Origin of the sequence: Bacillus cereus group sp. Bc061 (genome assembly GCF_027715825.1) — a bacterium.
GTDB lineage: Bacteria > Bacillota > Bacilli > Bacillales > Bacillaceae_G > Bacillus_A > Bacillus_A paranthracis.
The window spans coordinates 461,372-519,042 of sequence record NZ_JAQFTZ010000001.1 but is presented as its reverse complement, the minus strand read 5'-3'; the positions used below and the strand labels follow the sequence as shown (position 1 = coordinate 519,042).

Here is a 57,671-nt window from a genome sequence, read left to right as displayed (position 1 = left end):
ACAGCATAATCACCATAATCGCTATCATTGTATGTGGATATCTAAACAGTATACTAACAACACTTCCAATTAACATCATAATGAATCCGTTTTGCTTCATCACTTCTGCACTATACCTATTACCTACATCCCATAATTCTTTATTTTTCATAGATCGTTTCGTACGATAACCATATGCCGCATTAATATCGGTCGGTGGATTTTTTTGAAGGACAATCGCCGCAAGTATAAATATAATACCTATTAAAATACTCATTCCTATGTTTATTAGTGCATACATCAATTATATTCCCTCCTAACAACCTACAGCTTCATTATACGACAAAATCCTGTTTTTTCCAATTCAACAACACATTCACTTCCGCTCTTTCGATGTTTGGAACATACTTGGCAGCGTTACAAAGCGCGCCCCTTTCGTTTTTAACTGCGGAATCATTTTGTCTAGCGCCTCTACAGATCCTTGCAGGCGTCCACCTGGAGTTGAATGTTGAAGTATGATACTACCAGGGAATGAGTTCCCTAACACATTATTTGTAATCGTATCAGCACTTACACCTTTCCAATCAACTGTATCCACACTCCACTGTACAATCATAAAGTTTTGCTCAGTTGCCCAATGCAATTGATTTTCAAGTATTTCACCATACGGCGGGCGTATAAATTTAGGAGCATAGCCGGCTATACGTTTTAATATTTCTTCCGTTTTTATAATTTGATTACGGTACTCATCCTCATTTACTTTCGCTAAATTAGGATGACTATACGTATGATTACCAATTACATGCCCTTCATTCGCAATACGCTTTACTACATTTGGAAACTTTTCTGCATTTTCACCAAGCAGGAAAAAAGTCGCTTTTACATTATGTTGTTTTAACTTATCTAATATTTTTGGCGTGAATTCTAAATCCGGTCCATCATCAAATGTAAGTGCGACTTCCGCTTTATTGTACGGTCCTGAAAATGCGTACGCATATTTTTCGACCCAAGAAAATGGTGTCCACGATCCACGTTCATCTGCTTTCATTTGTACTTCATAGCTTTGAGGGATATATGTGTATGGCAATGTTCTTATATAATCTCCGTAATAAAATAAGTTATATGGCATATAAGCATACGAAACATTTCGTTCTAGTCCCCATTGATATGGAGTAAACATTTGTGGCGAATAAAAATAATACATGATAAAAACCTCCCTAAATTTTCATATGTGATTCCTCTGCACTTTGTTAGAGAAATTGTTATTCATAAACAAAAATAAGACTGTCCGTCATTTGGACAGTCTTACTGCTGACTATTATTAATAAATTGATGTACTACCTTTCGGCAAAGCTTTCACGTGTTTTAAATAGTTCGTCACTTTATCATCATCATCTTGCGGATATCGATACCCATATGTATTAGCAATTTCATTCGCCACTTCCCTAAATAAATTACCCATGACAAAGAATGACTCCCATATGTTTTCATATTCCGCATTAGAAAATGTCCTCTTAAATTGCTCCCACATATCTTTTTCAATATATTGCTCGAAATGCTTTCCAAACTTTCCTGCATTAACTGTAAAGTCTGTTTTCATACCAATATGCCATTCTAGCATTACGATGAACATATCCCGCACTGGACCATCAAACATTCCTTTTGCATAAGAAAGTTCCTCACGCCATAACCCTTTTGCCACATTCGTACTACACCACCAAAACTCATTACAGCAACCTAAAAACTCTTTTTCTGTAGGCTTTTTTATTAAGTAATCTTTATCGCTTGCTGGCGGGAATTCTTCTATACAATTATCTTTATCGAGAAGTAATTTACTTAAACTATCTTGTCCAACGAAATTATTTATTAATTCAACTGGCACTAGTGTTAAATCAATCCGATTCCCATCCATGAACTGCATTAAATACGGAAACTTTCCGTCTCCATCTGGTGGAACTAATGACATTTCTTCCGGCATTTGTACAATCATTATTTCTCCAAATCTATGAATCCAATTATGATTAGACGTAAAGGATTGTATATCTTTTACAACATACATAATATCATAGTCTTGAAAACAATCTCTTTTCACATGTGGATTTACACGCGATCCATTCATGATGACAGCTCGGATTCTTTCATCCTCTTTTGCTGTATTCATAATTAAGTCTATCATTTCTTTTTCTGTTCTCATCTACTCACAACCTCCAATTTTTTATATAAAATATAGTGATATGTATATAGGAGGTCCACGAGCTAACTGCGTTGTATACGATACAAGTTATAATTTTTCAAACATCTTTTTCATTCTATTTATCTCCTTTCGGTATTCTTTTACGAAAATGTAAAATCTTTCGGTATTCATACATCACTCATATATTGATCAACAGCCGTCCACTTCTCAATCATACTCATGGAAATACCATCGCTTTCAATACTTTTCTACTATTCACCTTCAATTATACATAAAATTCTGTCTTATATACAAAAAATAAAGAAGGGACATCTACTTCATTACAAAATAGATATCCCTTCTTTTGTTTATACATGTATCCCTTACGGATTAGTAGACCAAAGTCCTGCTGATTTAATAAATGTACGTTTATTTAATTTCAGCTGCGCTACGATAAACTCTGCAATATCTTCTGCTTGCATAACTTTATCAGGATTTCCATCAGTTAGCCCTAAATCTACAGCCATATCTGTTGCTACTGTACTTGGAGTTAAAGCAGTTACGCGAATGTTATGTTTACGAACTTCCATCGCTAACGATTCTGTTAAGCCAAGAACACCAAATTTAGAAGCACTATATGCACTTGTTACAGGTGCACCTTTTTGTCCTGCTGTAGATGAAATGTTAATGATATCACCAGATTGTTGTTCAATCATGCTTGGTAAAGCTGCACGAGTTGCATAGTATACACCCATTAAGTTTACTTGAATGATTTTTTCCCAATCAGCAACGTCTAGTTCTAAAAACTTACCGAACTTAGAAATACCAGCGTTATTAATTAAAATATCGATAGATCCTAAACCGTTTTTTAACGTCTCAATTGCAGTAGTCACTTCTTCATATGAAGAAACATCAGCAGTCGCAATAACAGCTTTTACGCCTTCTGCTTCTACTTCTTTCGCTACAGCTTTTAAGTTTTCTTCTGAGCGAGCTAAAAGACCTACATTTACGCCCTCTTTCGCTAATGCGATCGCTACAGCGCGACCAATCCCTCTACCTGCTCCTGTAATTAAAGCATTTTTGCCTTGTAATAATTCTGCCAAGTATAACACTCCTTAATCATCTCAGTTATGTATTATATTAAAATTGTATCTATGTTTATGTAAAAAGGCAATGATGCACTTTCATGTGCGTAGGTTACTTGTAGGTAACTATAGAAAGTTCTTATTTATAATTCTCATCTTTTTTCCATAATTCATGTAAAATAGAAATAAATTCCATAAAGGAGAGCATATGCGTATAAAAAAATGGTTCTTGTCACTATCTGCAGTCGGACTATTTAGCATATTTTTGGCTATGTACTTTATATTTGGTAATCCACTATATTATAAAGTAATAGAAAAAGAAGCTAACGAATATCTCCATACTATAAAAGGATATAAGCAAAAAGAAATACAAAGCATAACCGGAAAATATACTTCCCTTTATAATATCGGCTATTATGCAGAGGTAGTATATAAAGACGAACCTTATTTTACATACTCTTATACATACGATAATAATAAAAAAATAATACAAGACAATGGCATTTTAGGAAGACATACTGAATCATTTGAGCATCTTAATTTAAATTGGTCACTGTTCGATCAACTAATACAAGGGATTCATACGAACTTACAAGAAAGAGGTTTAAGTGAAAAAAAGGATTATTCTATACGACACGTTCATTTCATTGATATAGATGATGATAAAAACGATGCAGAAGCATACGTTGACTTTAAAAAAGATGAATAATGAAGGAAAAGCTTATCAATATAGTTGCAGTAATGGGAAATGTATTTTTAAAGAGAAATAGTGTTAGAAGGTTCCCCTTCTAACACTATTTCTCTTCATGATTCGGAATACGTACAATAAATTCCGTACCACTGCCTTCCTCACTCTCGACTTTTATTTCTCCTTGATGAAGGTCGAGTACTTTTTTTACGATAGCCAAACCTAAGCCACTCCCTCCATAAGCACGATTTCGTGAAGAATCCGCTTTATAAAAGCGCTCAAAAATATGTTGCTTCTGTTCTTCAGATATCCCAATTCCCGAATCGCGAATACGTACTTCCACTACTTTCTCATATTCTTTTAACTGGATTGTAATTGTGCCACCACTTGGAGTAAATTTAATACTATTATGAATTAAATTAATCCAAACTTGACTCATACTTTCTTGGTCAGCAGTAATGTGCACTTTCTCTAAATTAAGTTCCAATTCAATTTCTTTTTCAGCCCAGAGCGGTTCACTATTTAACACAATTTGCTTTAACTGTTGATCTAATCGATAAGTTACTCTTTCTGGTGTATATTCTTCCGACTCTAAAAGGGTAAGATTCAGTAAATTTTGACTTAGTTTAGATAATCTCGTCGTTTCCGTTTCAATAATGGTAAGGTAATGCTCTCTCTTTTCCTCGGAAAGATTGTTATCTTGTAGCGCTCTAGCAAATCCTTTTATAGAAGTTAATGGTGACTGTATTTCATGAGAAACATTCGATACAAATTCCTGGCGCATTTTCTCCATCGCATTTAGTTCATCTGTCATATCATTTATACTTTTTACGAGCACACCAATTTCTCCATCATATTTCTCTTCATTTCGTATTTTTACGGAGAAGTCCCCTTTTGCAATTTTTTGTATCGGTTCAATAATAGTCCAAATCATCGCCTCTCGCTTCGGTCTCATTAATACTGCAATTAATATCCAAAGAAGAATCATAAATATAAAACTGAGTATGTCACTAATGAGGTAGGTAACAAAAGGAGATAAATGTATTGCAAGTGCATCCAATATACTAGATGATACATAAAATGCTGTAGACCAAATAATAGTAAGAAAAGAAAAGAGTGCTATTATCGCTCCCGTTACTTTTAGCATCTTGAATTTACTCATTCGCTCTCTTCTTCTCATTTACTTACCTCTAAGCGATATCCTAAGCCTCTTATCGTTTTAATACTAAATCTCGATTTCTCTTCTTGGAACTTCTCACGTAACCGATTCATATGAACATCTAATGTTCGCTCATTTCCTTCAAAATCATATCCCCATACATCTTCAATTAATTGCTCTCTCGAACAAGTTCTTCCTACTTTAGAGCCTAAAGTAAATAGCAATTCGAATTCTTTTAACGGTAACGTAACCGTTTGTTCTCCAATTGTAACTTCAAATGTTTTACGATTTAACAGTACAGTTCCAACTTGAATTGATTGCGACACTGTAATTTGGTAACGTTTCAATAACGCCTTAACCCTCACTACTAGTTCTATCGGATCAAATGGTTTTACAAGATAATCATCCGTACCAAGATGAAATCCTTTTACTTTTTGAGACGTTTCCCCTTTAGCAGTTAACATCAAAATCGGAATATCATAGTACTTCCTTAATTCGAAACATACATCAAATCCATCCATATTCGGCATCATGATATCAAGAATAACCATATCAACTTTCACTTCATCTATTTTTTGAAGTGCATCTAGACCATCAATTGCTTCATATGTTTGAAATCCTTCCCGCTCTAAAAATACAGAAACAAGTTCTCTAATATGCGGATCGTCATCTACTATTAAAATTTTTGGTAGCAAAGAAAACCTCTCCTTTCTACGTAGCATCTTTCATATAACTTTTAAAAATGAATCACCAGCGGAGTATAAGCCCCACTGATGATTCATTTTATAATACGCCCTCTTTAATTTTCAATTGTTGCGTTGCAAATTCACGATACATGTCATGTGTGCGTAACAATTCATCATGTGTACCACTTCCTGTAAGATTCCCTTTTTCAATAAAGATAATTTTATCTGCATCTACAACAGTAGACAGTCTATGTGCAATAACTAACGTTGTTCTGCCTTTCATTAAGTTATTTAATGCCTTTTGAACGACGGACTCGGACTTACTATCTAAACTTGAAGTTGCCTCATCTAACATAAGAATTTGTGGATTTCGAAGTAATGCTCGGGCAATGGCAATTCGCTGCCTTTGTCCTCCGGAAAGCTTCACACCACGCTCTCCAACTTCTGTTGCATAAGCGTTTGGCAAATCATGAATAAATGCATCCACATATGCCATCGCTGCTACTTTTTCAATTTCTTCATCTGTTACTTCCCCCTCAACACCGTAACAAATATTATCACGAATTGTTCCATCGATTAACGGACTATCTTGTGAAACGTAACCAATTTGACGTCGCCATGACTGTAATGAATAGTTCGTAATTGCATCTTTTCCTAATTTAATGGCACCGCTAGTTGGCTCATAAAAACGTTCTAATAGTGAGAATAACGTCGTTTTCCCGCTACCACTTGGCCCTACAATTGCTGTTACTTTTCCAGATTCAATTGTGAAATCAATATTCTTTAACACTTGCTCTTCTTCGTTATACTCGAAATGTACATTTTCAAGAACAATTGGTTGCTTAGCATTTGTGACTTTCACACCAGTTTCATGATCTTCTACTTCATATTCTAAAATTGTATTAATTCTTTCCGTTGCACCAATCGCCTTTTGGAATTGTGTAAAGAACATAGATAATTGACTCATCGGCATTATAATTTGAACTAAATATAAAATAAACGCTACTAGTTCCCCAGTTGTTAATGCACCACTAGAAACTCTCATCCCACCATATCCTACGATAATAACAAGCAGTGCCATTAAAACAAACGACATAACTGGTGAAATTAACGCTTGCACTTTTCCTTCTTTCAAACCAAATTGCAATAACTTTTCGATACCTTTATTTCCAGTTTCATATTCTCTTTTTTCTGTGTTCGAAGATTTCACTAAACGAATTTCTGATAATACTTGCGTTAGCACACTTGTAAAAGAAGCTGTTTCATCTTGAAGCGCTTTTGAAATCTTATACATTTTTCTTCCTAGTGGAACTAAAATCAGTACTGATAATGGAATAACCGTTAAAAGTAAAAGTGTCATTTTCCAATCTAAAACAAATAATACAATTAATGATCCGACGATTGAAATACCACCTGTTAGTAAGTTTGACAAATGCTCAGAAATTAATGTCTTCACAACACCTGTATCATTTGTCATTCGGCTAATTGTATCGCCTGTTCTATTTTGATCATAATAAGATACTGGCAATATAAGTACCTTTTTCCACAAACGTTCTCTTAGTCCAGCTACAATCTTCTGTCCTATATAATTTAATAAATATATAGACAATCCTGCAGCTATAGTTTGCATAATAAAGAATGCAACTAATCCAACAATTTGTCCTGTACTAATTGAGGAAAGTGAAAAATTATCTACTAACCCTTTCGTTAACATCGGAATAAATAAACTTGCTCCCGTAGAAAGCAAACTCATTAATAACGCAAAAATAAGAATCCCTTTCGGAGGCTTTGTATCTTGAATAAGGCGTAAAAACTGCCTCCAATTCCCTTTTTTCTTTATTTCATCTCTAACTTCCATTCATGTTCATCTCCTCGTGTTAAACAAAACTGTTCTTTCTAAAAATAGAATACAATACAAATGTAAACTGAATGTAAACACACATTTTGTATTTTTACAAAATATACATAAAAACTCATCTTTACAACAGATATAAACATCTGATATTATTACCTGGTACTTAATATTATTCTATGTGAATTATAAATAACTAATTTAAAATACTATATAAATCTCCAGTTATTGAAAGGAGTATCCTTTTTGCAAACAAATATACATTCCGAAAAGGAAACAATTATTTTTATTCATGGATTAGTTGGCAATCGTCGTGCCTTCAAAAAAGAGCATAAACGATTTTCAACCTCCTACAACATTATTACGTATGATTTATTAGGTCACGGCGATGATAAAGGTGAAGCTATCGAATTTTCATTACAACGCCTCGTTGATCAATTATTGAATTTATACGAAAAAGAAGGCATTCAAAAAGCTCATATTTGCGCCTTAAGCTATGGCTGTTATATCTCTACCATTTTTGCACAAATGCACCCAGAAAAAGTATTAAGCATTTGTCATATTGGCGGCCATTATAATAATCCTTCTCTTTTATATAGCGTATTTCAAAAATTTTGGGAGAAACGAGGAGACGATTACTCTAAATGGCTCTCTCAATACGCAAATACCATTTTTCCAAGTGGCATACTAAAAGCAAACCCATTTGCAGTCATTTCAAGAAATATTTATTACCGTTTCGGATTGCAATTACATTCATCAATTATTGTCCAATCATTACGACATCGGTTAGAATTCGATTTAAAATCTAAATTAAAATCACTTCCCCACCCTATACTATGGGTAATGGGTGAACATGATCATCTCTATAAATCTTGTCTTTTTGATTTAAAGTCCATTCTTCCTAACGTTTTATATAAAGAAATACCGTTAGCAGGACATGCAGCAAATTTATTTCGCCCTAACTATTTCCATGACCTATACGATCGATTTTTAAACGGGAAGTTAAAGTAAAAACTACTATACTCCCAATTTATTCAACTATAAAAAGGCTTCCCAAGTTTCCCTGGAAAGCCTTTTCTCTATTCGAAAAGTATATAAACTACTTTTTCTTAGTATGCTTTTGTGTAACCTAAAAGGTGCTTGCTCCAGTAAGAGTTGCTTACTGAACTAATACGTACGCCAGTTGCATCAGTTTCTGCACTAATGAACTGACCGTTTCCTAAGTAAACACCCATGTGAGAAGGACCTGATTTATAAGTGTTTTGGAAGTATACTAAATCACCTGGTTGTGGATTGCTAGTTTTTGTTTTAGAGCTCCAGTATCCAGCAACTGTTTGACGAGCGCCTTTATGACCAGTTTGATTTAATACGTAGTGAATGAATCCACTGCAGTCAAAACCAGCAGGTGTTGTACCAGCAGTTCTGTATGGTGAACCATTTAAAGATCTAGCGAAACCAGCGATTGAAGATGTATTTCCACCTGTTGTTGGTTTTTGTACGTCTTTACCTGGTTGTTGAACGTTATTTGTAACGTTATTGTTATTTGTAACGTTGTTTACTCCGCCTTTTACAAACTTAACGAAGTCTGCACTTACGTAACCTGCACGGCCGTTATGGTTAATTTTGTACCAACCATTTTCAGCGCCAGTAACGTTTAATACTGTACCGTTTGTTACGCCACCAATTACAGCGTTGTATGTAGCTGGGCCTGTACGTACTTTTAGAGCACCAGTGTTAACAACATAAGAACCACCAGTTTGAACTGTAGTAGTATTGTTGTTTGTAGTTGGTTGTTGTGTTTGGTTAGATACAGCAGAACCACCTTTTGTTACGAAGTCTTTGCTTACGTATCCAGTTCCACCATTGAAGTTGATTTTAAACCAATCTTGTACTTCACCAACAACTTGTACTGTTTTACCTTTATTTACAGAGCCTAATACTGTATGAGATGTACTTGGGCCTGTACGTACGTTAAGTGAAGAAACGTTTACTGTGTAAGTACCAGTTCCTTGTTGAACAGTAGTTCCTGTTTTACCACCAGTCGTTACGAAGTCACCACTTACATAACCAGTTTGACCGTTTACAGTTACTTTGAACCAACCGTTTTCTTGTCCAATTACTTGTAGTACTTGACCTTGTTTTACTTTAGAAATAACGCTATGTCCTGTACCAGCACCTGAACGAACATTTAATACATCAGCAGTTACTGTGTATTTTAAGTCAGATTTTGTTTCTACAGTTTTTGTTTCAGTTACAGTCGTTTGAGTTTGAGTTTGTCCATTAATTTCTTTTAGCGCTTCGTTTGAAACTTGTGCTTGAGCAGAATCCATACCTGGAACTGCAACACCTACTACAGAAGCTGCTGCTAAACCTGCAATTACTTTTTTCATAAGTTGTCTTTACTTCCTTTCCCTACTATCCTCTTTAAAAAAACTTATAAACTTAATACTTTACAATATTATCAAAGTAAAATATTCATTAAGTTCCATTTTTTAGCAAGAGTTTTATTTTTCACACAGAGTTCATTTTAAATGAATGAAGTGAAATCCGTGTGAACTTCATGTGAACTTTACCATTAAACTCACTCTTTTTGCAATGCTTTTTTCATATTTCTTATGTATTTCATTGAAAATTCGACATACCATTCATTATCTTAGTAAATATTTTTCTATCCACTTTTAAAAATTCTATTCATCTAACACAATGCAAAGAATGTATTACTTAGTATAGTTCCTCCCATGAAGCATACTCTTATCATGACAAAAAACACTTTTTTTATCAATAGTATAATATTTTTAGAAAACTATTTTTGATACTATCTATCACTTTTAAAAGATTTGACGATTTGTAAGATTTAACTTCAAAAATTCTGTTCTAATTTGACGAAAGTACACATTCCGCTACCCATTTTTAACTGTCTATGGAATTTATAGGGTATTTATATTATCATATATATAGTAGCGTCTTAATCTATACACATTTTATTTACCCTACACGGAAAGCAATTGAATTTTAAGATGAGCGTTTTATTGCTTGCAAATAGTGGAATCAAAAGGGAGGTATATTTATGAATAACATAATAGATGATCCTATAAATAAAAATATAGAACTGTACTATGCTTTTTTTCAATTCGTTTCAATTATTACCTTACAAAAAATATCAACTATTGAAACACGTAAAAACGAATTAAAAAATCAGATGAAAAATTCCTATCAAAAAAATCCTTACTACTTATAAAAAGGTGAACAGGTTGTATCCCTGTTCACCTTTTTATAAGTAGCAAAACCCCGATTGGTTCAAATAATAATTAGTGGGGGATAAACAATTCCCCCACTCGTTCCTACATTATTTATAAATTTTTACACGGTTTTCTAAAGGCTGGTATTCTTTTTCACCTGCAGGTACAACCGGTTTACCAAACGGCATTTGCGCAATAAGCTTCCAATTTTCTGGAACTCCCCATTCTTTTCTCACTTCTTCATCAATTAATGGATTGTAATGTTGCAATGTAGCACCAAACCCTTCAATTTCCAAAGCTGTCCAAATTGCAAATTGTAACATTCCAGAGGATTGCTGAGACCAAATTGGAAAGTTCTCTTTGTATAATGCAAATTTTTCTTGCAGTTCTTCCACCACTTCACTATCTTCGAAGTATAGAACTGTTCCATAACCACTTTTAAATGCATTCATTTTTTCTTCCGTAGAAGCGAAGTTATTTTCAGGTACAATTTTTCGTAACGTTTCTTTCGTAATATCCCATAACTTATCGTGTTGTTCTCCAAGCAAGACGACAACGCGAGCACTCTGAGAGTTAAAAGCTGAAGGTGTATGTTTTACAGCATGATAAATCACTTCTTGAATTTTTTCATCAGAAACTACTTGTTCTTTACTAATTGCGTAAATAGATCTTCTGTCTTCAATCGCTGAGTAAAAATCTTTTGCCATCATAATTCCCTCCAATTTTCATTTGAGGCTTTTTCCTATGTACACATCATATGCCCCTCAAAACTTATCATTAATAAGTTTCTAACTTTATAATATAAACAAACAATAATAAACTCAAATAATAACACTCACATTTTTTACCTTTTTACTTTATTAGTGCTAAAAAATAAAAGGCAATTTGCTGTTACCGATAGTACGTAACAACAAATTGCCTTTTTTATATGATGATCTAACTCAGTATTTCACTTAATTAACTAAGCCAAATGCATAAGACATTAGCTTATTCGTCTCTGTAAAACGCTTTGTTTTACCTTTTGTCCCCATAACAACTGTAATAATACGAGTATCACCTTGTTTTGCTGTACCCGTAAAACAATACCCTGCGCTATCTGTAAATCCTGTTTTTAATCCGTCTATTCCTTCTATATATAAAGCTTTATTATTTTTGTTTAACATATCATTTGTACTTATAACATTAATATTATTAAATGCTAACTGACTTTGACGTAAGTGAGTCACTTCTAATATTTCTGGGTAATCTTTTATAAGATGATACGCCAAGTTTGCTACATCACCAGCCGTCATTTTTGTTTCACTTCCATCGGGCTCTTGTAATCCAGAAGCATTTGCAAATTTAGCATGTTCCGACATTTTGAACTGTTTCGCTTTTGCATCCATAAGCTGAACGAAATCTTTCTCCGATTTTGCCATATGTTCTGCTAAAGCCACAGCTGAATTATTAGCTGACTCAATCATTAATGCATGATATAAATCTTTAACAGTTAATGTGTCATTAACTTGTACTGGGATTCTCGCTCCCTCTGTTTGTGCCGCTTTCGCACTCATTTTCACCGGATCTTCCCAGCGAACTTTCCCATTATGTACATTTTCTAATAGAAGATATGCTGTCATCATCTTAGACATACTTGCTGGCGCAAAAGCCTCATTTTCATTATGTTGATAAATAACATCTCCATTACTCGCATCAATAATCATAGCTGCTTTTGCATCAATTTCCGGTGGTATGTACTTTGGTGGGACTACTTTTTCAACTAATCCTGTTTTAGGTAGTTCTGCCACTTGTAAAGGTTGTCCCTCTATACTTGTTGCACTCTTTTGAGTTCCTTGGAATAAGAACCAACATATCCCTAAAACAATGACTAATAGGACTGTCAGCCTTCCCCATTTTAACCGCTTCATTTCAAAACTCCTTTAACAAACCTTTTATACACTCACATTTAACCATAACAACTTTCCCTTTATATCGTCAAGGTAAAAAGCATATTTATTCATCTACAGCAATTATTATTTCAATGCATGTATGTTACAATAACAATACCGAAATATAAGAATATTCAATGATAAACCTTATGAATAAAACTATTAATAGAAGGGATTCATACAAATGCCACTTCCAAAATCATTAAAATACGGAGATACAATTGGGATTTACTCCCCTTCTTCTCCAGTAACCTACACTTCTCCTAAAAGATTTGAACGAGCGAAATCTTACTTACAACAGAAAGGATTTCATATATTAGAAGGTTCACTAACAGGTCGATATGATTATTATCGTTCGGGTAGTATACAAGAGCGTGCTGAGGAACTAAATGCTTTAATAAGAAACCCGAATGTTTCTTGTATCATGTCAACAATTGGTGGCATGAATTCAAATTCCTTATTGCCTTATATTGATTATGATACTTTTCTAAATAACCCTAAAATAATGATTGGGTATTCAGATGCAACAGCTTTATTACTAGGGATTTATGCAAAAACAGGACTCCCTACATTTTACGGCCCGGCACTCGTTCCCTCCTTTGGAGAATTTGAGCCTTTTGTAGATGATACATACAAATATTTTGTAGAAACATTACTGCATGATCAAGCGCTTCCATACAACATAAAACAACCTTTATTTTGGTCAGACGAATTTATTAATTGGGAAGAGAAAACGAAAGAAAAAGAACTTAGACCAAATAATTGGATTTCTGTAACAAATGGACAAGCTACCGGACGGATAATTGGCGGCAACTTAAATACAATACAAGGAATTTGGGGTAGCTCTTTTATGCCATGTATTCAAGAAGGCGATATTCTCTTTATTGAGGACAGTTCAAAAGATGCAGCTACTATTGAAAGAAGCTTTTCATTCCTTAAAATTAACGGTGTATTTGATAAAATTTCAGGTATCATTCTTGGAAAGCATGAGCAATTTGATGATTGTGGTACAAATCGAAAACCTTTTGAAATACTATTAGAAGTACTTCAAAATCAAAGAATTCCTTTTCTAGCCGACTTCGATTGTTGTCATACACATCCAATGATTACCATGCCTATCGGTGTTCAAGTAGAATTGGATGCAACAAATAAAACGATACATATTGTAGAACCTTGGAAAAAATGAATACATGGCTTTTATTGTTTTACAATAAAAGCCATGATACTATATAATTTGGAATGTGAAAGATTAAACTAAATACGTTCCAATATCTATCATTAGAAAAATTAGGTATAAATATATATTTATATGCAAAAGAGAGTGAATAAATGAAACCAACTATTAAAAATTACTTATTTTTACATGTAGCTTTTTTGATATATTCTATCATTATGGTTTACATGAAATGGGCGGCTAAATTCCCCATTGCTTCCATCTCATTTTTTATGGCTTATTTCGGACTAGTTATACTTTTATTTGGATATGCAATTTTATGGCAACAAGTAATTAAACATTTCGAAATATCAAAAGCATATTCACATCGCGGGATTATTATACTATGGTCAATGCTTTGGTCAGTATTTCTATTTGGAGATACGATTCAGTGGAATCATTTACTTGGTGCAGCTATTATTATCGTCGGAATTGTGGTGGTGACAAAAGATGAATAGTTATATGTTATTATTTATTTTCGGGATAATTTTAGCTAATTACTCACAAATATTATTAAAAAAAGCTACTTTGCAACAATACGATTCTAGAATAAAAGAATATGTGAATCCTTATGTTATTATCGGCTACTCTTTATTTGTAATTAACGCTGGATTAAATGTTATCGCCATGAAGGGCATGGCATTAAAACAAGCATCAGCATTAGAATCCTTAAGTTATATCATCATATTAATTTTCGGTTGGTATTTCCTAGGAGAAAAAATAACGAAACGTAAACTCATCGGCAACATGATTATTATCGTTGGTGTAATCGTTTATTGTATCCAATAGTAAAAGGCTCCGTTTATCACAAACGGAGCCTTTTACTATTGACCTAAATTTTGCACCTTCTCTTTCAAATCTCGAACTTGATCTACCGTCTGCATAAGCTCCGAGTTTTTAAACTCTTCTACATTCACTTTCCCTTCTTCTATCTTTGTCATCGCCGTATCAATTAACGTATTTAACTTTTCGTTATATCCGACGATTTGCTGATGAAGATCCTTTGCTACATCAGGCGGTGTTAATTCATTAAAAGCGGGTATATCTTGTTTAATTTCACTAAGCTTCGCTTCTAATTCTTTTCGAGCTTCACTATCATTAACAGCCTTTTCAGCTAATGCTGGTGCATCATTTGCAAACGCACTTATTTCATTTATATAGTCTGTCGCTTTTTGAGCATAATCTATGGAGTTCTTTCCTTGTTCTACTAGTGAACATCCCATTAAGCCAATTGTAACTATAAATACTACTAAAGTTGATTTTATTTTCATTTTAGGCTCCCTTCGTCTTTATAATTGTCTGTAAGTTTCTCTATCCTAACTTCTAGCTACATTACTTATAACCTTTTTTCAAATAGCTATTTACCCTCTTACATGCCCGATTACTGTTACAACATCTACTTCTATATGTACGCTAATAATATCTTCAATTATATCCGTATATCCTTGTCCTATAGCTGTTCCATAGTGTAATGTAAGCCCCTTCTTTTCATACACTGACTTTGGTACTGAAAAAATAAATCTCCTCAAATTTCTTTCATCAGCCGGTTCCATAATTAAAACAATCCCATCCTCATCAAACATATACGCTCGCCCTCCAACTTTACATTCACTATGGCTCAGTATTGCCTTGGTCAGCAAAATTTAAAACATAATACGTTTATATACACACTATGCTGCACCATAAAAATAAAAAACATTCCTTCTTTTTGTTAAGAATGAATGTTTTTTAAAAAATCAATTTCTAACTCTAGCATCTTTCTTTGACGAGGTTTTACTTTTCTTACGGGAACTCCCGCATAAATATACCAATCATCTAAACTCTCTTTTACCATACTCATCGCACCGACTGCCGTACCTTCTCCTATAGTTACATTTGGAAAAATAATAGAATTAGCACCAATAATCGCATGTTTTTTTAAAATAACTTTTTCTGTTTTCACATTCCTATATTGACTCGGAACAGTTGGTCCCATTAATGTATTCCCACTGAAATCATCTAGTACTGCATATACGATTGTTTTAGCTGAGATATTTGCAAAGTCATGCATTTCAATCCCAACTTCCCCTCCATATAACGCTGTATACGCTGATATATGCGAATAACTTCCAATTGTAATTTTGCCACTTAAAATGCAAAAATCATCAATCCTTACATGATTACCTACTGATATAACACCTGGATTATATATACTTGCTTTTTTACTAATCAATACATTCTTCCCAATTGATAAAAATCCAATTTTCTTTAGCTCTTCTTGACTATAAAAACTATTCATCTGCCAACACCGCCCTCTGACCTAAACATCTTACAATTTGTTCTACTATTTCTTTCGTCATTCCTTCCCATAAAGGCAAACTTACTATTCGTTTTGCTATTTTATTCGTTCTTGTTAAATCTGTAGACTTATAGTTTCTAAAAAGAACTTGTTGGTGACAAGAGGGCGAAAAGTATAATCTAGCTTCTATTTTCTGTTTTTTCAGGTCTTCTATTACTTGTTTGTTGCGAACTTCTTCCGGACAAAGAATAGGCATAAATTGCTGAATAACTGCTTCTGTCTTTTGGACTTGCCACCCTTTTTTCATTAATCCATTACTTTGTAACAATTGTTTATACCATTCAGAAATACGGGTGCGTTCTTTTAATTTTTCATCCCATTTTTTCATAGTTGCAATCCCAATAGCGGCTGCATATTCAGACATTTTACAATTAAACCCCATCATCGTACATTCACGATTTGTATCAAATCCGAAATTCCCCATTCTTTTAATACGTTGTATATCTTCTTCATTTTTACTATATATGAGCCCTCCTTCACCAATTCCAAAAGGCTTTGTTGCATGAAAACTATATACGATCATTCCACTAAAATCCTGTCCATAATGCACACTTCCATTCATCAATCCGAATCCCGGTGCCGCATCTACGACAACCGGAACACCCCTCTTCTCTAATTCTTCATATTCTTCTAAGTTCATCCATGATCCAAAAGTTGCGTACGGGACAACAATCGCAACCTCTTCTTTTAATTCTTCAATCTTATCCAAAAGTACTGTTTTATCCATATACCAATCATCTATTGAAATATCAATAAAATAAGGTTCCAATCCACACCAAATAGCTGCTAATGGAGTCGCTGGGAATGTAAAACTAGGCATGAGAGCATATTTCCCTTTTTTTCTTTTCTTAAGTTGAATGGCCGCCATTAACCCTAACGTTGCGTTTGCTACTGTTGTAACAGCTCCCCTGTTCTGAAAAAATCCCGACATAATTGTTTGTTCAAAACGTTGATTTATAGGTCCGTAATTCGTATATATGTGAGATGTATCAATTTCCTTCAATTCATCCAAATACTCAATTACAGGTACAGTTGAAGCACGTAAAAAAGGAATATTCTCCATATCTATCTATTCCTTCCTATCATTTTCGAACAATATAGAGCATATCTGTTTCAGATAAGCCAAATTTCCTAGCACTTTTCATCCCTTGTTTTTCAGCTAGGTTATATAATTCCACCTTAAACCCCGCATTCATTAATCGTTGAATGAACCCTGATTGATTATAAATTCTCACATGATCTTCTTGACCAAAAGCTAATTTCCTCAATTGTGGAGTTACAATTAATTCATTCTCTATAATAGAATCCACATTCATTACGATGGGTACTTGAATAATTCCCCATCCACCTGGTTTTAGAACCCTATATAACTCTCGCATTGCTTTGCCATCATCAAGAACATGTTCTAATACGTGGCTACATAAAATTACATCAAAAGTATTACTATCATATGTAATGCTTGTAACATCAATTTCCTTCATTAATGGATCCTTTGGCTCTAAATCCCCACACACATACGTAATATTTTTATACTCGTTAAACCAATCTCTTACATTCGCTTCAGGTGCAATATGAAGCATAGTATATTTTCTACTTAACAAGTCCGTTTCCGTTTCAATGTACACACGATACAATCTTTCACGATCCATCGAACTACAAACTGGACATATCCCTGTATCTTTATTCCACATCTCAAATTTATATTTTGGAAAATCATAATGTGCTGGCCAAGGTGAAAATTTTTCAAATTGTTGATTGCAATATTGACAATAACAACATTCTTTCTCAAACATATGGGCAACTAGTTTGTTTAACCCCTGTTTAATCTTTTCATTATAAATTTGATCTAGTTCTCCATTTCTTACTGCATCCTTAACTATAAATCCCGCATTCTCTAAACAATAGGATAAGCTCTCTTTATAATCTCTTTCAGAACTTAAAAACCCACTATTATATGCATCAATAATTAATTCAATCCATTCTTCAATTGTCATTAAAATAAAATGCATTTGTTTTTGATTTTGTCCACTATGTTGTCTAAAATAACTAAGAGGTTCTTGTATATAAACTACTTTTCCTTTCCTCATCATGTCTAGCCAAGTTGCAATGTCATTAATAGCAGAATAAGCCTTCCCTTTAAAATACCCAAACTTCCCTTCAAACAATTCCCGATTAAACAAAACAGTTGTCGGCTCACCAACTACATTTTTCAAATTTTTTAACATATAATTCCCTAATTCTTTTCCTTCAAAAAGCGTAGTTTCTTTCGCGATTTTCATATTTAATGTTGAAGGTGGTAATATCTCTCCATTCTCATCAATTAGTTCACGATAAGACGTCACAAATGAAATATTTTCTAACGTCAAAAAGTATTTCATCATTCTCTCGATCTTTTCATGATGAAATAAGTCATCATCTAATAAAAAGTTTATATAATCCCCGTTCGCAAGTTCTATACACTTATTAAAGTTTTCAGCAACTAACGGCGTTTCATTTTTAACATATGTAATACACTCATATTCACGTAAATACGGTTGAATCATCGCATTGACTTCATTATTTGTACTGTCGTCAGAAATAATAATTTCAATATTTTCATATGTTTGATTCAGAGCACTATTAAGCGCCAATTCCAAGTAATACGGTCTATTGTACGCAGGAATAAGTATACTTACTTTCGGTAAAGGAGAATTATTATTTATATATTGTTTTTTCTTTTCTATGTTTATTTTCTTTTCTTTAATTTTTTGATAATAGTCTAATGTATATAATATTGATGATGGAACTATCCTTCTTGCATATTCTAGAAAATTAGTTATCGCTTCATCTAACTCTTTTTCGTTAGATAAGAAACCATATTTTTCTCCAGCTATAATACTATGTGAAAAATCTTCTAATCCATCCATCATTTTATTAGATTCATTTAACTGTTGATCTGGATGTAATCGAAAGTAACTCAGTGTCTCTGCTATATATACCGCTTTTCCTTTACTTAATAAAGATAACCATGAAGCTATATCTACGTTACAAAGATACCTCCTCTTATCAAAAATCCCATACGGTTCTTGTAAATCATTTTTACGAAATAAAACTGTTGTCGGTTCTCCAATATAATTTTTTTGATCGACAATTACCCTATTTGCTAATTCTGTTCCCTCTATAATCGTATCCTCTTTAAATAAACGGACAGTTGAATAAATATGTCGTAGTTCTTTTCCTTTTTCATCAATTACTTGACGATGGGATGTTACAAGCTTAATTTCATTATCTAAATCATTGAAAAAATACTTCATCATTTTTTCAATTTTATCCACATGAAAGATATCATCGTCCATTAAAAAATTTATATATTCACCGCTCGCTTTATTAAATAACATTAGAGCATTTTCAAACTGTCCGAGAGTTGACCTGTTTTTTATATAAGTAATATTTGAATGATCACATAAGTATTTTTGTAACACCTTTTCTGTTTCATCATTCGTACTATCATCTCCAACTATAATTTCTATATTAGAGTACGTTTGTTCCAGCACACTACGTAACGCCTCTTCAAAGTAGCGAGGACGATTATATGTAGGAATTAATACACTTACCAACGGAAGTTGATCTACCACCTCTTCATTTCTTTCAATACGAGTTCTCATTTTACTCTCTCACCTCTTCGCATATTATTTATATACGCGACACAAAAATCACATTACTGTAACCGAATGGAGCCTATATACTTTTATGCAGAAATGAAACGAAATATCATACTTTTCGTTCCTGAATAAACATATTTAATAACACGGACATTTTATTTGCACCTTTTTTATTCATATGATCACTATCATAAAAATCTTCATCACAAAATAATGGCGAATCAAATAAATCTATAATTTGAAAAGAATATTGAGCTTGAAAATCGTTTATAACTTTATAAAAATCTTCTTTTAATTTCTTACTACTACAATTGAAATAATGTGAAGTAACAGGGAATACAACAATTAGTGGTTTTATATCATGTTTTAAAAGTAATTCTAAATATGTTTTAAAAATTGTTTTATTTTCAACTAAAGTATGAGGATATGACAATTTAGCATGTGAAGCTGCTCTTATTTTTCCGTGTTCTTCAAAAGGAATGTGAAGAGGAGTGATATTCCATTCAGCATTTATCCAGGGCAATATCAATGATTCATCTGTTAGTTCGTCTAATAAAATATATTCAAAATGCAAATTAAAAATAGAAAAAAGTGGTTTCGGGGTATCTAGATGTGAGAATCCATCAGTGGATAGAGGAGAATGAACTACAGTATGATGGCCGTCTTGAAACAATGGATAATATACTTTGTGAATTCTATATGATTCAGATGATAACGACATGTCAAAGTAAAACGAGAAATAAGCTATTCCTATCAAACAATATTGAAAAGAATGATCGTTTGATAGAAGTTGTGATGCTATTAAATAATCATAGTATAAATCTTGCGATGGAAGTGTTAGTTTTATTGACTTTTTTGAGAGGAGCTCTGTACTTATGCCACAATGCGGATAAGACAAGCCCGTCGCAAACAATTCATACGTCGGATCACCCTTTGCTTTTTTCATAGAAATGTATAAAGACATAAGATCCGGATTTATTTGATAGATAGAAATTAATTTATTCCTCCATTCATACATGTATTTTGTTAAATTAATAATTTTTGTACTTTGCACGCCCCTGTTTATTAATTCATTTACAAGTTTTTCTGCGTCCACTCTCCAAATAACTATATATTGAAAAGAACTCTCTATACGAACAATAGCTGAAACGTCTACAACATGAACGATTGTTTTACATTTATTTTTGTCTAATGTATTTTGAATCTTCTCCCTTGATAATTCATCACTTAAAACAATAATTTTACACTGCTCCTTCACGTATATCCCCTCCATTATATGTATAATATGAAATTCATTTTTCATTCGTAACGATCATATACATTTGCCATCCATCAAAAAAAGAATAGAATATTTATTTCAAAACAAAAAATAGCTCCACCATTAGGCGTAGCTATTTTCACTATTATTACTTATTCAAACTATATTCCTTTATCTAACTCATAAAGCTTTCGATACTTCTCATTTTCTTTCAGAAGTTGTTCATGACTTCCTTGCATCACAATTTTACCACGATCAAGGAAGATAACTTCATCAACATGCTCAATTCCTACAAGATGGTGCGTAATCCAAATTACTGTCTTTTCTTCCGTTGCAGAAAACATTGTTTCTATTAAAGATAATTCTGTCTTTGGATCTAAGCCGATTGTAGGTTCATCTAGTACAATGATTGGTGCTTCTTGCATTAGCGTTCTAGCAAAAGCAACCCGTTGTCTTTCCCCGCCAGAAAACCTTTTCCCCATCTCATGCATTTTTGTTTGTAATCTATCTGGAAGAGAAACAACATGCGAAGCTAATTGTGCTTTCTCTAAAGCATTCCATATCTCTTCATCTGTTGCCTCTGGTTTGCCGATTCGAACATTATTTCCAATTGTCGTATCGAATAGATGCGGCTTTTGATTCAATACAGAAATATATTTTGATAAAAGATTCGTATGAGCATGTTCACTATTCAATAACACTTCACCATGTAATGGGCTTAGCGCACCTGTTAACAGTTTTAATAAAGTTGATTTTCCTGTTCCGCTTCTTCCTAAAATGGCGATTTTCTTCCCTGCTTTTATTTGTAATGATACATCTTTCAATACAAATTCATTGCTATCTGGATAACTATACGATACATGTTTTAATTCAATATCTATATGTTTTGATGTGACATAATCCTTATCTCCATGTAATTCCTTTTCATCCTGTAAAACACCATTACCTTCTACTTGATTGAGGCGATGAGCAGATTCTACATATGATGGTATCCGATCGATAGCATCTGACAGAGGAATTAACGCGTTTGTGACAGATAACGTCATTAAGACGAAAGCCGCAATAACGGTAGGAGCAATCTGTTCACTCGCCGCCTCATTTCCAGTCCATATAATCATTGAAATAACTACAATACCCACTACTAATTGAATAATACTGTCCCGAATATGATTCCAGCGCTTCATTCTTTTTTCCGTTTTTAACAACTGAGCATTTTGATCTACATACTTATCAATGAATTCATCTTTTCTACCACTTGCTTGCCAATCAGATAATCCAAAAACAGCATCTGTTAGTTGTTGGTACAAACGGTTTCTTCCTTGCTTTAAAGTAACATGATGTTTCTTCATTAAAAGTAATGATATAAATGGAAGAAGAAAAACGATAATAGCCAACATACATGCTGCAATAAGTGCAAACACTACGTCAAATGTACCGATAACAAGTACGAATATGCTATATACAACTAATGCTAATATGCTAGGAAATATTGTACGTAAATATAGGTTTTGTAAATGCTCTATATCTTCGGATAATACGCCTAACATATCGCCCGTTTGAAATCGTGAACGGAAAAATAACGCCTGTGGTTCTACTATCCCATATAGTTTCGTTCTCATCTTTTCTAATATGCGTAATACAACATCGTGTCCAACTAAACGCTCTACATAATGAAATACCGCTTGTCCTATACTAAACGCACGTGTTGCAACGATAGGAACATATACAGCCATTACATTTTCTGGTCTAAGAGCAGATTTAGAGATTAAATAACCTGAAATGAAAAGTAGCATCGCACCTGAACTAACTCCAAGAAGACCAAGGAAAATAGTTACAGTCATTCTACCTTTATTTTGCTGTATATACGGTTTAATCCAGTTACTCATCTCTATCCCCTCTCTTTCCTGCGAAAATGTAATGCTTCATTCTTTACAAGTTCTTCATACGTTCCGCTTTCTATCATTTTCCCTTTATTTAAAATAAGAATATGATCCATCTGTTTCATCCAATGAAGACGATGTGTTGCAAGAAATACTAACTTACCTTCAAACAGACGTAACATCGCTTGCTTTATTTCAAATTCAGTTTCAATATCAAGATGTGCTGTAGGCTCGTCTAATAAAATAATTGGCTTTTTGCTTAAAAGGGCTCGTGCCATTGCGACACGTTGTTCTTGTCCGCCACTCAGCATACGCCCACCTTCTCCAATTCTTTCATACATTCCATTTGGAAGCGATGTAACGAGTGAACGAAGACCAACTTCATTCATAACTCTTTCCACTTCTTCATCCGTTGTATTTGTTTCATAGAAACAAATGTTATCTTTTAATGAAAGCGGGAAAATATAAGGTTGCTGCGGAATATAAGCAATATTCTTTTGCCACTCTTCACGAGTAGCCCCGTCAATTTCCACACCATTTACAATCATCTTTCCAGCTGAAGGAGTTAAAAACCCTGCTAATACGTCGATTAACGTTGATTTCCCTGCTCCACTTTCACCAATTACACCTATAGCGCCAGTGCCTTTCCAAGTAAAATCAATTTCCTCTAATATAGCTTTTTCAGATTCATCATTCTTTACTTTTACATCTTGTAATTTCAAATTACTAGTTGAATTCCATATTAAGTCTACATTAGATTCTTTCTTCCCTATTTCTTTTTGTCGCTGTAAAATCTCTTCTATTTGCTCCATTGCAAGTTGTCCATCTAACGTAGCATGATAATTTGCTCCAACTTGTTTAATCGGCAAGAAGTATTCCGGAGCTAAAATTAAAATCGTAAGGGCTGGCAATAGTACAATTGTTCCATCTATTAAACGTATCCCTAATCCGACCGCTACAAATGCAATTGATAAACTCGTAAAGAAATCTAATGCAAATGAAGAAAGAAAAGCAACTCGCAAAGTACGCATCGTTGCTTTTCTATATCTTTTACTTACTTTTTCAATCTTTCCTTCGTGTTGTTTACTTTGACCTAAATACTTTAATGTTTCTAATCCTTTTAACGTATCTACAAAATGATTAGAAAGAACACGATATGTTTCATATTGGCTATCCGCCATTTTCTGCGCTGCTAATCCTAGTAGGATCATAAAAATAATTACGATAGGAATCGTTACAACTAAAATGATTCCTGACTCAATATCTAGTGTAAAAACATATAGTACAATTAGTCCTGGTACGATACTACTTCTAATCATTTTAGGAATTGTTAATTCAATATATGTTTTAAATTTCTCAATACCCTCTATCGATAAGGTAACCAGATGACCTGTTCCAACAGTTTGAACATACCGTGGACCTAATGTGAAATACGCCTCTATTAATTGTTTTCTCAGTAGCGATCCTGTTTTTTCAGCGAAACGTTCCACTAATATTTGTGACATTCGAACTAGCAAATGACGTATTGCAAACGTGATTCCAAAATAAACAGTTTCATTTAACATAGATTGCACTGCTTCTCCCTGAAATAAAAACGTAATAGCCCGCGCTAAAAACACTGTTTGTGCAATAATACTAAAAGCTTCTAACATGCTAATGATTGTTAGCACTACATATAAAACTCGGCTACCAGGATACGACGGAAGTCCTCTTTTTCTTTTCATTAGTACTCCAAATCTTTATCTGACTTAACAGGTTGTCTAAACACATAGAAACTCCATATTTGACTTCCCAATACAAATGGCAATATAGCAATTGAAAAATACGTCATCAGTTTTAGTGCATAATCTCCTGATGCTGCATTATAAATTGTCAAATCGTATATTGACCCTAACGAACTAATTAAGACACGCGGGAACATGCCGGCAAACACACTCGCACTTAGTAAAATGATTGTTAAACTTGTCATAAAGAAAGCCCAACCATCTCTTCTTCTTTTATTTAATAATGTTGACACACATAATGCTACAAAAGCTCCAATCGGAACCATAATCCATTCTGTACCATGACCAGTGAAAATATCTGTTTTCCATAACCCTACACTAGCAAAAATAAGAAGCGCTATAATTGCAAGTGGTGCAATTTTCAGTGCAGCAATACGTGCACGTTCTCTTAACTTACCAGTTGTACGTATTGTAAGGAATTGCAAGCCGTGAACAATACATAGCAGAAGGAACATAACTCCTCCAAGTAATGCAAAGGGATGAAGTAATTGTAGGAATCCACCTACAGCATTTTTCGTCTCATCAATTGGAATACCTACCATAAAGTTAGCAATGGCAACTCCCCAAAGGATAGGTGGTAATAAACTTCCTAAAAACATACCCCAATCCCAAAAACCTTTCCATTTATGATTGTCTATTTTCGCACGGAATTTAAAGGAAACACCTCTTATAATTAAAGCAAGAAGCATAAATACAAAAGGAATGTAAAACCCACTAAATAAAGTTGCATACCAGTGCGGGAATGCTGCGAACATAGCGCCACCTGCACAAACAAGCCATACTTCATTCGCATGCCAAAATGGGCCAATTGTATTTAAGTAAATCCTTTTCTCTAAATCGTTTTCTCCTAAAAACCTTGAAACTATACCTACACCGAAATCGAAACCTTCAAGTACAAAGAAGCCTACGAATAAAATTGCAATAATGATAAACCACAACTCATTAAGAGATAACATACTCATCCTCCTTATCAAATGGATCATGGCTTTGAGAATCCTGTTTCGCTTTCTTATTCTCATGTCCTTTAATGATACGAACGAATAAGTAAATAGTAATTCCACCTATAATTAAATATAGTGATGTGAATGAAACTAAAGAGAATAACACTTCTCCGAACGTAACATTTGGAGATACAGCATCTTCCGTTTTCATAACACCGAAGACTACCCAAGGCTGACGTCCCATTTCAGTCATAATCCATCCTACTGTATTACCGATAAACGGTAGTGAAATTGCATACACCATTAATTTTAAATACCAAGTTTTTTCAGCTAAACGGTCCTTTTTGGATAAGAACCAACCGTACGCTCCTAGAAGAAGCATAAATGTTCCACTCATTACCATCGCTCTAAAACTCCAAAACATCGTGTGTACTGGCGGAATATAATCTCCAGGCCCATATTTTTCTTCATATTGCTTTTGAATTTGATTCATCCCTTCTACTTGACCGCTAAATTTATCAAATGATAATAGGCTTAGCATATAAGGGATTTGAATTTCAAACGAATTTTCTTTCTTCTCTGCATCAATTTTCGCAAATACAGTAAATGGCGCTGGATCTTCACTCGTATTCCATAACGCTTCAGCAGCCGCCATTTTCATTGGGTGTGTTTTGATTAATTGTTGCGCTTGCGCATGACCGAAGAATAATACTAGCGCCGTTGTAAGTGTTCCAACAATGATAGAAATGCGGAATGATTTTTTAAACACTTCCGTTTCTTGGGCTTTCGTTATTTTCCATGCACTCACACCTGCAATAAAGAATGCACCCGTTGCAATTGCCGCTGTAATGGTATGCGGGAATTGTACCCATAATTGTGGATTTTGAATAATTGCTAAGAAATCATTCATTTGTGCACGTCCATCTGCTGCCATTTCATATCCTACTGGCGATTGCATAAATGCACTTGCAGTTAAAATCCAAAATGCTGATAACATTGTTCCAATTGAAAGGAGCCAAATACATAAAAGGTGAATGCGCTTCGGTAATTTATCCTCACCGAATACCCATAAACCTAAAAATGTAGACTCAATGAAAAATGCTAATAAACCTTCAATCGCAAGTGATGGACCAAACACATCACCTACGAAACGTGAATAGGTTGACCAGTTCATACCAAACTGGAATTCTTGTAAAATACCAGTTACTACACCTACCGCAAAGTTAACAAGGAATATTTGTGTCCAAAACTTCGTCATCTTCTTATAAATTTCTTGTCCCTTTACCACATATAACGTTTGCATTAACGCAATGATAAAAGCTAAACCAATAGACAGCGGAACAAAAAAGTAATGGAAAATCGTTGTTGATGCGAATTGTATTCGTGCCAATTCAAGCGTTTCCATACTACAATCACTTCCTTCATAGTTTTTATAATAAAAGTTAATTGAGCAATCTTATCAAGCTCAATTATTAAGAAATACGAAAAGACAAAAACATTTTGTATGTATTGTCGAAAAATACGAAGTTTCAGTTTTTCAAACTATTGTAATGCTATTTTTTACCTTTTCACTATTTCTGTAGTGTTTTATTCGTTAATCGAATTGTATAATATACCTGCATAGTAAATTCAGCTGATTTTTGACGTATTATTGACATCATTTTGTCTGAAATATGTCTTTTGGTATTTTTTTGAATTAGATTTTTCTCATCGATAAAATGTGTTTTTTTAATATGAGACTTATCTTTGCATCAATAAAATAATCGTTTCTCTCTTTATACACTTGACTTTTCTACGGAAAAATGTCCTATTAACCAATGGATAATTTCGTTATTTTTTTGTCAAGAGAAAAATGTATTTCTAAAATTCAAACATGAAATATTGTTATTCAAAAATAGGAAATAACCTCCTCTTTTCAGATTAAAAATTCACTTTTTTGTCATTTTTTCAAACTAAAATAAATTAAAAATACCGAGAATCCATTAGACTCTCGGTATTTTTTAATTTATTTTGCTGTATGTTTTCTAATAGCCGGTAAAATTTCAGTAGCAATTAGCTCGATATTTTTCTCAATTTTATCATATGGTACGCCACCAAAATCAATTTCTGCCATAAAGCGTTGTTGCCCAAACAATTCATATTGGTAAAGCATTTTTTCAATAATTTGTTGTGGGCTACCAACCATTAACGCGTCACGGTAATCTATTGCATTTGTAAATTGTTGTTTCGGATACCCACCACCGCGTAGCGTAAGCATACCAGCATTAATGTGAGGGTAGTATTCACTAAGTGCATCTTGTGAATTTTTCGCTGTATAAAATAAACTCGTTGTTGCAACTGGCAAACTCGCTGGATTAAATCCACTTTGCGCAGCCGCCTCACGGTAAGCATCTACTGATCCTTTAAAGTTAATAGCTGGACCACCTAGTGTTGTTATCATCATTGGTACACCTGCACGTCCTGCTTTAATCGCACTAGCTGGTGGGCCACCAACTGCACGCCAAATTGGTAAGTTATTATTTTTAGCTCTTGGAATAACCGATGCATGCGCAAGCGGTGCTCTGAACTGTCCATTCCATGTTACATGTTCCTCTTTATTAATTTTTAATAAAAGATCCATCTTCTCTTCAAATAACTCTTCATAATCATTCACATCATAACCAAGTAAACTATATCCCCCAATACGAGATCCACGACCAGCCACAATTTCTGCACGTCCATTAGAAATCAAATCAAGTGTAGCAAAGTCCTCGTATACTCGTACCGGATCAGATGTACTTATTATCGTTGCTGAACTTGCAATTTTTATATTTTTCGTTGCTTGCGCAATCGCTCCTAAAATAACTGTATGAGCTTGCGTTGTAAAGTGTGTTTGATGACTTTCACCGACAGCAAATACATCAAGTCCAGCTTCATCTGCTAACTTAGCTGTTTCAATTAATTCATGAATTCTTTGTTCCGCACTAATTTTCTCTCCATTATGCGGATTTAAAACATGATCCCCAATCGAATATAATCCAAACTCCATCCCTTTACTTGTATCCATACGGTATTTTTCCATCATTACTCTCTCCTTTAATAAAGTGTTATTAGTTTCTCTTTTAAAAACGTTTGTAAGTCAAATGTATTTTCCTATTGTCTATAACTTCACTTGATTAGTCAATTGATAGTGTAAAAAAAATTACTCTTGCGGTAATTCTTTTTTTTCACTATGCTTATGAACCTTTGTCATTAGCTCGTATAACATTTTCTGTTCCTCTTCATTTAATACGTCATCAAAAAACGATGATTGAAATGCAAGTTGCTCTGGCAATGCTTTCTCTAAGGCAGCTTCCCCTTGCTCTGTCAGACTAATTGTTTTCGTTTTCCAATCTTGTTTTCGTACAATATATCCTTCTTTTTCAAGACGCGTTAACATTCGAGAAATACCGCCTTGTGTAACAGTTACCTTTTCAGCTAACTCCATTTGTGTTAGTGGTTGATACGTACGTATTTGCAAAAGCACATCAAATTGAGCAGTTGTTAAATCAAAACGTTTTAAAAACTCATTTGACATCTGATTACTTTGGTTCGTAAATCGTATTAAACGTAACCATATTAATGATCCTATCGTATTATCACGCATGTTTGATCACTTCCTATCGTGAATCTTACTTTCACTTTACTACGCAAGTGATAAAAAAGCAAGAGAAAACGTGAAAAATATCTCATTAAAGTATTACATAAATAACGATAAGAAAGAATTCATTTAAACATGAATTCTTTCTTATCGTTATTCTTAACTTTCCATATCATTCATTGCTATATGTAAAGCGCCTACTGCTTTGGGCCAACCAACATAAAAAGCCATATGTGTTATTAATGCAATCATTTCATTTTCTTTAATTCCATTTTGTTTGGCCAGTCGCAAATGAAATGGTAATTGTTCTGTATTACCAAGACTGATTAATACCGACACTGTACATAAACTCCTTTCTCTTAATGTTAAAGTGTCATCTCGCCACACTTCCTCGAACAATATTTTTTCACTATAATGAGCAAATGCAGGTGCCTTTTCTCTCATTTTCTCTTGAATACAATATTCAATGGATTCATTCATCATTTCACTCCCCCTTCACTTTTACCAATTGCGCCAATCCTTGACCAAACGACCAATTTTCAGCGGCTGTCTCGTTAAGTGTAATAAAAATGTCTGCACTTTTTATACTAGAACATTCAGAAACCCTCAAAGATATTGACTGATACAGATCGCGTTTCTGTTTTATCGTTCTTCCCGGTCCACATGTAATAGAAACATAAATCATATTCTCTGTTCTCTTTTCTCCCCTTTCTAATAAATAATATGGATCATATAAAAAATGATTTTGTTGATAAGGTAAAAACATTTCAAAAAAATCATTTTCAGGGATGTTAAAATGTTTAATTAATGAAAGATGAATACATTCACCTATCTTTTTCAATTCTTCTTCATTTAATATATTTTCATGATAATAAACGTTCACAAAAGGCATATATTTTCATTCCTTTTTCTTAATTTAACTTCAACATATTTTCATCGTGAAATGTACAAAACCTCATATACTGTAGTACCTTTATTCGTTATCATATCAGGCTTTTCTTCATAAAAATTAAACTTACTATATCCCCATTTATCTGGATTATATACTATTACATTGCCTAAACAATTCTCTACCTTTTGATCCACAATGGTAGATTGAGTCCCAATCAATGATTCACTTTGAGAAATACTTCCTTCATATTCAACAACATATCTACATTTCTTAAAATCATTTTTTAAATTAACAACTAATGGAACACCTATATTTATTTGTTGCCACCCAAAAGATTGTAAAATATTATCGTAATACCCTTCAAAGATAAATTTGTTCATTCCTTCATGACCATTCCAAATATATAAAGGTGCATAACAGTTATAGAAATTTCCGTCCTTATCTGCCTCAGTAATTAAATAAGCTTTAAAATTCAAGTCTTGAAAACCATCCGTTTTATACCCATTATCCTTTACCCTTTTCTTAATAATCTCCATATCATAATCTTTCGGCAAAATGACCTTATATTGCATTCCAATCATGTTTATCACTCACTTTCCCTCTTATATACACAATGATAAACCGATGATTGACTAACGTAAAATAGGTATAAATTATGTTTGGTATCATTTATAATGATATCGTATAAGGGGCTGTGATAAATGGAAATAAATGATCTTATTATATTCAAAACTGTGGCTAGCGAAGGTTCTATTAGTAAAGCTGCGAAAGAATTAGGGTATGTTCAACCGAACGTAACTGAAAGAATTAAAAAATTAGAACAAGAGTTAGAAACACCTTTACTACATAGAGATAACAAAGGCGTTTCCTTGTTACCTTCTGGGGACATTTTATTAGACTACACGAATCAAATATTAACTTTAGTAGAAGAAGCAAAAGATAAAATTAAAACGAGTGGTTCTTCTTATATAATCGCGACGTCACAATCTATTTTGACTACTTATGTAAGCAAGCGTATTAAAGAAAATTTCAGAAATTATCAAATATATGTAGAAAATAGTAGTCATTTGCAAAAATTACTGCAGCAACAAAAAGTTGATATGGTCATTACTTACGAGGATGATCCCGACGCAGCTTTTAAAAAAGTATTTACTACTTCAATTTCTATAGGCTTATTGAAAATGAAAGAAACACGTACCATTGACTATTCAAAGGAACTCTTCTTCGTTAGTAATGACAAAAAGTGCCCTTTTAGAAATAAGACGATACAATTTCTAAAAGAAAATAATTTATCTCAGCGCCAACTTCAACAATTAGATTCTTATTCGCTTATAGAAGAGTTTATTCAGGACGGAAAAGGAATAGCCTTTTTACCAATTAAAAATGATAAATTAGTACCAATTGAAGATGTTCCAATTGAGAAATTAGCTGTTCATTTCTTTACGAACCAAAATTCTTTCAAACAAATCCCTGATGAACTATTTAATTAATATAATATTTATAAAAGAACTAAATTTACATACAGCAATAAAAATCCCTCCTTTCCGAATCTAAAAGAGGGATTTTCATATTCTATACAATTGATTTTTCACACATTTTGCTCCACTTCTGCACTTTTCTCCTTCTTATTCCGTTTCATATTCTTCAGTCCCTTAACCGTGCCAACTAATCCTTTCGGGAAAACTAGCAATACGATAATGTACAATACACCAAGAATAATCGTCCATCGTTCAAAGATCGGATACTCTGTAGCTAGTTCTGATAAATAATATTTTAGGGATTCAATAATTCCAGCTCCTGCAATGGCTCCAATTAACGTTCCAACGCCTCCAATCATCGTCATCAATAATGCATTTAATGTCATTTCAATTGAAAATACAGTTGTATTAACAAAGCGCAGTGTAATAACAAATAAACCACCGCTAATTGCAGCTACTACTCCTGCAACAATGCTAGCAATAATTTTATAATGAAGAACTTTATATCCTAATGCTTCAACACGTTGCTCGTTTTGTGAAATTGCCTTTAATACTTTTCCAATAGAAGATTTGGTAAAAAGACGTAACAGAACAAAAATGATAAGTAAACATATAAGTGTTACATAATAAAACGTAAAACGATCACGAAATACGTCTGGTACACCAAATGTAAAACCATCTCCTCCGTGAGTGAGCCCACGCCATTTTTCAGCAAGTACGAAAAACAACTGTGAAATAGCAAGTGTTAACATTGCATAAAAATGACTTTTCAGCCGTAAAGAAAGCAAACCAATTATATAACTAACAATGGCTGAAATGATAATTGCAGCTACTATCCCTATTAAAAAGTTCGTTATGGATACTCCTTGTCGATCAAATAAAAGTGCTACGCCATATGCTCCGATTCCAAAGAACATACAATGGCCGAACGATACAATTCCTGTATATCCAAGCAATACATCAAAACTCATTGCAAAAATAGCAAAGATGAAGATTTGAGTGAACAAAATTAACAAGCTCCGTGAATCATTTACGGATGGAAATACACTTAAACAAATGAGCATACATACTCCGAAGTATACTTTAATTCGATTTGATGTACTGTTCACCATTTCACCCCTTTTCACCAACAAGTCCATTTGGCTTCACGATTAAGAAAAACAGTAGCATTAACATATTGATTGCAAGTGATAAATCTGGTATAAAATACGCTGTAAAAGCACCAGCTAATCCGACAATTAAAGAAGCAATTGCTGAACCTTGTACGCTTCCTAATCCTCCAATGATTACTACTATGAAAGCTAAAATCGCATACTGCATACCCATTTCTGCGAAAATAACGCCTGAATACGGTGCTAATAAGAAACCTCCCAACGCTGCCATCCCTGCTCCTAATAAAAAGACGAAAGAAAATATCGCTTTTACGTTAATACCGAGCGCTTGAACCATCTCTTTATCCATTACGCCTGCGCGTATCATAAGACCTATCTTTGTTTTTTTGAGCAATAATAATAATGCAATGTATATGATAACCCCAATTATGATAACGAATAGACGATATTTAATTAATATAACGCCTCCAAATGTAAAACTTCCTTGTAGCCATAACGGTAACTTTGCACCAATTGGATTCGGTCCCCAAAATACTTTAATACATTCACTAAGTACAAGCATTCCTCCAAGCGTAACAAGAAGCTGGCGAACGTGATTTCCATATACCGGTCTAATAAGGAATCTTTCTAAAATGAATCCAAGGAACATTCCCATAGCTATTGCTCCAATTAAAGCTAATACGTAACTACCTGTCATATTAAATAGCCAAACACCTGTAAACGCTCCCCACGCAAATAAACCACCATGTGCGAAGTTTAGAACACTCATCAAACCGAAAATAAGCGAAAGACCTGATGCTAATAAAAAAATGAGCATCCCTGTTGAAATCCCATTTACAAATAAATTGATTAACACATCCATCCTTCTCACCCCGGATTCATGTTAAGAGATCCCTAAATATTTGTGACACATTTCCTTATCCTCTTTTAATTCATGCATAAAACCGTTATGAACAATTTTTCCGTTATCCATAATATAAAAGTAATCACCAATTTGACTAGCCATCATAAAATTTTGTTCAACGAGTAAAACTGTTGTTTTCTCCTTCATTTTCAAAATAGCTATCATTAATTTTTCTATCATAATGGGGGACAAGCCTTTACTCGGCTCATCAATAAGTAGTAAACCATCGCTATTAATAAATGCTCTTGAAATTGCTAACATTTGCTTTTGTCCCCCGCTTAGGAGTCCGCTTTTTTTGTGCCAAAATTGCTTTAAATCTGGAAATAGTTCAAGCATCCATTCTATTTTTTCTTCCGCTTCTTCACCCTTACCTCTAGCAAGAGCGAATGTTTCTTCTACTGTCAGATCGTGAAAAATACCTTGATTTTCTGGTACATACCCTATTCCTTTCCTTGAAATTAAATGTGTAGATAATCCATTTACTTGTGTACGATCGTAATAAATTTCACCATGTGCGATATGATGAAATCCCATAACCGAACGTAATGTCGTAGTCTTCCCTGCTCCATTTCTTCCAAACAGTACAGTAATCGTTCCTTTTTCAACAGCAAGAGATACCCCTTGTAAAATATGAAACTGATCTAAATACGTCTCTATATTATTCACTTGTAATAGTGCCACTATATAATCCCCCTAAATAAGCACTTTGTACACGCTCATCTTTCATAATTTCTTCGGGTAAACCTTCAGCCAATAACTCTCCATGAAATAAAACGATTAGATGGTCTGACAAACCTAGTACCATATCCATTTTGTGTTCAATAAGTACAATTGTACTCTCTGGATGTTTCTTAATATTTTCAATCACTTGTAGTATAGCTGGGACTTCCTCAACCGAAATACCTGCCGTCGGCTCATCAAGTAATAACACATCTGTTTTTAAAGCTAATAACATCGCAAGTTCTAGCTTTCTTTTCTCTCCATGTGCCAAATCTTTCGCTAATACATGCTCTTTCTCCTGAAGTAATACTGTTTTTAAGAAACGTCTCGCCTCTCCAACTTGTTGCTTTAATTTTGCTGGACTCGGGAAAAAACTATAGTAATCTTGTACGAATGATTGAACACTTAAACGGACATTTTCAAGTACCGTTAATTCTGGGAATATGTTTGTAAGCTGAAAAGAGCGACCGATTCCTAAGCGTGTTCGATCTGAAATCGATAGTTTTGTAATATCTTGCCCTTTAAAATACACTTCACCTGTTGTGGGTGAAATCTGTCCACTTAGTAAATTAAATAATGTTGTCTTACCCGCACCATTTGGCCCGATAATAGAAATGAGTTTTCCTTTTTGTACAGTTACATTCACATCTTTAATAACATGATGCTCGCCAAAAGATACACTAAGATTTTTCGTTTCTAGCAAATGTGTCACGAAATCCCTCCCTTTAAAACTTTCAGTATGAAAGAAATACGTATAAAGAGGGTGTACCCCTCTTTATACGTAAACAACAGAAAATTCAGTCTATTTATTTTGAACTGGTGGTTCTGTTTCTTTCATCGTTAATTCTCGCTCTAACACTGGCACCGGATAATCAACACCATCTTGTTTTTTCAATGTGATAGAATACAGCGTCTGCATCGCTTGATGATCCTTCTCTCTAAATTTCATCTTTCCTTTCGGTGTATCAAATTCCATTCCTTCCATTTTCTTAATTAATGTATCTACATCTGTATCACCTTTTGTTTTCTTTAAAGCTTCTACAATTGAAATTGCCGCTGACATTCCTCCTGCTGTAAATAAATCTGGCACCGCACCATTAAATCGTTTTTTATGTTCTTCCACTAACCAATCATTCACCTTATTTTTCGGGAGTGTATGATAATAAACAGAAAAACCTTGCATTCCTACTAATGCATCCATCGTTTTTAATGCTGGTATATCTGGCGCACCTGTGGAGATTTTAATACCTTGCGCTTCCACATTCATATCTTTCAACTGTTTCCAAGGTGAATTCGCCCCTGCCCAAACGATAAATAAATAATCTGGTTTTGAGCTAATGATATTTTGAATATTAGCTGTGAAGTCAGTCGAATTTGTATCTGCATATTGCTCGTTTACAATGTTCGCACCTAATTTCTTTGCTCCAGCTTTAAACGCCGCAATTCCTTCACGGCCGTATGCGTTATCTTGTGCCAACGTTGCTATTTTCACATCTTTTTTAGCAATTGCTGCAGCACCAGCGACTGCATCTTGAGATGAATTTCTACCTGTTCTAAAAATATATTTATTCCAGTTCTTACCGGTAATACTATCAGCTACCGCCGGTTCTACAACCATTATTTTTTCATATTCTTCAGCTATTGGTAAAACCGCTAATGTATCACTTGAACTAGACGATCCGACTAAAAAATCAACTTTCTCTTCTTCTAATAACTTCGTAGCTTTTTTAACCGCTACATCAGCTTTTGTTTCTGTATCTTCTACAACAAACTTAATCTTCTTTCCTTCCACTTTCCCAGTTCCATCCGTCGCATAGTCTAACCCTAATTCAAATCCGTTCACTGTTTGTTTTCCATATGATTCTAACGGACCTGTTAATGATGCAAGAACCCCTACCTTAATCGTCTTTTCATCCTCTGTACTTGTTTTCTTTCCTGAACAAGCTGCCGTTATGAATAACGATCCTAAAACACAACCAGTAGCCATCATTTTTAGCCATTTACGTTTTTTCATCGACATTGTGATCCTCCCCATACTTTTCTTTCTGATAGAATCAAACACGCCAAAGTTACCCAACCGTAATTATGACTTTTTCTTTGAATCATACAAACAAATTTATTAAAAAATTAATGAAGTACCATTACATTCGCCGCCCCTTTCCAAATACCTCCATTTCCCATATATTCATTTAGTATTTTTCACCACCTAATCACAGTAGCTGCCCACGTATACCCAGTCCCTGCACTAACTACTACTGCAATATCTCCGGCCTGTAATTTCCCCTGTTCATTTGCAAAGTGAAGACCAATGCAAGGATCAAGCGCTGACATATGTCCATAATGATCTAAATATACAACTTGTTCTTCTGCTAGCCCTAGCCCCTGTATCAATTCTATTAACATAGAACGTTTTGTATGCAGTGGTAACAATACTTTAATATCTTTAGGAGTTAACCCACTTTTTCTTAACGCCTCCCGAATCACCTTGTCAAAATTAGGGATTGAAACCCGATCTAGACGTTCTTTCATACTAATAGGATCTATTACATCAATATAATGCTGTCGATTCTCAACTGTATCGTAGCTCGCAACCTGCTTCGATCCACCTGCTGGAATACGAACATCTTCATGAAATGAACCATCTGTTATAATCGCACTTCCTAATATTTCACCGTTTCTAGCGTCTTTTTTCACTAAAGCTGCACTTCCGCCATCAGCGAAATTAAACATAAAACGCGAACGTGGATTATCATAATCTACAATTTGAGATTCTTTACATCCACCTACTAATAATATATTTTCAATTGAGTTATCGGAGTAGAGCATATCTTTTGCGACTTTGAGAGCAATAGGAAAGCAAGAACTAACATTCATAATTTCAAAAGCATAAGCATTTTTCAATCCAAGTTCATGCTGAATTTTTGGGGCACTTGACCATACGTGGTAATCTTTATGTGGACTGCCAAAATAAATGACTACATCAATAGATTGAGGATCTACTTGTGATAATATTGGTTTTGCAGCAGCAATAGCTAAATCTGATGCATGCATCGTTTCATCTGCGACATGTTTTTCATATAATCCAAACTTTTCTATAATAATATGCTCAGGAATACCTGTTTTTTTAGATAGGTCTGCAGCCGTCTCTACGTCTTTTGGGAAGAAAACACCAGTCGCTTCAATCCCAATATTCATTAGAATACTCCTCCTTCTTTTGGCACCATCATTGTAGCTACACCTGTTAATACTAAATCTCCTTTTTGGTTATGACACTCTGTTAACAATTTCAAAACTCTCTTTTCCATCATAAATTCTTGTACTGTAGCCGTTGCTGTAATTGTATCTCCTATAAAAACTGGTGCTGTAAATTTAATAGTTTGCTCCATGTAAACGGATCCTTTTCCAGGTAAATGAATACCAAGCAATTGCGATAATAAACTAGAAGTTAGTAAACCATGTGCTATTCTTTGATTAAATCTAGTTTGTTTCGCATACTCATGATCAATATGGATTGGGTTAAAATCCCCACTTAAACCTGCAAATAATACAAAATCTGTTTCTGTAATTGTTTTACTACATGACGCCTGTTGACCAGTGATATATACCGTCATCTCTTCACCTGCTTTTCAATTGATTTGCTAACTGTGCTTTTTGAATTTTACCAGTTGCATTTTTTGGCAATTCCTCTAGAAAAACAATTTCTTTCGGTATTTTATATTTTGCTAGAAATAAACGACAATGCTCAATGACTTCTTTTTCAGTTAATACACTGCTACTCTTTTTCACAATAAAGGCGATTGGAGTCTCTCCCCACTTTACATGTTGCCTACCAACGACCGCTACCTCATATACGTCCGAAAGCTTATTAATGACTTGCTCTACTTCAAGTGGATAAATATTTTCACCACCGGAAATTATCATTTCTTTTTTTCTACCGACAATGTATACAAAACCATCTTCATCAACTCTAGCTAAATCACCCGTATATAACCAACCATCTTGAATCGCTTCTTTTGTTGCATCTGGCCGGTTCCAATACTCTTTCATTACATTCGGTCCTCTTATTAGTAACTCCCCAACTTCACCAACCTCAACTTTATTTTTGTTTTCATCAATAAGTTCATACTCACAAAACAGAACAGGTTTCCCAATCGAGCCTACTTTACGTCTTGCATCTTCTTCTGAAAGCATAAATACGGTTGGTGATGTTTCAGTCATACCGAAGCCTTGACCAAATAAAAATCCTCTATCTATAAATTCCCTCATCAACTCTTCTGGACAAGGGGCACCACCGTTATAAAACCAGCGAACTGATTGTAAATTTGTAGTCTCAAACTTTTCGCAATTCATTAATGCTTGATGAATTGTAGGTACTCCCATCACTACGGTCACTTTATGTTTTTCTATCATGGAAAGAGCTGTGGTTGGTTCGAATTTTCTTGGAATAATGATTACACCGCCTGCAAATAAAGTTGGAAATGCAAATAAACCAATTCCACCAATATGAAATAAAGGTAATAATACAATAGAGCGGTCGTGCATAGTTAAGTCAATCGCAAATGTATTATTAAGCGCATTCCAAAACATATTGTCTTGTGTAAGTACAGCTCCTTTCGGTTTTCCCGTTGTCCCTGAGGTATAACATATAATAAAGGATGCGCTTTCATTTATCTCTTCAAGGTTGTCACTTTTTCTATCTTCTATTTCTTTTAAACTTTTAATCAAAATAACTCTTTGAACATACGATACCTTATGCATTGACAGTGCCATATTTTGAAAGGTTTCCTCTACAAATAAAACTGTAGTTCCACTATCTTTTAACTGAAAGATAAGTTCATTTTCTGTTAACCGTATATTAAGTGGAACAGCAATACATTCTACTTTTGCTATAGCAAACAAAAGTACAATATATTCCAAGCTATTTTGTGATAAAATGGCTATCCTTTCTCCTTTTTGCACATTCAAGTCATAAATTAGATAGGCTGCTACTTTACTTACATACTCATGTAACTGTTTATATGTCATTTCCTCCTCTTCTGTAATAATGGCAATGCGATCTGGATGTAAATAGGACCGTTTTTCAATCCAATAAGCAATGCCCTGCATATTTCCCCCACTCCTTTATCTCTTTCTCAATCCTTCAAATATTAATGACATCGCTGCTTCAAATACATCTTCCGGAACATCTTTCTCTTCCCAATAACCCCATCGCATTCCTAGAAATTGCCCAATTGACATAAGACAATACGCAATTGTTTCTTTATCAAGTTGTTTAAACTCTCCCGCTTCCATACCAGCCGATAAACTTTTTAAAAATCCATTTGCGAGCTTTGCATAGTACCATCTATATAAGTTATCATCAACAACTACTGCCTGTTGTACAATATTATATAGATTAGGTCGATCTTTCACCCACCGAAAAAAAGCCTGAAAACCTCTTCTTTGTGCCTCTTCATAACTTGATATTCCCTTCATTTCTTCTTTAATAATTAAGCGTAACTCACGGTTCAATCTGCGAATCAATTCATCAAATATATCTTTTTTAGATGGAAAGTAATTATAGAAAGTTCCGTGTGCTACCTTTGCTTCTTGTGTAATATTCACGATAGAAGCCTCGTAATATCCTTTACTACCAAATATCTCTTCTGCAGCACACAATAATTTCTCTCTCGTTTCTAACCCTTTTGTTGTTAGATTTTTTACATCCATTATTATTTTTTCTGACACCTGAATCACCTCTTAGATTTGATTATAAATAAATTTCTGAATTTTACAATTATTACCGTTAGACAAAATCTGCAAGTGTTTTTCTACATACAAAAGGCCTAACTTAAAAATAAGTTAGGCCTTTCATCTTAATTAGAATTATTTTCTACTTTCTCTAATCCTTCAGCCAATTGTTTCTTATCTAGCCCTTCCCCTATTACTACTAAGTTCGTCGGGAAACCGAAGTCTTGTTCCAGTAAAGTTGGTACCCCAAATGAATATTGGAATAGGTGCGGGTATTTATCTCCATGGAATTTCACAAATCCTTTTACACGATAAATACTATCTGGTAAATTTGAAAGCCATTCATATAAATTGTCTTGATCAATCGATTTCGTAAATTGATATGTCATCGTTTGTATATGTAAATGCTGTTTTACATGTAGTGTCTCATGTTCCCCATCATTCATAAATTCAGCTTCTTCTATATCTTCTAAAGATATATTACAATATTTTGTTTCAAACAATTTTGCATGATTATTTATTGCTTTCACGTCTTCAATTACTTTGTTCTTATCCGCAAATGTTAGTAAATCTGATTTATTAATTAAAATATGGCTACCAAATTTCATTTGCTCATGCAGTAGCTGTTGCACATTTGCACTTAATATACTTCGATTTAACCACCTTACTGCATCTAAAACGACTACTATTGATTTCACTTCTAAGAAAGGTGCTAAAATTGGTGATACACATGCATCTAACACTTCAATTGGATGCGCAACACCTGTCGTTTCTATATAAATGACATCTGGTCTTTCTTGCTGATATAACGAATGTAATTGTATTTCAAGCTCTTCTTTTAACGTACAACAAATACACCCTTTAAGAAGTTCCCTTAAAACATTCTCTTTTCCAATAATATCTGTATCTACTGAGTATTCACCAATTTCATTCATTAACACTGCAACTTTTCTATTCTTCTTTTTCTCCGCTAACAATAAATTTTGTAATAATGTTGATTTTCCGCTACCTAAAAAGCCACCTAATATATGAATTTCTACTTTATTCATTTGATCGACCATCCATTTCTTTATTTCAAAACGTATTCAAAGCGTAATAATTACGATTTATATTTATTATTTTATTAAAAGAGTCGTGATTTGTAAATATATGTTCACTGTTCGTTTACTTCATAAGCAACTTTAATCCCAGATTCTATCGCTCCTTGCATCCACCCATGTGTTAATGTCGTATGCTCTCCTGCAAAGTGCACTTTTCCAGATGGTGGTGTAATATACGGAAATAACTCGAGCTCTTGACCTGGTTCAAAAGCTGTAAATGCACCGCAAGAATACGGATTTTGACTCCAGCTAAAAGATGTTCCCGTAACAAACTCACTATAGACGATATCACCGTATATTTCTGCTAAATTTTTTAATGCGTAACGAATGCGTTCTCTATCCGGTAAACTATCCCATGTTAACGCCTCATCTGCCCACGTATAACTCGCTAAAACGATAGCTGCCCCTGGTGTATGAATGCCATAACTCGGATAATATGTAAACCGTATCGGTAAATCTGTAATAGATTTACCTCCACACTGTCCCGCTTTCTCCCAAAATCTACTTTTAAACTCTATCGCAATTTTCGTTGCAGCAATATAATTTAATTCACGAATTGCTCGTCTTTTATAATAAGAGAATAGATTGTAAGGCTGAATTTCAACAAAACGTAAAGCTGAAAATGGGATCGTAACAATTGCAACATCACCTGTAACCATAAATCTCTCAATAGTTTGTTCATAGTTTACTTGCATCATCACTTTGCTATTTTCTTGTATAATTTTTTCAACCTTATACCGCATAAATATATTCTCATTTAACTGCGATAAAAATGCTTTTGGTAATGCATCCATCCCGCCCGTTATTTCATAATATTTCGTCGTTGAAGTAAAGAAGACCATTTCTCGTAATACTTCAATTAAAGACATTCCCATATACGCTTCCATATCAAGAAGTACACCAATCATATCTATTGCACCGTCTGAATAATATTCAGTTAAAAATGTGCCGAGCGAATATGCTTTATACTTTTTCTCAACAATACTCCAATTCTTATTAGGATCTTTCTTAATATAATTTAGAATCGGTTCTAATACCTCTAACATTAACTCTTCTGCCGTTTTACCTTTTTCCCTCTCTAAAATAGGATATCCAAGTATACTTGGATTTTTTTCGAATATGCTTAATCTCGTTTTAATATTATTCGTATAAATAATATCTGAAGCGGTTTTATTTATAAAAAGATTTAACGGTAATTTAAATTTACGAATGTAAGCTAAAGTTAACTTGTGTGTATCAGGAATTCGCATTGGTCCTGCATTAAAATATAAACCTCTGCTAAACGGTTCACGTATCGTATATATTCTTCCGCCTATTCGATTATTCGCTTCTAAAATTGTTATGTTATGACCTGCTTCTTTCAATAACGATGCTGCAACTAATCCTGAAATTCCTGCACCAACAATAATAATCTGTTTTGGCTCCTTCGTTTTAACGAGCCCCACATGAATAATATGGAGCATTCTTTCCATCGTTAATGGCTGCATCATGGCCTTTTCCCCTTCAATAAAGGATTTTATTGCATTATATTCGGTTAACTTACTTCCTATGTTTTATGCAAGAAATTGCACGGATACATTTTCAAATACTTGAATATCTTTTATAAAATGTAATAAACTAGATATGAATCTATAGAAGTAAGACGTATTATCTTACATAATAAAATCAATGAAATTGCGAGGAATTTTGAAATGAAAAAAGGTATTAACCGTGTTGTATTAGTCGGAACAGGAGCAGTTGGATGTAGTTATGCTTACTGCATGATTAACCAAGCTGTAGCTGAAGAATTTGTTTTAGTTGATGTAAACGAAGCAAAAGCTGAAGGAGAAGCGATGGATTTAAGTCATGCCGTTCCATTTGCTCCAGCTCCAACTAGAGTATGGAAAGGTAGCTACGAAGATTGTAAAGATGCTGACCTTGTAGTCATTACGGCTGGATTACCACAAAAGCCAGGCGAAACACGTTTAGATTTAGTTGAGAAAAACGCTAAAATCTTTAAACAAATCGTGCGCAGTATTATGGATAGCGGATTTGATGGTATCTTCTTAATCGCAACTAACCCTGTCGATATTTTAACTTACGTAACTTGGAAAGAATCTGGTTTACCGAAAGAACGCGTAATTGGTTCTGGCACAACACTTGATTCTGCTCGTTTCCGCTATATGTTAGGTGAGTACTTCAATATTGGTCCACACAACATTCATGCTTATATTATCGGAGAACATGGTGATACGGAACTTCCTGTTTGGAGTCACGTATCAGTTGGTATTCAAAAACTACAAACACTGCTTGAAAAAGACAATACGTATAATCAAGAAGATTTAGACAAAATCTTCATAAACGTTCGTGATGCAGCTTACCATATTATTGAGCGAAAAGGTGCAACTTACTACGGTATCGGTATGTCACTTCTACGTGTTACTAAAGCGATTTTAAATGATGAAAATAGTGTATTAACTGTATCGGCTTACTTAGAAGGTCAATATGGTCAAAAAGATGTGTATATTGGTGTACCTGCTGTTTTAAATCGCGGCGGGGTTCGTGAAATTTTAGAAGTAGAATTAAGTGAAGACGAAGAATTAAAATTCGATCACTCAGTTCAAGTGTTGAAAGAAACAATGGCTCCTGTTCTTTAATATGTATAGCAAAAAGCAATCCAAATTATTTCGGATTGCTTTTTATTTTGACTATCCCTTCCTTACGATAAATGTTAATATTATCCACAATAGAAAGGAGTGATTTCATGAATGACTCTTGGACAATTATAATCCTCTTATTGGCTGCTTCCTTCTTAATACTTTTCCTCTTCTTAATTATCAGGACTCTATTTCCGACTCAAAAATATGATAAAAACCTTGGATTCATACTACTTATTATATGCTTATTAACAATACCGATAAGTATCTTCCTTATCGGTGGATGGGCAGGTATGGGAATTGGCATAATCGCATTATTTCTTTTTATCGCTGTTATTATAGCTTTAATTGTAAATAAATTCATTAAACTTCCACCCACTAAGAAAGAATAAAGTGAATCCTTTAATCAGTCGCTTTCCACCCTTACTATTGATTAACTACTGTCAATTAAGATTTTTCAGGATACAAACAACCGATCTATTCGTCCCTTGAAAACATCGGTTGTTTCCTATTATTTTTTAATCGATTCCTCATTATTTACATCAAGTACATCTAATAAAAAGATGAAGATTGGTATCCCGATAATAAGCCCCCATATTCCAAGGAAATGTTCTGAAAAAATGAGAATTATAAATGTATAAAAGATTGGTAAATTCGTTTTCGCAGACATAAACTTCGGGTTTAAAAAATAACTTTCAAGAGCATGGATGACTGTAATGAAAATAAGTATGTATACAACGTACATAACTCCGCCTACGTTATAAGCAATAATACAAAGTGGAAATAAAGAAATAATCACACCTGCAACTGGAATCAACCCTAGTAGAAAAATCATAACAGCTAATACGAGAAGCTGCGGAAATCCTAAAACAATTAATGCAATAACAGTAAGAATACAATTTACAACCGCAATTAAAAACTGTGCTTCAATTACTTTACCGAACGATCTTGCAAACCTTTCGCCAAAATATGCAATCTCCTCATAAAAAATCTTTAGCTTACTCTCTTTAAATTTAGAAGTAAAGGTAATAATACGCTCTTTTTCTAATAAGAAAAATAAGCTTAATATGAGAGACAATAATATTTGTAAACTTACCTTCCCTATATTTGCTATCGATTGATAGATGACATCTACACCTTGTTCTATATACTTTGATACTTCCATTCCGTTAATTGTCGAAAGTGCATATTTAATGATTTCATTATCAGGCGGGTTTTGAAAAAACAATTTAAATTGATAAATCAATTGCGAAATTTGTATCGTTAACACAGGTAAATATTTATACAATGTCGTGCCAATAAAGGAAACTAATATGATATACAAACAGGCGATAACAATTTTCCGGTTCACTTTCAATTTCTTTGAAATAAAACGTTGAAATCGATCCATTAAAAATGTCAGTATAAACGTAATTAATATTAAGTTGATCATACTTTTTAATCCGTATAATACAAGCGCTACTATTATTAAAACGAGAAACCGTTGAAACCCTCTACTTCGAAAAAAATTTTTCACTTCATTCATTAAGATTTAACCTCCCCCTTCAATGGATGGAAATTGAATATATTACATTTTATGAACTTCTATAGACAATCTTTCTTACTAATTAGGAAGAATCCTTTTTTTCTTTTTATATTGTTAGATTCTATTTATATTAGCCCACCTACTTACTTCAGTTGAGCTCTTTTTTTCGTTTAACCTTTTACAATTTAGGTGATTTTCTATTTTTAGACTGCTGCTCATATGCATATCCAATATTGAAAAGCTCTTTTTCACCAAACTGTTTCCCTACAAACACTACACCGATTGGTTCTCCATTTTTATCATATCCAGCAGGAACCGCTAATTCCGGATAACCAGCTACAGCGGATAGAAGAACTTCATCGTTATTAATCATAACTAGAGCATCCAAACCTTTTTCTAGTAAATATCTATCTAGCTCTTTTCTTGCATTTTCTTGACTCGTTTGCACTACTTTTTCAAACTCATCTTTCGTTATAGCAGATTTTTCAGATCCCTCAATTAATGTTTGTCCATATTTTATTCGTCTATTACTATCCTTTTTATTAAACGCTATAATCTCTTCTAACGATTTTACCGGTACATTTTTTTGCTTTGAAAGAAAATCGTTAACATTATGTTTGAATTCATATTCTAATGTTTGTAGATTATCTACACCCTCAGCGTTTAACTGAATATCATCAGTCAATATTGCACCTGCATCTTGAAGGTCTTTTCTTATCTTTTGTGCTACTTCTTTTCTATTGTCATCTTGTCGATCTATTGAAAATAGTACTCCTACTTTTTTCCCTTTCAAACCGTCTATTGATAAGTCCTTCGTATAATCCATTCTTTCTTTATCTTTCATTTTTTCTGTCATAGCATCTTTTTCATCATAACTTACCATTATGTTAAATAACGTTGCAGCATCCTTTACCGTTCTTGCCATCGGTCCTGCTGTATCAAGTGTTTCAGCTAATGGAATAATGCCTGATCTACTCACCATACCTAGTGATGGACGTAATCCAACTACCGATTGCTGCGTCGCTGGTGCTACAATCGATCCAGTCGTTTCTGTTCCGATTGCAAGCGGGACAAAATCTGCCGCAACTACTGTAGCAGATCCTGAACTTGATCCTGAAGTATCAAATGTGATTGGACCGTACGGATTTAAATTTTGTCCTTTCTTCCCGCTATATCCGCTAGGCATTGTAAAGGATAAATAATTTGCCCACTCAGACATATTCGCTTTTCCTAAAACGAAAGTACCTTCTTCTTTCAGCTTCTTCACGATCGTCGCATCTTCATCTGCAATCCAGTCTTTTAACACATACGTGCCTGCACTTGTCGGCATCACCTTTTCTGTTTGTATATTATCTTTTACGATAACCGGCATGCCGTATAAGTTTGACTTCTTATTGAAAGACCTTTCTTTATCTAACTTTCGCGCTTCCTCCATTGCATTTGGATTAATCTCTGTAACAGCATTTAATGTTATTCCATTTTGATCATGTTCTTGTATTCTAAAAAGATAAATACTCGTTAATTCTTCATATGATAATTTCCCATCATCAATCATTTTTTGAAGCTCATCTACAGTCGCATTTACGACTTCTTTTTCTTTTATCTTTACATTTTCTATGTTAATTCCTTTGAGCTGATTATGTATCGGTTTTAACACTCTTTCTTTATCATATACAATACGCTCAGGTTCCTTTGGAAAATAATTTTTATACATGTAATATCCGCCGGCACACGCTAATAAGACAATGCCTCCAGCGATAGACAGCGTTCCCTTTACCCATTTCTTCATGTTGCTTCCTCCACTCTATAAGGTGCTTCGTTATACGAAAAAGAGAGTTACTTTTTACTTAACTCTCTCCAATCGAAATGCCAAATGAAAAAATGAAAGATTTCAATCTAATTACTTCTTTTTTTGCATTTGCTTCGCTAACATTTCTTTCACTTGATTATACGTTAACCCTGAATTTTTATTTAAACGCTTTACTTCCTCGACATCAGTACCTACCACTGTATATTTTTTCTCATCATTCATTTTTCTAATTCCCTTCTCACCGGATTATTTCTTATATTTCTTCCCTAAATGCGCATACTTTAACACCACTACAAAAAGGAAGCTGTTTTTAAGTACAGCTTCCTTCTCGTTACATATTGTATATCTTAATAAAATTTCAATACATCTTCAGTAGGCAAGAACTTTCTTTCTGCTGGTTGTTCGTTTGGTTCACCAAATGGCATTTGACCTACTAAGCTCCACTCTGCTGGAATATTCCAAGTTTCTTTCACTTCAGCATCTACGATTGGGTTGTAATGTTGTAATGACGCCCCAATTCCTTCAGCAGATAATAACATCCACACAGTATGTTGTAACATCGCATTTCCTTGATGAGACCAGAATGGGAACTGCTCTTTATATAATGGTGCGTTTTCTTGCATTTTTTCTACAGTTGCTTGATCTTCAAAGAATAGAACTGTTCCTACACCTGCATGAAAACCTTTTAGTCTTTCTACAGTCGCTTCAAAGTTTTCTGCTGGTACGCGGGCTCTTAATGTTTCTTTCACAATATCCCAAAACTTTTCATGCTCCCCATCCATTAATACAACCATACGACCACTTTGCATATTGAAAGATGTTGGTGCGTGTAAAGCTGTTTTTAGCACTTCTTCAATTCTTTCTTTCGTAATTGCATCATTTTTTGTTACTTTACGAATGGAACGGCGGTTCACGATTGCTTCTTTTAAGTTTGTTGTAGTTGTTGACATTTTAATTCCTCCAAATGTTTGTTTTATAATTTATTTTGTTATTTCATAACAAGCGAATTAGCAATATCCATCGGTATTACATTGCATACCTTCAAATGAACTTGTTTTATCCTTTTCAATTTCTTTATCAATGACCCTTTGTAGCGTTTCTTTACTAGCAAGCCCTTGAATGACTTCATCTCCAATCATGACAGTTGGAACAGCCATAATATTCGCTTCATCATATGCGTGCTGAATTGCTTCTTGATGCTTTTCCTTATATTTACGACTTACTAAAGCATCTTTAAATTCCGCCTCAGGAAGTCCTACTTCTACCGCTAATTTTGTTAACACATCAATATCTTCAATGTTTTGCTCTTCTTGGAAAAATGCTGTGAATACGCGGTGATGATACTCATTACCTAGTCCACGTTCTTTCGCAAATTGACACCCTTCGAAAGCTAAATGTGTATATGGATGCGGAGAAACACGTGGCAAACGCATATCAATTCCTAACTTCTTCGCTGTCGGAAGAATGAAAGCATCCCATGAACCTAATTTTTCTGGCTCATTCCATGGATCTATTTTTGAATATGGACTTGGACGTAATTCAAATGGCATCCATTCAATTTCTACATCTTTCTCTTTCGCTACTTCATCTAATGGACCTTTTGCTAAAAAACAAAATGGACATATAAAATCTGAGTATACTTTCATTTTTACAGTCATAACTTTTACACCTTACCTTTATAGTTGTAACTACATAAGTTACATTAATGTTAAAAAAATATAAATATGATTTAAGCATTCATTTTTTCTTGCAAAGTTTCAAACAGCTGCCCCATCGTAATATTTCTCAAAACTTCTTCCATCGCGGATTGTGCTTGAATTAAAATAATTTCTAACACCGCTTGAATATTCGCCCCAATTGGACAATCTGGATTCGGTTGCTCATGAATGTGAAATAATTTATCCTCTTCCACTACATTCACTGCATGATACACATCTAACAATGTGATTTCATGTAAATCCTTTAGTAAACCTGCGCCACCCGGTCCACGATTTACGTAAACAAAGCCAGCTTGTTTCAAGTACGACATCATCTTACGAATGACTACTGGATTTGTATTGACACTCTCAGCCATATAGTCTGAAGTACAAAGTGAAGATGGATTGTTTTTCAAAATAGATAAAATATGAACAGCTATGGAAAAGCGGCTACTAATTTTCATCGTAATCACCACCTCGATGTAATCATTATAGTTACAACCAAAAAATAAGTCAATCCTTTTCACATATTTTTTATAAGTAAATTAAAAAGTGTCCCATTATAATATACGAGACACCTCTTTTTATTCTGCAAATAGCGCCTGAAATTCTTCAATAAATAGCTGCACAGCGATTGAAGAATCCCTTAATGAAGGAACAGCTAAAGCAATTTCTCTCCATACTTGCGGTTCCAATTCTCTCGTTTGCACATTCTGTGGTAAATTCGTTAAAGATAATTCAGCTAATATTGCAATGCCTAATCCTTCTTGAATCATATTTAAAGCTGTCGTAACTGTCGAAATTACATACTCAGCCCGAAGTGGTACGTTTGCTTGTTTAAACATATCGATAATGGGTGGTTCGTATCCGCCCTTACATAATATGATCGGTTCATTCTCCAAATCACGAATTGTAATAGCATCCTTCTTGCAAAGAGGATGATCCTCTCTTAAAATAACAACCATTTTCCCCTTCGTTAATGGAACAATCTCCATCTCTTTATTAGGTAAAATAACAATCCCTATATCAACAACCCTCGATACTAACCAATCTTCAACTTCTTTAATCGTTCCTTCACAAAGAACGACTTCTAAGTTCGGGTACTTCTCCTTAAAATGGTTTATCATTTTCGGTAAGAAATGTGCAGAAGCACTCGGAAAACTCCCAATTCGAATCGTCCCCACTTCGTGTCCTTTCTCCATCGCAACTTCTTGTTCAATCTTCTCTACACCGTTCAAAATCTCTCTAATATGTACAAGAATTCTGTTTCCTACATCCGTAACGAGTAATCCTTGTCGTTTATCACGTATAAGAATCGTAACTCCTAACTCTGACTCAATACTTGAAATCGCATGACTTACTGCTGGCTGCGTCATATTTAACACCCGAGCAGCCTTCGTAAAACTACCTAACTCAACAGTTTTTATTAATACTTGTAGTTGTGTAATGGTCATAACTAATCGCTTATACTCCTCATAAAAAAGATTCATTTTATTTATTACAGTCGATATCATATCATAGTGAAATGAATAACATCAAGGAGGTCTTACAGTGACACAGCTTTCTCGAACTAAGACGGCCATCATCCTTACCTTTCTCGTTTTCATGTGGGGAATCAATTGGCCTTTATCTAAGTTTGCCCTGCATTATACACCACCCGTTTTATTTGCAGGCGTTCGAACTTTAATTGGAGGATTCATTTTACTCCTGTTCGCATTACCGAAATACAAAGAGTTACACTTAAAAGAAACTTGGCATTTATACGTTATTTCTTCTTTACTTAATATCATTATATTTTACGGATTACAAACTGTCGGCCTTCAATATATGCCCGCTGGTCTATTTTCCGCCATCGTATTTCTACAACCCGTTTTACTTGGTATTTTCTCGTGGATATGGCTTGAAGAATCAATGTACGGTTTAAAAATTTTCGGGCTTATACTCGGATTTATTGGCGTAGGTGTTATTAGCTCAAGCAGTTTAACTGGACATATTTCTATTATCGGGATTCTTCTCGCGATAGGATGCGCTATTGGCTGGGCACTTGGAACCGTATTTATTAAGAAGACTGGGCATCGCGTTAATTCCATTTGGATGGTAACACTGCAACTTATTATTGGCGGACTTTGCTTAATTGGATTTGGATCAGAGTTTGAAAGGTGGTCTAGTATCGCTTGGAGTATGCCGTTTGTTAGTGTACTACTCTTTATTTCATTCTTTGTTATTGCAATGGGGTGGCTTGCATACTTCACACTCGTTGGAGCTGGTGAAGCAAGTAAAGTTGGGGCTTATACATTTCTCATTCCTCTAATCGCTATTATTGTAAGTTCAATTTTCTTACATGAAGCCATTACTATTAGCTTATTCATCGGACTATTATTTATTGTAGTGAGTATTTGTTTCGTAAATATAAAGCCGAAAACACTTGCTGTAAGGCAGCAGGTTGAAGTGAAATAAATTGACATAAGAAGGAGCCTACTGATTGTAGGCTCCTTCTTATCGTTTCATGAGTAAAGGTACTTAGAATTTTAACAAACCGAATTTTTTTATTGTATGATGATAATTAAGTAGTAAAAATATTATCTCTAGTACAGATGGATGAATTTGCAATTCCAATTATAAGGGGGAGTTATATGGTTTTACATTATAACGAATTTGGAGATACAAACTCTCCACTTATGGTTTTTATTCATGGGGGTGGAGTCAGTGGATGGATGTGGGACAAACAAATTAAACATTTTACTAACTTTCACTGCCTTGTTCCTGATTTACCTGCGCAAGGAAAAAACAGAAGTAAAGAGCATTTCTCAATAAACTTTAGTGCTGAAAAAATCATAGAACTAATTGAAGAAAAAGGACAAAATAAAACTGTTATAGTAATTGGGTTTTCATTAGGTGCTCAAGTGTTAATTACGATGCTTAGCATGAAACCCAACTTAATCCAATATGCCATGATAAATAGTGCTTTAGTCAAACCCATTCCTTTTGCTAGCAAATTTATAAAATCTATCGCGTTAACCTACCCTCTTATAAAGAGTAGGACGTTTTCGAAAATACAAGCCAAATCAATGTACATAGATAAAGAATACTTTGACCACTATTATTATGATAGTTGTCAAATAAGTAAAAATACCTTCATAAGGATACTAGAAGAAAACATGTCGTTTACAATACCAAAAAACTTTGAGAATGCTAATAGTAATATATTAGTAACTGTTGGAGAAAACGAAAAAAGAATAATGAAAGACTCGTTGACTAAAATCCTTGAAAGTAATCCCCATTGCACAGGTGTTATTATTTCTAAAATTGGTCATGGAATTTCTTTAGCGAACCCTAAGCTATTTAATACTTTAATTGAAAACTGGCTAGAACATGATTCCTTGCCAGAAGACGTAATGACCATCAATTGATTTCCATGAATCAATCCTTTTTGTTATATAGTGACTATAACAATATTGCTATGCTCATTTTACTAATCCCTAATATTAATAAAAAGGTTTCATTATTTTCAATGAGACCTTTCAATATTACTTAATTACTTATTTTTTACGACGTACCATAAAAACACACGTACCTACCGAAGATACAATCGCCAAAATAGATAAAACAATTGCTATCAACTGCATATTACTAGTACCTTCATTCTTTTCTACATTAGATACTTCACCATGTTCTCCTGTTAATGACGTACCTTTTGCAATTGTAGTAAGTGAATGCGGTTTTTCAGCTTTCTCATCGCCTGTCCATTCAACAATTTCTCCGTCTTTATATTGTTGATATGCATCCCAAGCTATTTTTTGTTCTTTATCCGGATTTTTAGCGACGAAAGTAAATCGCTGGAACTGACCGGGTAAAATCCCTTCTCCTATTGCTTCCCATACTACAGTTTTCACTTTTCCGGCATTATCTTTCTGCTCTTCCATTTTCCACCCTGGCACTGGTTCATACTGTTGGAATTCCACACCAGACGGTATTTTCAGTGTAACTTTTGTTGTTGCTATATTCTTTTCAACTGGTACTTTTATCGTGTAAGTCTCCCAAGAACCGATGTCAGAAGTTGCTGGCTTCACAGTAACGTGCGCACTAACAGGTAACGAAAACATTCCCATTGTAATTGCTGTTGCGATCATTGTTGTTCCTAATTTTTTTATACGTTCCATTTTCAATTAGCTCCTTTTTATCTATACCTACTCTTTATCCCGCTATTCGCCGGGTAGCCCAATTGATGAGGGCTCTTAAAGTTTCACTTTATCTGCCACCTACAATAAATTTATAATCCGTATCGAAGCTATCAAGCGATTTCGTTAATCCATGTACTTGTATATTCCAGTTTCCTGTCATGTTAATATACATACCTTCTGCTTCATATTCTCCCGGTGAAACTGCCGAAACTTTAAATGATCCTTTTCCCATATTCATATCTAACGATTGAGTCGTTAATATAATTTGTTCCATATCAGTAACGGGTTGTCCGTTCTCATCCTTTAAAGTAATATGGAATATATTTTGTCCTACTCTATTAGGACTTACATTTAGCGTCATTTCATATCCATTATCTAATTGTTTACTCTCTGTAAAAGGTCCAGTAGGAGGCATCGGTGGTGTTTGTACGTTTGTCATAAAAGCTACGATGACGAAAATGATAATTCCAATGATAAACTCTACTTTCACCGTAGCACCTAATCCTTGCTCCGCTCTCATTTTCCCTTTCACATAATGAATAATTCCCAATATCCCCATGAAAACGAATAAAAGTATCTTTGCTAGTAAAGCTAATCCATACTTCGTATCAAATAACGAGTGGATTGTTGGAATAAAAAATGTACTGTTAAAAAGACCTGTTATTAAAATCACAATGACAGCGCATGTTGCCCACGGTGAAAAACGCTTAATCATATCCCAATACATATTCCATTTGTTATCCTCTTTACGTAACAGAAGAATAATAGACGATAAACCACCAATCCATAATGAAGCTGCGAATAAATGTAAAAAATCCATAACAACAGCAATATCTTTAAACTTTAAACCATATGCGTGACTATTAAATGCTTTCATAACAAGTATTCCAATAAACAGCACTATTGGAATACTCCATACTTTAAAAGACGATAGCTTCTCACGCCTCATCGCAAAATACGTAACGATTATAAGCGAACTAATGAGAACCATTTGAGTAATCCAAACATAACTAAAAACAGAAAGCTGTAACGTTTCTTTTAATAGTAAAGGATTGAATGCTTCTAGCCATGAAACATCAGCATTTATTTTCGCTTGCAGTGGTAGATTGAATAACAAGCTAGTAAATATCCCTAATAAGGAAATCCATATTATGTTCTTACTCCTTGATCGAACCGAGGTTGCATTCCCTTTATACATAATAAGATTAAAGAATAGCACTCCTATAAATAGTGAGAAACTTGTATATAAAATTCCACGTTCCATGATCATATCAATTTGCGGAACATACCCCATCTCTTCCACTTGTACATCGTCTGTTTCCGCTTCCGCTAATCCAATACGGAATGGAATAACCCCTTGAATTGGATGTCCATCAGCTGAAATAGCTTTCCACTGAATAGAGTAGAGACCATTTTTGAGGTTTTCTTTTAATCCGGCTTCTAATAGTTTTTTATTTTTTTTATCAATATGAGCATCTTTTAAATCGACCCTTTTACCTGATGTATCTCTCACGTACAATGTATTAAAACGTGAAACTTGTATGTCCTCATCGAATTCGATTTTTACAACAGATGGTGCTTTCTTCAATGTTTCATTTTCAGTAGGGTTTGATTTCACAACGTACGCATGAGCAGATGCACTTTGCGGGATCAATATGATAAGCACACACACAAGTAATAACAATGTCCCTAACCTTTTCATTACTTTCACACTCATTTCACTTCTTTCTTCCTCATTGCTCTATTTTCATTACTTTAACTTCCAAAGTTTGATTCTGGGCAAAATATTAACCTGATTAAATATAAACTTCTAGAAAGTATAACTCTTTATTTCTCTTCCACCTCTAAACTTCCAATATAATAGTAACTATCATGATAGATACAACTTACATTTTTAAAGTCGATTGTTATTATATCATAAAATATATTTATGTAAGTTATCAAAGAAGAAAAGTTATCGTGAATCATTTGTGAAGAAAATGTGAAATACATAAATAAAAAGGTATTACGTTATTACGTAATACCTTCTTAAAAATATCTTTCTTCTACTTCTCTTCCGGATAATCACAATACTCTATAATTGTTCCCTCTGTATCCGCTGGGTTAAGATAGATTAATCTTCTGCCGTGTTTATTCATTCGAAGCGTATGCTCTAACGTTCGAATGTCTTGTTTTTTCAATTCCTCTAAAGCTACATCTAAATCATCTACTCGATATGCAACATGATGAACACCTTTACCTTTTTGTTTTATAAATCGGGCAATTGGTGAAGTGGTGTTATTTGTCGGCGCAAGCAATTCAATTCTATCTCCATCCACTTCAAGAATGGCTACTTCACTTTCAACACCAGGCGCTTCACTTACGTAACGATCTATTAAAGTTCCTGACAACACTTTTTCATAAAAACGTATCGTACTATCTATATCTCGAACTGCGATGCCGATATGATCAATTGTTTTTTTCATTTTATTTCCCCTACTACTTTATTTTCTTTCATTATTAATAGTAACAAAAAAAGCTATAGAAACAAGTTCTATAACTTTTTTTATTTAACCTATTTTCTTATCCGCTCTAGTTGCTGGTTGAACTTGGTTTTTTGCTTTCACAATGCTAATGACATACCCGATCAATCCGCCAATAAGTGCTGGTAAAATCCACCCTAGCCCAACTTCATGCATTGGAAGTATTTTAGTAAGAAAATCATTTACTACTGCTAACTTCATACCAGCTGCATTCAATCCATCGAACACACTTACAATAAATGTAATTAATAAGCTACCTTGATACACCTCTGCTCGTCCTTTAAACAATGGATGAAGGAGCGTTAGGAAAATTAAGACGATTGCTAATGGATAAATCGCGATTAATACAGGAACAGAAATTGCAATTAATTGCGTTAAACCTACGTTCGCAACAACTGCACTGAACACTGATAAGATGATTGCTATCTTTTTATACGAAACATTCGGGAATAGTTTATGGAAGAATGAAGAACACGCTGAAACAAGTCCTACACTAGTCGTTAAACATGCTGCTGTAACCATAATCCCTAATATAATTCCGCCGTATGACCCAAAATAATAGTTTGAAACTTTTGCTAATACTGCACCACCATTATCTAAATGACCAAGTTTTGCAACACTTGAAGCTCCCATAAATGAAAGTGCTGAATAGATCATTGCTAAAATAGATGCAGCAATCAATGTTGCTTTTGCACAAACAATCATAATGTCTTTTTTTGTTTTTGCGCCCTTTTCTTTAATCGCATTGATGATGATAATACCGAATACGAATGATGCCAACGTATCCATTGTTAAGTAACCTTCTTGGAATCCTTTAAAGAACGCATGTGATGTATATGCCTCTGCAGGTGCTTGCATTTCTCCCATTGGATGAATAAAAGCAAATACTACTAAAATCCCAATAAACGTTAATTTAATTGGCGTTAAGATTTTTCCTACAATATCGACAATTTTCGCGGGATTTAGCGAAAAAAAACAAGTAATGCTAAAGAATATAATTGTAAAAAGAATGAGTGCTGAAGAACCCATAGCTTCTGGTACAAAAGGCTTCATACCAATTTCATAAGAAACGCTGCCTGTTCTCGGAATAGCGAATAGTGGACCAATCGCTAAATATAAAACTGTCGTAAATACAATGCCGAACACTGGATGTACACGACTTGCTAACGATTGTAAATCTTCTTTACCTGAAATTCCAAATGCTAATACCCCTAGCAACGGTAAACCTACACCTGTTACTAAAAATCCTGCATTAGCAATCCAAACATTCTCTCCTGCCGATTGACCAAGCATTGCTGGGAATATTAAATTTCCTGCCCCGAAAAATAGTGCAAATAACATTAAACCAATAACAACTATGAACGAAAACGGTACTTTATTCGTCATAATATAACCTCCATTCAATATAACCTATGTCATTTCCAATTTTAACTAATTGAATTTTCTGAACATTTAACTTAAGTATCAACTATTCTTGAACTCATTATAGTTTGATATATAATATTTTGCAATACTATTTTCAAACTTTTCATTCATTTTATAAATATACATTTTTTAACATAGAAATAGACTAAAAAACCAACATGGTCATCCATGTTGGTTTTTCCATTTTTACTATCAATTAATTAAAATTTCGCCGCTACTTTCTTAACGTTCTCTAAACCTTCTTCAACAATTTGTTGTGAGCGATCTGGATATTGGTTGTGTCCTTCAATTACAACAGTTTCTGGATTTGTAATTCCCCAGAACCCAAGTACAGTTGTTACGTAATTAACTGCCATTTCCATAGGAGCCATTTGTTCTGAAGAGTAATCTGAACCACGAGCACCTAACACAACTACTTTTTTACCACCAGCTAAGCCTTCTGGACCATTAGCTGTATATTTAAACGTTTTTCCAGC

General features: G+C 34.0%; 58 protein-coding genes and 1 pseudogene (2 of these 59 running past the window's edge). 11 read left to right on the top strand and 48 right to left on the bottom strand.

What is annotated here, in order from left to right:
* The 4 genes from PDQ40_RS02690 to PDQ40_RS02675 form a co-directional block, all read right to left on the bottom strand.
* On the bottom strand, positions 1 to 280 hold the 5' portion of the coding sequence (locus PDQ40_RS02690; RefSeq protein ID WP_000271090.1) for an SdpI family protein. Its footprint begins 59 nt before the window's first position; 280 of the gene's 339 nt are visible here — the first part of the coding sequence; its start codon is at positions 278 to 280; the stop codon falls past the left edge of the window.
* Positions 281 to 355: 75 nt separating this feature from the next.
* Positions 356 to 1,183, bottom strand: coding sequence for a peptidoglycan-N-acetylglucosamine deacetylase (locus PDQ40_RS02685; protein ID WP_048557539.1), 828 nt, complete (start codon positions 1,181 to 1,183; stop codon positions 356 to 358).
* Positions 1,184 to 1,300: 117 nt separating this feature from the next.
* Positions 1,301 to 2,173, bottom strand: a complete 873-nt coding sequence (locus tag PDQ40_RS02680; protein WP_214328766.1) for an aminoglycoside 6-adenylyltransferase — start codon at positions 2,171 to 2,173, stop codon at positions 1,301 to 1,303.
* 362 nt (positions 2,174 to 2,535) lie between these two features.
* Positions 2,536 to 3,255, bottom strand: a complete 720-nt coding sequence (locus PDQ40_RS02675; protein WP_000818985.1) for a 3-ketoacyl-ACP reductase — start codon at positions 3,253 to 3,255, stop codon at positions 2,536 to 2,538.
* Positions 3,256 to 3,445: 190 nt separating this feature from the next.
* Here PDQ40_RS02675 and PDQ40_RS02670 point away from each other — a divergent pair.
* A pseudogene (locus PDQ40_RS02670) lies at positions 3,446 to 4,007 on the top strand (DUF3139 domain-containing protein).
* Between the two features lie 24 nt (positions 4,008 to 4,031).
* On the opposite strand, the gene hitS reads toward PDQ40_RS02670, so the two are convergent.
* From hitS to PDQ40_RS02655, 3 genes are all read right to left on the bottom strand, one after another.
* The gene (gene hitS / locus PDQ40_RS02665) at positions 4,032 to 5,105 is read right to left on the bottom strand and encodes an envelope stress sensor histidine kinase HitS (RefSeq protein ID WP_001254320.1); all 1,074 of its coding nucleotides are present in this window, start codon (positions 5,103 to 5,105) and stop codon (positions 4,032 to 4,034) included.
* Complete coding sequence (gene hitR, locus PDQ40_RS02660) at positions 5,102 to 5,779, bottom strand: envelope stress response regulator transcription factor HitR (RefSeq protein ID WP_061536228.1); 678 nt, start codon at positions 5,777 to 5,779, stop codon at positions 5,102 to 5,104. Before hitR ends, hitS begins: the two co-directional genes overlap by 4 nt.
* An 88-nt stretch (positions 5,780 to 5,867) precedes the next feature.
* The gene (locus tag PDQ40_RS02655; RefSeq protein WP_000453755.1) at positions 5,868 to 7,628 is read right to left on the bottom strand and encodes an ABC transporter ATP-binding protein; all 1,761 of its coding nucleotides are present in this window, start codon (positions 7,626 to 7,628) and stop codon (positions 5,868 to 5,870) included.
* A gap of 240 nt (positions 7,629 to 7,868) precedes the next feature.
* On the opposite strand from PDQ40_RS02655, the gene PDQ40_RS02650 reads away from it, so the two are divergent.
* On the top strand, positions 7,869 to 8,633 hold the full coding sequence (locus tag PDQ40_RS02650; protein WP_001194298.1) for an alpha/beta fold hydrolase: 765 nt from the start codon (positions 7,869 to 7,871) through the stop codon (positions 8,631 to 8,633).
* Between the two features lie 98 nt (positions 8,634 to 8,731).
* Here PDQ40_RS02650 and entFM read toward each other — a convergent pair whose 3' ends face one another.
* Positions 8,732 to 10,012 (bottom strand): enterotoxin EntFM, encoded by a 1,281-nt coding sequence (gene entFM / locus PDQ40_RS02645; RefSeq protein WP_025998517.1) that lies wholly within the window; start codon positions 10,010 to 10,012, stop codon positions 8,732 to 8,734.
* Between the two features lie 677 nt (positions 10,013 to 10,689).
* On the opposite strand from entFM, the gene PDQ40_RS02640 reads away from it, so the two are divergent.
* Entirely contained in the window at positions 10,690 to 10,860 is a 171-nt protein-coding gene (locus tag PDQ40_RS02640) for a hypothetical protein (protein ID WP_001059583.1), read from the top strand.
* Positions 10,861 to 10,968: 108 nt separating this feature from the next.
* Here PDQ40_RS02640 and PDQ40_RS02635 read toward each other — a convergent pair whose 3' ends face one another.
* Together PDQ40_RS02635 and PDQ40_RS02630 are read right to left on the bottom strand one after the other, a co-directional pair.
* Entirely contained in the window at positions 10,969 to 11,571 is a 603-nt protein-coding gene (locus PDQ40_RS02635) for a nitroreductase family protein (protein WP_001993708.1), read from the bottom strand.
* Between the two features lie 243 nt (positions 11,572 to 11,814).
* A complete protein-coding gene (locus PDQ40_RS02630) occupies positions 11,815 to 12,768 on the bottom strand; it encodes a D-alanyl-D-alanine carboxypeptidase family protein (protein WP_000825888.1) in 954 nt (317 codons plus the stop codon).
* A gap of 205 nt (positions 12,769 to 12,973) precedes the next feature.
* Here PDQ40_RS02630 and PDQ40_RS02625 point away from each other — a divergent pair, with 205 nt between their 5' ends.
* From PDQ40_RS02625 to PDQ40_RS02615, 3 genes are all read left to right on the top strand, one after another.
* On the top strand, positions 12,974 to 13,975 hold the full coding sequence (locus PDQ40_RS02625; protein WP_001130820.1) for a S66 family peptidase: 1,002 nt from the start codon (positions 12,974 to 12,976) through the stop codon (positions 13,973 to 13,975).
* Positions 13,976 to 14,118: 143 nt separating this feature from the next.
* Positions 14,119 to 14,460, top strand: a complete 342-nt coding sequence (locus PDQ40_RS02620; RefSeq protein WP_000805123.1) for an EamA family transporter — start codon at positions 14,119 to 14,121, stop codon at positions 14,458 to 14,460.
* A complete protein-coding gene (locus PDQ40_RS02615; RefSeq protein WP_001089868.1) occupies positions 14,453 to 14,791 on the top strand; it encodes an EamA family transporter in 339 nt (112 codons plus the stop codon). Before PDQ40_RS02620 ends, PDQ40_RS02615 begins: the two co-directional genes overlap by 8 nt.
* Positions 14,792 to 14,826: 35 nt before the next feature.
* On the opposite strand, the gene PDQ40_RS02610 is transcribed toward PDQ40_RS02615, so the two are convergent.
* The 15 genes from PDQ40_RS02610 to PDQ40_RS02540 all read right to left on the bottom strand — a co-directional run bounded on the left by PDQ40_RS02610 (position 14,827) and on the right by PDQ40_RS02540 (position 30,936).
* Entirely contained in the window at positions 14,827 to 15,273 is a 447-nt protein-coding gene (locus PDQ40_RS02610) for a DUF6376 family protein (protein ID WP_000695301.1), read from the bottom strand.
* A 90-nt stretch (positions 15,274 to 15,363) separates the two neighbouring features.
* Positions 15,364 to 15,585: a hypothetical protein gene (locus tag PDQ40_RS02605; protein ID WP_000459104.1), complete on the bottom strand. Its 222-nt coding sequence runs from the start codon at positions 15,583 to 15,585 to the stop codon at positions 15,364 to 15,366.
* Between the two features lie 128 nt (positions 15,586 to 15,713).
* Entirely contained in the window at positions 15,714 to 16,280 is a 567-nt protein-coding gene (locus PDQ40_RS02600) for an acyltransferase (protein WP_001084169.1), read from the bottom strand.
* Positions 16,273 to 17,403: a DegT/DnrJ/EryC1/StrS aminotransferase family protein gene (locus PDQ40_RS02595; RefSeq protein WP_214328769.1), complete on the bottom strand. Its 1,131-nt coding sequence runs from the start codon at positions 17,401 to 17,403 to the stop codon at positions 16,273 to 16,275. The genes PDQ40_RS02600 and PDQ40_RS02595 overlap by 8 nt, the downstream gene beginning before the upstream one ends.
* 19 nt (positions 17,404 to 17,422) lie before the next feature.
* The gene (locus PDQ40_RS02590) at positions 17,423 to 19,984 is read right to left on the bottom strand and encodes a glycosyltransferase (RefSeq protein WP_214328770.1); all 2,562 of its coding nucleotides are present in this window, start codon (positions 19,982 to 19,984) and stop codon (positions 17,423 to 17,425) included.
* A gap of 106 nt (positions 19,985 to 20,090) precedes the next feature.
* Positions 20,091 to 21,239 carry a hypothetical protein gene (locus tag PDQ40_RS02585; protein ID WP_000662729.1) on the bottom strand — a complete coding sequence of 383 codons (1,149 nt, stop codon included), beginning with the start codon at positions 21,237 to 21,239 and terminating at the stop codon, positions 20,091 to 20,093.
* 161 nt (positions 21,240 to 21,400) lie between these two features.
* Complete coding sequence (gene cydC / locus PDQ40_RS02580; protein ID WP_214328755.1) at positions 21,401 to 23,125, bottom strand: thiol reductant ABC exporter subunit CydC; 1,725 nt, start codon at positions 23,123 to 23,125, stop codon at positions 21,401 to 21,403.
* Between the two features lie 2 nt (positions 23,126 to 23,127).
* Positions 23,128 to 24,843 carry a thiol reductant ABC exporter subunit CydD gene (cydD, locus tag PDQ40_RS02575; RefSeq protein ID WP_214328756.1) on the bottom strand — a complete coding sequence of 572 codons (1,716 nt, stop codon included), beginning with the start codon at positions 24,841 to 24,843 and terminating at the stop codon, positions 23,128 to 23,130.
* Positions 24,843 to 25,859, bottom strand: a complete 1,017-nt coding sequence (gene cydB / locus PDQ40_RS02570) for a cytochrome d ubiquinol oxidase subunit II (RefSeq protein ID WP_000950063.1) — start codon at positions 25,857 to 25,859, stop codon at positions 24,843 to 24,845. The genes cydD and cydB overlap by 1 nt, the downstream gene beginning before the upstream one ends.
* Positions 25,846 to 27,249 carry a cytochrome ubiquinol oxidase subunit I gene (gene cydA / locus PDQ40_RS02565; protein ID WP_000448876.1) on the bottom strand — a complete coding sequence of 468 codons (1,404 nt, stop codon included), beginning with the start codon at positions 27,247 to 27,249 and terminating at the stop codon, positions 25,846 to 25,848. Before cydA ends, cydB begins: the two co-directional genes overlap by 14 nt.
* Positions 27,250 to 27,849: 600 nt before the next feature.
* Positions 27,850 to 28,905 (bottom strand): LLM class flavin-dependent oxidoreductase, encoded by a 1,056-nt coding sequence (locus PDQ40_RS02560; protein WP_061131169.1) that lies wholly within the window; start codon positions 28,903 to 28,905, stop codon positions 27,850 to 27,852.
* 120 nt (positions 28,906 to 29,025) lie between these two features.
* Positions 29,026 to 29,469 carry a MarR family winged helix-turn-helix transcriptional regulator gene (locus PDQ40_RS02555; RefSeq protein ID WP_001205518.1) on the bottom strand — a complete coding sequence of 148 codons (444 nt, stop codon included), beginning with the start codon at positions 29,467 to 29,469 and terminating at the stop codon, positions 29,026 to 29,028.
* A gap of 153 nt (positions 29,470 to 29,622) precedes the next feature.
* Positions 29,623 to 29,946 (bottom strand): carboxymuconolactone decarboxylase family protein, encoded by a 324-nt coding sequence (locus PDQ40_RS02550; RefSeq protein ID WP_000980847.1) that lies wholly within the window; start codon positions 29,944 to 29,946, stop codon positions 29,623 to 29,625.
* 1 nt (position 29,947) lies between these two features.
* Positions 29,948 to 30,355: a tautomerase family protein gene (locus PDQ40_RS02545; RefSeq protein WP_001117244.1), complete on the bottom strand. Its 408-nt coding sequence runs from the start codon at positions 30,353 to 30,355 to the stop codon at positions 29,948 to 29,950.
* A 41-nt stretch (positions 30,356 to 30,396) separates the two neighbouring features.
* Positions 30,397 to 30,936, bottom strand: a complete 540-nt coding sequence (locus PDQ40_RS02540; RefSeq protein WP_270691219.1) for a DUF4865 family protein — start codon at positions 30,934 to 30,936, stop codon at positions 30,397 to 30,399.
* A 120-nt stretch (positions 30,937 to 31,056) separates the two neighbouring features.
* Here PDQ40_RS02540 and PDQ40_RS02535 point away from each other — a divergent pair, with 120 nt between their 5' ends.
* The gene (locus PDQ40_RS02535) at positions 31,057 to 31,845 is read left to right on the top strand and encodes a LysR family transcriptional regulator (RefSeq protein WP_061536839.1); all 789 of its coding nucleotides are present in this window, start codon (positions 31,057 to 31,059) and stop codon (positions 31,843 to 31,845) included.
* A gap of 98 nt (positions 31,846 to 31,943) precedes the next feature.
* On the opposite strand, the gene PDQ40_RS02530 is transcribed toward PDQ40_RS02535, so the two are convergent.
* The 11 genes from PDQ40_RS02530 to PDQ40_RS02480 all read right to left on the bottom strand — a co-directional run bounded on the left by PDQ40_RS02530 (position 31,944) and on the right by PDQ40_RS02480 (position 42,889).
* Positions 31,944 to 32,897: a branched-chain amino acid ABC transporter permease gene (locus PDQ40_RS02530; RefSeq protein WP_141491327.1), complete on the bottom strand. Its 954-nt coding sequence runs from the start codon at positions 32,895 to 32,897 to the stop codon at positions 31,944 to 31,946.
* 49 nt (positions 32,898 to 32,946) lie between these two features.
* A complete protein-coding gene (locus tag PDQ40_RS02525) occupies positions 32,947 to 33,807 on the bottom strand; it encodes a branched-chain amino acid ABC transporter permease (protein ID WP_000382789.1) in 861 nt (286 codons plus the stop codon).
* A 21-nt stretch (positions 33,808 to 33,828) separates the two neighbouring features.
* A complete protein-coding gene (locus PDQ40_RS02520) occupies positions 33,829 to 34,530 on the bottom strand; it encodes a branched-chain amino acid ABC transporter ATP-binding protein (RefSeq protein WP_001196686.1) in 702 nt (233 codons plus the stop codon).
* The gene (locus PDQ40_RS02515) at positions 34,508 to 35,281 is read right to left on the bottom strand and encodes an ABC transporter ATP-binding protein (RefSeq protein ID WP_061131165.1); all 774 of its coding nucleotides are present in this window, start codon (positions 35,279 to 35,281) and stop codon (positions 34,508 to 34,510) included. The genes PDQ40_RS02520 and PDQ40_RS02515 overlap by 23 nt, the downstream gene beginning before the upstream one ends.
* A gap of 90 nt (positions 35,282 to 35,371) precedes the next feature.
* The gene (locus PDQ40_RS02510; protein ID WP_098946850.1) at positions 35,372 to 36,589 is read right to left on the bottom strand and encodes a substrate-binding domain-containing protein; all 1,218 of its coding nucleotides are present in this window, start codon (positions 36,587 to 36,589) and stop codon (positions 35,372 to 35,374) included.
* A gap of 179 nt (positions 36,590 to 36,768) precedes the next feature.
* Positions 36,769 to 37,764, bottom strand: a complete 996-nt coding sequence (locus PDQ40_RS02505; protein ID WP_001020494.1) for a 3-oxoacyl-ACP synthase — start codon at positions 37,762 to 37,764, stop codon at positions 36,769 to 36,771.
* The gene (locus tag PDQ40_RS02500) at positions 37,764 to 38,180 is read right to left on the bottom strand and encodes a MaoC family dehydratase (protein ID WP_000219483.1); all 417 of its coding nucleotides are present in this window, start codon (positions 38,178 to 38,180) and stop codon (positions 37,764 to 37,766) included. Before PDQ40_RS02500 ends, PDQ40_RS02505 begins: the two co-directional genes overlap by 1 nt.
* A gap of 4 nt (positions 38,181 to 38,184) precedes the next feature.
* Positions 38,185 to 39,675, bottom strand: a complete 1,491-nt coding sequence (locus tag PDQ40_RS02495) for an o-succinylbenzoate--CoA ligase (protein WP_001161515.1) — start codon at positions 39,673 to 39,675, stop codon at positions 38,185 to 38,187.
* A gap of 15 nt (positions 39,676 to 39,690) precedes the next feature.
* Positions 39,691 to 40,296, bottom strand: a complete 606-nt coding sequence (locus PDQ40_RS02490; RefSeq protein ID WP_001290794.1) for a TetR/AcrR family transcriptional regulator — start codon at positions 40,294 to 40,296, stop codon at positions 39,691 to 39,693.
* A gap of 128 nt (positions 40,297 to 40,424) precedes the next feature.
* Positions 40,425 to 41,348 carry a CobW family GTP-binding protein gene (locus PDQ40_RS02485; protein WP_001044949.1) on the bottom strand — a complete coding sequence of 308 codons (924 nt, stop codon included), beginning with the start codon at positions 41,346 to 41,348 and terminating at the stop codon, positions 40,425 to 40,427.
* Between the two features lie 104 nt (positions 41,349 to 41,452).
* Complete coding sequence (locus tag PDQ40_RS02480) at positions 41,453 to 42,889, bottom strand: flavin monoamine oxidase family protein (RefSeq protein ID WP_061131163.1); 1,437 nt, start codon at positions 42,887 to 42,889, stop codon at positions 41,453 to 41,455.
* Positions 42,890 to 43,090: 201 nt separating this feature from the next.
* Here PDQ40_RS02480 and PDQ40_RS02475 point away from each other — a divergent pair, with 201 nt between their 5' ends.
* Positions 43,091 to 44,035 (top strand): L-lactate dehydrogenase, encoded by a 945-nt coding sequence (locus tag PDQ40_RS02475; RefSeq protein WP_000715326.1) that lies wholly within the window; start codon positions 43,091 to 43,093, stop codon positions 44,033 to 44,035.
* Between the two features lie 107 nt (positions 44,036 to 44,142).
* On the top strand, positions 44,143 to 44,427 hold the full coding sequence (locus PDQ40_RS02470; RefSeq protein WP_071736188.1) for a YesK family protein: 285 nt from the start codon (positions 44,143 to 44,145) through the stop codon (positions 44,425 to 44,427).
* A gap of 119 nt (positions 44,428 to 44,546) precedes the next feature.
* Here the strand turns inward: PDQ40_RS02470 and PDQ40_RS02465 are convergent, their stop codons facing one another.
* The 7 genes from PDQ40_RS02465 to PDQ40_RS02435 all read right to left on the bottom strand — a co-directional run bounded on the left by PDQ40_RS02465 (position 44,547) and on the right by PDQ40_RS02435 (position 50,521).
* Entirely contained in the window at positions 44,547 to 45,560 is a 1,014-nt protein-coding gene (locus PDQ40_RS02465) for an AI-2E family transporter (RefSeq protein ID WP_270691218.1), read from the bottom strand.
* Between the two features lie 178 nt (positions 45,561 to 45,738).
* Positions 45,739 to 47,349: an amidase family protein gene (locus tag PDQ40_RS02460; RefSeq protein ID WP_270691217.1), complete on the bottom strand. Its 1,611-nt coding sequence runs from the start codon at positions 47,347 to 47,349 to the stop codon at positions 45,739 to 45,741.
* Between the two features lie 111 nt (positions 47,350 to 47,460).
* Positions 47,461 to 47,592: a hypothetical protein gene (locus PDQ40_RS02455; RefSeq protein WP_000997344.1), complete on the bottom strand. Its 132-nt coding sequence runs from the start codon at positions 47,590 to 47,592 to the stop codon at positions 47,461 to 47,463.
* A gap of 125 nt (positions 47,593 to 47,717) precedes the next feature.
* Complete coding sequence (locus PDQ40_RS02450) at positions 47,718 to 48,320, bottom strand: nitroreductase family protein (RefSeq protein WP_214328758.1); 603 nt, start codon at positions 48,318 to 48,320, stop codon at positions 47,718 to 47,720.
* Between the two features lie 57 nt (positions 48,321 to 48,377).
* On the bottom strand, positions 48,378 to 49,028 hold the full coding sequence (locus tag PDQ40_RS02445) for a DsbA family oxidoreductase (RefSeq protein ID WP_000216667.1): 651 nt from the start codon (positions 49,026 to 49,028) through the stop codon (positions 48,378 to 48,380).
* A 71-nt stretch (positions 49,029 to 49,099) separates the two neighbouring features.
* Positions 49,100 to 49,531 (bottom strand): Rrf2 family transcriptional regulator, encoded by a 432-nt coding sequence (locus tag PDQ40_RS02440; RefSeq protein ID WP_000704088.1) that lies wholly within the window; start codon positions 49,529 to 49,531, stop codon positions 49,100 to 49,102.
* 120 nt (positions 49,532 to 49,651) lie between these two features.
* Positions 49,652 to 50,521 carry a LysR family transcriptional regulator gene (locus PDQ40_RS02435; protein WP_000156779.1) on the bottom strand — a complete coding sequence of 290 codons (870 nt, stop codon included), beginning with the start codon at positions 50,519 to 50,521 and terminating at the stop codon, positions 49,652 to 49,654.
* A gap of 97 nt (positions 50,522 to 50,618) precedes the next feature.
* Here PDQ40_RS02435 and PDQ40_RS02430 point away from each other — a divergent pair, with 97 nt between their 5' ends.
* Both PDQ40_RS02430 and PDQ40_RS02425 read left to right on the top strand, forming a co-directional pair.
* On the top strand, positions 50,619 to 51,524 hold the full coding sequence (locus tag PDQ40_RS02430; protein ID WP_000192795.1) for a DMT family transporter: 906 nt from the start codon (positions 50,619 to 50,621) through the stop codon (positions 51,522 to 51,524).
* A gap of 176 nt (positions 51,525 to 51,700) precedes the next feature.
* A complete protein-coding gene (locus PDQ40_RS02425; RefSeq protein WP_000242883.1) occupies positions 51,701 to 52,477 on the top strand; it encodes an alpha/beta fold hydrolase in 777 nt (258 codons plus the stop codon).
* A gap of 129 nt (positions 52,478 to 52,606) precedes the next feature.
* Here the strand turns inward: PDQ40_RS02425 and PDQ40_RS02420 are convergent, their stop codons facing one another.
* The 5 genes from PDQ40_RS02420 to PDQ40_RS02400 all read right to left on the bottom strand — a co-directional run.
* Positions 52,607 to 53,227: a YcnI family copper-binding membrane protein gene (locus PDQ40_RS02420; RefSeq protein WP_214328759.1), complete on the bottom strand. Its 621-nt coding sequence runs from the start codon at positions 53,225 to 53,227 to the stop codon at positions 52,607 to 52,609.
* A gap of 88 nt (positions 53,228 to 53,315) precedes the next feature.
* On the bottom strand, positions 53,316 to 54,965 hold the full coding sequence (locus PDQ40_RS02415) for a copper resistance CopC/CopD family protein (protein WP_000114308.1): 1,650 nt from the start codon (positions 54,963 to 54,965) through the stop codon (positions 53,316 to 53,318).
* Between the two features lie 328 nt (positions 54,966 to 55,293).
* Positions 55,294 to 55,713: a VOC family protein gene (locus PDQ40_RS02410; protein WP_000750841.1), complete on the bottom strand. Its 420-nt coding sequence runs from the start codon at positions 55,711 to 55,713 to the stop codon at positions 55,294 to 55,296.
* A gap of 84 nt (positions 55,714 to 55,797) precedes the next feature.
* A complete protein-coding gene (gene brnQ / locus PDQ40_RS02405) occupies positions 55,798 to 57,156 on the bottom strand; it encodes a branched-chain amino acid transport system II carrier protein (protein ID WP_270691216.1) in 1,359 nt (452 codons plus the stop codon).
* Positions 57,157 to 57,395: 239 nt separating this feature from the next.
* Positions 57,396 to 57,671 carry the final stretch of an FMN-dependent NADH-azoreductase gene (locus tag PDQ40_RS02400; protein WP_000522508.1) on the bottom strand. It continues 417 nt past the right edge of the window, so only the last 276 of its 693 coding nucleotides appear in the window; its start codon lies off the right edge, out of view — the gene reads right to left on this strand; it ends in the stop codon at positions 57,396 to 57,398.

Coding starts and splice junctions, on each gene's coding strand:
- PDQ40_RS02685 (WP_048557539.1), bottom strand. CDS start 1,183: ATGTATTATTTTTATTCGCCACAAATGTTTACTCCATATCAATGGGGA.
- PDQ40_RS02680 (WP_214328766.1), bottom strand. CDS start 2,173: ATGAGAACAGAAAAAGAAATGATAGACTTAATTATGAATACAGCAAAA.
- hitS (WP_001254320.1), bottom strand. CDS start 5,105: ATGAGAAGAAGAGAGCGAATGAGTAAATTCAAGATGCTAAAAGTAACG.
- PDQ40_RS02655 (WP_000453755.1), bottom strand. CDS start 7,628: ATGGAAGTTAGAGATGAAATAAAGAAAAAAGGGAATTGGAGGCAGTTT.
- entFM (WP_025998517.1), bottom strand. CDS start 10,012: ATGAAAAAAGTAATTGCAGGTTTAGCAGCAGCTTCTGTAGTAGGTGTT.
- PDQ40_RS02640 (WP_001059583.1), top strand. CDS start 10,690: ATGAATAACATAATAGATGATCCTATAAATAAAAATATAGAACTGTAC.
- PDQ40_RS02635 (WP_001993708.1), bottom strand. CDS start 11,571: ATGATGGCAAAAGATTTTTACTCAGCGATTGAAGACAGAAGATCTATT.
- PDQ40_RS02630 (WP_000825888.1), bottom strand. CDS start 12,768: ATGAAGCGGTTAAAATGGGGAAGGCTGACAGTCCTATTAGTCATTGTT.
- PDQ40_RS02625 (WP_001130820.1), top strand. CDS start 12,974: ATGCCACTTCCAAAATCATTAAAATACGGAGATACAATTGGGATTTAC.
- PDQ40_RS02620 (WP_000805123.1), top strand. CDS start 14,119: ATGAAACCAACTATTAAAAATTACTTATTTTTACATGTAGCTTTTTTG.
- PDQ40_RS02615 (WP_001089868.1), top strand. CDS start 14,453: ATGAATAGTTATATGTTATTATTTATTTTCGGGATAATTTTAGCTAAT.
- PDQ40_RS02610 (WP_000695301.1), bottom strand. CDS start 15,273: ATGAAAATAAAATCAACTTTAGTAGTATTTATAGTTACAATTGGCTTA.
- PDQ40_RS02605 (WP_000459104.1), bottom strand. CDS start 15,585: ATGTTTGATGAGGATGGGATTGTTTTAATTATGGAACCGGCTGATGAA.
- PDQ40_RS02600 (WP_001084169.1), bottom strand. CDS start 16,280: ATGAATAGTTTTTATAGTCAAGAAGAGCTAAAGAAAATTGGATTTTTA.
- PDQ40_RS02595 (WP_214328769.1), bottom strand. CDS start 17,403: ATGGAGAATATTCCTTTTTTACGTGCTTCAACTGTACCTGTAATTGAG.
- PDQ40_RS02590 (WP_214328770.1), bottom strand. CDS start 19,984: ATGAGAACTCGTATTGAAAGAAATGAAGAGGTGGTAGATCAACTTCCG.
- cydC (WP_214328755.1), bottom strand. CDS start 23,125: ATGAGTAACTGGATTAAACCGTATATACAGCAAAATAAAGGTAGAATG.
- cydD (WP_214328756.1), bottom strand. CDS start 24,843: ATGAAAAGAAAAAGAGGACTTCCGTCGTATCCTGGTAGCCGAGTTTTA.
- cydB (WP_000950063.1), bottom strand. CDS start 25,859: ATGTTATCTCTTAATGAGTTGTGGTTTATCATTATTGCAATTTTATTC.
- cydA (WP_000448876.1), bottom strand. CDS start 27,249: ATGGAAACGCTTGAATTGGCACGAATACAATTCGCATCAACAACGATT.
- PDQ40_RS02560 (WP_061131169.1), bottom strand. CDS start 28,905: ATGGAAAAATACCGTATGGATACAAGTAAAGGGATGGAGTTTGGATTA.
- PDQ40_RS02555 (WP_001205518.1), bottom strand. CDS start 29,469: ATGCGTGATAATACGATAGGATCATTAATATGGTTACGTTTAATACGA.
- PDQ40_RS02550 (WP_000980847.1), bottom strand. CDS start 29,946: ATGATGAATGAATCCATTGAATATTGTATTCAAGAGAAAATGAGAGAA.
- PDQ40_RS02545 (WP_001117244.1), bottom strand. CDS start 30,355: ATGCCTTTTGTGAACGTTTATTATCATGAAAATATATTAAATGAAGAA.
- PDQ40_RS02540 (WP_270691219.1), bottom strand. CDS start 30,936: ATGATTGGAATGCAATATAAGGTCATTTTGCCGAAAGATTATGATATG.
- PDQ40_RS02535 (WP_061536839.1), top strand. CDS start 31,057: ATGGAAATAAATGATCTTATTATATTCAAAACTGTGGCTAGCGAAGGT.
- PDQ40_RS02530 (WP_141491327.1), bottom strand. CDS start 32,897: ATGCTCATTTGTTTAAGTGTATTTCCATCCGTAAATGATTCACGGAGC.
- PDQ40_RS02525 (WP_000382789.1), bottom strand. CDS start 33,807: ATGGATGTGTTAATCAATTTATTTGTAAATGGGATTTCAACAGGGATG.
- PDQ40_RS02510 (WP_098946850.1), bottom strand. CDS start 36,589: ATGTCGATGAAAAAACGTAAATGGCTAAAAATGATGGCTACTGGTTGT.
- PDQ40_RS02505 (WP_001020494.1), bottom strand. CDS start 37,764: ATGAATATTGGGATTGAAGCGACTGGTGTTTTCTTCCCAAAAGACGTA.
- PDQ40_RS02500 (WP_000219483.1), bottom strand. CDS start 38,180: ATGACGGTATATATCACTGGTCAACAGGCGTCATGTAGTAAAACAATT.
- PDQ40_RS02495 (WP_001161515.1), bottom strand. CDS start 39,675: ATGCAGGGCATTGCTTATTGGATTGAAAAACGGTCCTATTTACATCCA.
- PDQ40_RS02485 (WP_001044949.1), bottom strand. CDS start 41,348: ATGAATAAAGTAGAAATTCATATATTAGGTGGCTTTTTAGGTAGCGGA.
- PDQ40_RS02480 (WP_061131163.1), bottom strand. CDS start 42,889: ATGATGCAGCCATTAACGATGGAAAGAATGCTCCATATTATTCATGTG.
- PDQ40_RS02475 (WP_000715326.1), top strand. CDS start 43,091: ATGAAAAAAGGTATTAACCGTGTTGTATTAGTCGGAACAGGAGCAGTT.
- PDQ40_RS02470 (WP_071736188.1), top strand. CDS start 44,143: ATGAATGACTCTTGGACAATTATAATCCTCTTATTGGCTGCTTCCTTC.
- PDQ40_RS02465 (WP_270691218.1), bottom strand. CDS start 45,560: ATGAATGAAGTGAAAAATTTTTTTCGAAGTAGAGGGTTTCAACGGTTT.
- PDQ40_RS02460 (WP_270691217.1), bottom strand. CDS start 47,349: ATGAAGAAATGGGTAAAGGGAACGCTGTCTATCGCTGGAGGCATTGTC.
- PDQ40_RS02455 (WP_000997344.1), bottom strand. CDS start 47,592: ATGAATGATGAGAAAAAATATACAGTGGTAGGTACTGATGTCGAGGAA.
- PDQ40_RS02450 (WP_214328758.1), bottom strand. CDS start 48,320: ATGTCAACAACTACAACAAACTTAAAAGAAGCAATCGTGAACCGCCGT.
- PDQ40_RS02445 (WP_000216667.1), bottom strand. CDS start 49,028: ATGACTGTAAAAATGAAAGTATACTCAGATTTTATATGTCCATTTTGT.
- PDQ40_RS02440 (WP_000704088.1), bottom strand. CDS start 49,531: ATGAAAATTAGTAGCCGCTTTTCCATAGCTGTTCATATTTTATCTATT.
- PDQ40_RS02435 (WP_000156779.1), bottom strand. CDS start 50,521: ATGACCATTACACAACTACAAGTATTAATAAAAACTGTTGAGTTAGGT.
- PDQ40_RS02425 (WP_000242883.1), top strand. CDS start 51,701: ATGGTTTTACATTATAACGAATTTGGAGATACAAACTCTCCACTTATG.
- PDQ40_RS02420 (WP_214328759.1), bottom strand. CDS start 53,227: ATGGAACGTATAAAAAAATTAGGAACAACAATGATCGCAACAGCAATT.
- PDQ40_RS02415 (WP_000114308.1), bottom strand. CDS start 54,965: ATGAGTGTGAAAGTAATGAAAAGGTTAGGGACATTGTTATTACTTGTG.
- PDQ40_RS02410 (WP_000750841.1), bottom strand. CDS start 55,713: ATGAAAAAAACAATTGATCATATCGGCATCGCAGTTCGAGATATAGAT.
- brnQ (WP_270691216.1), bottom strand. CDS start 57,156: ATGACGAATAAAGTACCGTTTTCGTTCATAGTTGTTATTGGTTTAATG.